This is a genomic window from Nocardiopsis suaedae (assembly GCF_027706745.1).
GTDB classification, from domain to species: domain Bacteria; phylum Actinomycetota; class Actinomycetes; order Streptosporangiales; family Streptosporangiaceae; genus Nocardiopsis_A; species Nocardiopsis_A suaedae.
In genome coordinates, this window is the sequence record NZ_JAQFWP010000035.1 from 1 (window position 1) to 56,502 (window position 56,502).

Here is a 56,502-nt window from a genome sequence, read left to right on the forward strand (position 1 = left end):
CTAGGACGCCGCCCTCTCAAGGCGGTAACGGCGGTTCGAATCCGCTCGGGGGTACCAGGAGGAGCCCGGACTCATCGCGAGTCCGGGCTTTTCGCATGTCCGGCGCGGCAGCGTCCCCCGCGTGACGGTGTGTCCCCCGCGCGACGGTGTGTGCCGCGGATCACCCTCCCCTCCCGTCACGGCCCGGCGGGCCGCCGTGTCCCCCTTGTCGACGAACCGCCTCCAGCGATCGACGACGAAAGGCAGGCGCCCCATGAAGCGCGTCACCGTCCGGGACCAGATCCCCGAGATCTACGGCAAGATCCTCGAGGTCGGCCCCGAACTGCAGAAGATCCTCGGCGACACCCTGGCCGAGCTGGTGAAGCTGCGCGTCTCCTACATCAACGGGTGCGCGTTCTGCATCGACAAGCACACCGCCGACGCGCTGGAGCGGGGCGAGTCGCGGCAGCGCCTCTTCCTGCTGGCCGCGTGGCGGGAGGCCCCCGCCCACTTCACCGACGCCGAACAGGCGGCGCTGGAGCTGGTCGACCAGGTCACCCGCCTGGGTGAGCACGGGGTGAGCGAGGAGGCCTACGCGGGGGCCGCCGAGCACTTCGACGAGCGGGAGACCGCGGCGCTGATCCTGGCCGCCGCGCACATGAACCTGCTCAACCGGGTCGCCATCACCACGCACCTGCACCCGCCGCGGCGGCGCTCCTGACCGCAGGCGGTCAGGCGCCCTCGGAGATCCGGGCCACCAGGGCCCGGGTCTCCACCTCCCCGGCGCCCGCGGCGCCGGTCATCGCCAGCAGCTGGTCGAGCAGCCAGTCGGCCAGCTCCTCGGCCGGCATCGTGCGCTCGCGCAGCCAGATCAGCACCGCCGACTCCACCGCCGAGATCCAGCACCGCAGCGCGAGCCGCATCCGCGGCCCGGGGGCGCCCGCCCCCGACCGTTCCACCAGCAGGTCCAGGACCTGCCCGCGCACCTCGTCGATGACCGACTCGGTGCTCTCCGTGGCCACCATCGACCCGCCGCGCAGCAGCGCGGTGTAGGCCGGGGCGTAGGCGTCGGCGAAGGCGATGAACTCCCGCAGCGCGGCGCGCAGCTGTTCGAGCACCGGCAGGTCGGGCGGCGGCACCAGACGGGGGGCCAGCTCGTCCACGGCGGTGCGCAGCGCCGCCTGCCGCAGCTCGGCCATGTTCGGGAAGTACCGGTACACCAGGGCGCGCGACACGTCCGCCGCCTCGGCCACGTCCTCGGGGGCCACCTCGTCGGGCGGGCGCCGGGCGAACAGCTCCAGGGCGGTGCGGATGAGGTCCTCGCGCCGCCGGTGGGGGGCCATTCGGCGGGGGCGCCGCCCCGCTCCGCGCCCCCCGCCGCCCGCGCGCTCGCTGCTGACCATGGTCCCGACCGTACCGGGCGGGGCTACAGGTCGACGACGAGTCGGCCGCCGTCCGTCCGGGACACGCACAGCGCGACGGTGTCGTCCGTGCCGCTCAGCAGCGGCACCCGGCAGGTCCCGCAGAAGCCCTGGCGGCACGAATAGGCGACGTCCGGGACGGCGTCGCGCACGGCGTCCAGAGCGGAGCGGTCGGCGGGGACCGTCAGCACCCGCCCGCTGCGCGCGAGCTCCACTTCGAAGGGGACGCCGCCGCGCACCGGCGGCGGGGAGAACCGCTCCCAGAAGAACGGCAGCGACGGGTGGTCGGGCAGCGCGCTGCGCACGGCGTCGATCATCGGCGGCGGCCCGCAACAGTAGACGGCGGTCCCGGCCTCGGGGGCGCCCAGCAGCTCCGCGCCGCCCGGCACCCCGTCGGCGTCGTCGGAGCGCACCTCCACGGTCCCGGAGGGCGAGGACGGCAGCTCGTCCAGGAACGGCAGCGCGGCGCGGCTGCGGCCGGTGTAGACGAGCCGGAACGGTGCTCCCCGCCGCGCCGCCGCCTTGGCCATCGGCAGGATCGGGGTGATGCCGATGCCCCCGGCGATGAATACGTAGCGGTCGGCGCGCGCGAAGGGGAAGGCGTTGCGGGGGCCGCGCACCGCCACCCGCGCCCCTGGTTCGAGCGCGTGAACCTCGCCCGAGCCGCTGCCGCCGGGGATGCGCCGCACGGCGATGCGGTAGCCCGCCCGGTCGGCCGGGTCGCCGCACAGGGAGTACTGGCGCACCGCGCCGGAGGACAGCACCAGGTCCAGATGCCACCCGGGCTGCCAGGGGCGCACGGGGCTGCCGTCCTCGGGCTCTAGGCGCAGGGCCGCCACGTCCTCGGCGGGACGGTCGACGGCGGCCACCCGCATGGGCAGCTCCCGTCCGGCGCCGCTCGCGCCGCCGTCGGGGTACTTGGCGCCGCCGAGGCGGGCCATGACCGGTTGCAGGCCGTTGAGGAGCCGTTCCAGGCCCCGGAAGAAGGGGTCGGGGCGGTCCCGCCCGGCGAGGTCCCTGGGGAAGGGCGGGTCCGCGTATCTTCGGCTGCTGTGCTTCACGTACCGGCCGCCCCTCAGTGCTCGGCGGCGCGCGCGGCCGGGGACACGGCGAGGTAGGCAACGGCCTTGGCGGTCGAGCCGACCTGCGAGGGGTGGAAGCGCGGCTTGAAGTACTCGGGGACCGACCGCGCAAGCCGCCACAGGTTGGGGGTGGTGCCCTGCCGCCCGGTACGGAGGATGTCGCGCCAGCGGGGTTTGAGGCGCCCCTTGGTGACCGGGTCGGCGGCCATCAGGAACCGCACGCCGCGCACCCACAGGGCGAACAGCGCGCCCGTGGACACGACCATCGCCAGCGCGCGGCGCCGGTAGTCCCCGTCCACGTGCATGAACAGGTCGAAGGCGACGGCCCGGTGCTCGACCTCCTCGGCGCCGTGCCAGCGCAGCAGGTCGAGCATCACGGGGTCGGCCCCGGCCCGGTCGAGGGCCTCGGCGTCGAGCACCCACTGCCCCAGCACGGCGGTCATGTGCTCGATGCCCGAGACCAGGGCCAGCCGCGTCATCAGCCACGATTCGGCCTTGGCGCCGGTGAGGCCGCGGTCGCCCAGCAGCCGCCGGAACATCCAGGCGATCTGGGAGACGTAGGGGGAGGGGTCGAGCCCGTGGGCGTCCATGTGGTCGAGGACCCCGGCGTGGGCCTCGGCGTGCATGGCCTCCTGCCCGATGAAGCCGAGCACGTCCTCGCGCAGCCGCTCGTCGCGGATGTAGGGCAGGGCCTCCTTGAAGACTTTGACGAACCAGCGCTCGCCTTCGGGCAGCAGCAGGTGCAGCACGTTGATCGTGTGTGTGGCGAACGGGTCGCCGGGGATCCAGTGAAGGTCCATGCGCGTCCAGTCGAATTCGACGTCGCGCGCGTGCAGCACGATGTGCTCGGGCTCGTCTTCAGGGGCGTCGGAGGTCATGGGGGCCTTCCTCAGGACAGGGGGGACAGGCGGGCGGCGGCGCGCAGGGCGGCGGGGGCCAGGCGCGACAGGGCCAGCCCGGCGCGGGCCTCGGAGGTGACGGGGAGGACTTCGGGGGCGCGGTCGACGGCGTCGGCGATCTCCCGGGCGGCGCGCTCGGGGGTGAAGCCGCGGCGGCGGTAGAGCCGGTTCAGGCGGTCGCGCGTGGAGGAGGCGGACCCTGCGCCGCTGAAGGTCGTCGTGGAGATGATGTTGGTGTTCACCAGCCCGGGGCACACGGCGGTGACCCGGATGCCGTGCTCGGCCAGCTCCCCGCGCAGGCACCGGCTCAGCATCAGTACGGCCGACTTGGTGGACGCGTAGGCGGGGTAGGCGCGCGAGGGCAGGTAGGCAGCGGCGGAGGCGGTGTTGAGGATGCGCCCGCCCACGCCCTCCTCGATCATCATCGGGGCGAAGGCGCGGCAGCCGTTGACCACGCCCCACAGGTTGACGTCGATGGCGCGCCGCCAGTCGTCGGGGGCGGTGTCCAGGAACGTGCCGCCGACCCCGATCCCCGCGTTGTTGTTGCCGGTGTCGGGCACGCCGTGCTCGGCGCGCACCCGTTTGGCGAACTCCTCGACGGCGGCGGTGTCGGCCACATCGACCTGGTAGGCGGCGGCACCGGGACCGGTGCGGGCGGCCTGTTCAGCGGTGCGCTCGGCCGCGCCGCCGTCGATGTCGGCGCAGACCACGCGGGTGCCGCGGGCGGCCAGCTCCAGGGCGGTGGCGCGGCCGATGCCGCTGCCCGCGCCGGTGACCACGGCCAGGGGGCCGCGGCCCGGTGCCCGCTCCTCCTCGGTGTCGGCGACCAGTTCGCGCACCCGTCCGGCGACCACGCCGGGCCGTGAGCGCGGGATCCAATGCCCTCCGGCCACGCGGTGGAAGCGGAAGTCCTCGCACCACTGGGCGGCGGAGGACTGGGCGCTTTCGAGCATGAACAGCTCGTGCGTGGGGGCGAGCAGCTGCACGGGAACGGAGGTGCGGCGCTCCTGCGGGCGCAGCAGCCGGTCGCGCATGTTCACCCGGTACAGCTCCAGGCCGTTCAGCTGGTTGCGCAGCAGGCGCCGCTCCCTGGGCGGGCGGCCCTTCGGCGGGCCGACGCGCTCCAGCGCGCGCATGGCGGCCCCGCCGATCCCGGTGAGCCAGGCGAACTCGGGCGCCCAGGGCAGGTGGAAGAAGCCGATATAGGCCGAGCGCAGCGCCTCGTCGGCGACCTCCGCCAGCGCGCGCGGGCTCGGGCGCAGCCGGGAGCGCAGCCAGTGCGCCGCGTGGTCCAGGCAGGGCCCCGAGACGGAGGTGTAGGAGGCGAACAGGCGCGCGTGGCGCTCCTCGGTGACGGTGTGCCAGGCGGCGAGGGAGCCCCAGTCGTGGGCGAGCAGGTGTACGGGGCGGTCGGGGCTCGCGGCGGCGGCGACCCGGGCCAGGTCGTCGGCGAGGCGGTCCAGGGCGTACCCGGACCGCTCGCGCGGCGCGGGGGAGGCGCCGGCGCCGCGGACGTCGTAGACGACGACGTGGTGGTCGGCCGCCAGGTCGGCGACGACGCCCTCCCAGACCGAGGAGTCGTCCGGGTAGCCGTGGACGCACAGCACGGTGGGCGCGGCCGGGTCGCCGTAGGAGCGCGCCGCGAGCGCGAGTCCGTCCCCGGTGGGGACGGAGAAGCGCGTGGCGGTGGTGCCGGTCACATCAGTGCGAGACATGGCGTCATGTTAAACAAAGTGTCAATAAGGGGCCAGGGGGTGGGGCGCGATTCCGTTCCGCGCACCTTGGGCAGGAATGGGGACATGCGAGCGCGACCGCGGGCGCTGCGGGCCGCATCGGCCCTCCTCGTCCTCATGGCCGCCCCGGCCTGCGCGGGCGGGGGCGGTGAGCCGCAGGAGGCGGACGGCCCCGGCGGCGCGTCGGGCACCGGCCCGTCCGCCACCGGGGAGCAGGGGCGCCTGGTCCCGCCGGGCGAGCCGGAGACCCTGGCCACCGGGCTGGAGGTGCCCTGGGAGATGGAGTTCCTGCCGGACGGGTCGGCCCTGGTCAGCGAGCGCGACTCGGGGCGCGTGCTGCGCGTCGACGCCGACCCCGGCACCGAGTCCGAGGAGGTCGGCACCGTCGAAGGGGTGGGCCCCGGCGGCGAGGGCGGGCTCCTGGGCCTGGCGGTGGAGCCGGGGGCCGACGGGGACGGCGGGGACGGCGGGGACGTGTTCGCCTACTACACGGCCGACACGGAGAACCGGATCGTGCGCATGTCCTACACGCCCGGGGAGGGCCTCGGTGAGCAGGAGGTCATCGCCGACGGCATCCCCAAGGCGCGGTTCCACAACGGCGGCCGGATCGAGTTCGGGCCGGACGGCATGCTGTACGCGGGCACGGGCGACGCCGGGCAGAGCGGACTGGCCCAGGACACGGACTCGCCCGCGGGCAAGATCCTGCGGATGACCACCGACGGCGACCCGGCGCCGGACAACCCGTTCGACAACCTCGTCTACAGCTACGGCCACCGCAACGTGCAGGGGCTGGCCTGGCACGGCAACGTGCTGCTGGCCACCGAGTTCGGCCAGGACACCTGGGACGAGGTGAACGCGGTGCGGCCCGGCGGCGACCACGGGTGGCCCGGCGTGGAGGGCGAGGGCGGCGGCGAGGGCCAGGTGGACCCGCTGGTGGTGTGGCGCCCCCCGGAGGCGTCCCCGAGCGGGGCGGTGGTGGCCGCGGGCTCGCTGTGGGTGGCGGCGCTGCGCGGCGAGCGCCTGTGGCGGCTCCCGCTGACCGGCGATCCGGAGGACCCGGTGGGCGAGCCGGAGGCGCTGTTCACCGGCGAGTTCGGCCGCATCCGCGACGTGGCGGCCGAGCCGGGCGGCGGGGCGGTGTGGATCGCCACCAGCAACCGCGACGGCCGGGGCGACCCGGCCGCCGACGACGACCGGATCATCCGGATCCCCCTGGGGGAGTGAAGTGGGCCCCGGTCAGGCGATGCCGCTGCAGTCGAGGGGCGCGGTGAAGGGGTCGGGCAGGTGGAGGATCCCCTCAGGGGAGGGGCGGGTCTGCTTGCGGTAGACCCCCGCCTGCGGCTCTTCGAAGAGGGTCCATCGGCCGTCGTCGATGTCGATGAGCAGGTAGGCGGGGGCCTCTCCGAGCGCGTACCCGCGCAGCTTCTTCACCCTGTCGGTGTCCGCGTTGCTGGGAGAGGTGACCTCCACGGCCAGAGCGGCGACGTGAGAGGGGAACTTCCAGCGCTTCTCTTCGAGCATCGGCTCCGGGAGGAGGACGAGATCGGGGATGTAGCGCTCCCCGGTCGCTCCGATGGTGAGCGTCGCGTGCTGGACCGCCAGGTATCCGGGAGCGAGGTCCTTCAAGGCGTCCTGGAGGAGACTCGTGATCCTGAGGCGGGGGCCCAGGGGGGTAGGCGACACGACCAGATTCCCTTCGATGATCTCCACCCGGAAGCCGTCGGGTGGCGTGAAGGTGTCGGCGACCTCCTGGAGGTCGAACGACGCGCCTTGGAACGGCACCTCAGGAAGTGGTGCGGCCATCGGCCTGACCTCCTATGTCGAACCGTCGGTCGTGACGCTAACAGGCGCCTTCCAGGTTAGTCCGGCGTTTCGCCGAATCCCAGGCACCCGGCCCCGGGCGGTGCCCCCTACATCCCCTCGGTGTGGTGCAGGGCCTCGGTGATCTTCTCGGAGGCGGCCGTCACGGCCGGGGCGTGCAGGCGGCCGGGGGAGCGGGTCAGGCGCTCGATGGGGCCCGACACCGAGACCGCCGCGATCACGCGGCCCCCGGGGCCGTGGATGGGGGCCGACACCGACGCCACGCCCTGCTCGCGCTCGCCCACGCTCTGGGCCCAGCGGCGGCGGCGCACCTGGGTCAGGCTCTGCGCGGTGAAGTGCGCCCCGCGCAGGCTCCGGCGGATGCGGTCGGCGTCTTCCCAGGCCAGCAGGATCTGCGCGGCGGACCCGGCGTTCATCGGCAGCTCGCTGCCGACCGGCACCGTGTCGCGCAGGCCGCTGGTCCGCTCGGCGGCGGCCACGCACACCCGCACGTCGCCCTGGCGCCGGTAGAGCTGGGCGCTCTCCCCGGTCAGGTCGCGCAGCTGGGCCAGGACCGGGGTGGAGACCGCGAGCAGCCGGTCCTCCCCGGTGGCGATGGACAGCTCGCCCAGGCGCGGGCCGAGCACGAACCGACCCTGGCTGTCGCGGGCCACCATGCGGTGCCGCTCCAGGGCCACCGCCAGCCGGTGGGCGGTGGGCCGGGCCAGGCCGGTGATCCGGACGAGCTGGGCCAGCGACGCCGGCCCCGATTCCAGGGCGTCGAGCACGGACATCGTCTTGTCCAGGACGCCGACGCCGCTCGATGGGCTAGAGTTGTCCATGGCTTGATATTGCCGTCTCGATATGTGGAATGCAAATCCGTTCGGGGCGGGTGTCGGCCGCTGTCCGCGCACCGCCGAGACGCGAGGAGGCGTCGCCATGGCCCGCACGATGGCCGAGAAGGTCTGGGAGGAGCACGTCGTCCGGCGTGCCGAGGGCGAACCCGACCTGCTCTACATCGACCTCCACCTGGTCCACGAGGTCACCAGCCCCCAGGCGTTCGAGGGCCTGCGCCTGGCCGGGCGGAGCGTGCGCCGCCCCGACCTCACCGTCGCCACCGAGGACCACAACGTCCCCACCGAGAACGTGTTCGGCCCCATCGCCGACAAGGTCTCGCGCACCCAGATCGAGACGCTGCGCAAGAACGCCTCGGAGTTCGGCGTGCGGCTCTTCCCCATGGGCGACATCGACCAGGGCATCGTCCACGTGGTGGGACCGCAGATGGGCCTGACCCAGCCGGGCATGACCATCGTCTGCGGCGACAGCCACACCAGCACCCACGGCGCCTTCGGCGCGCTCGCCTTCGGCATCGGCACCAGCCAGGTCGAGCACGTGCTGGCCACCCAGACGCTGCCGATGGCGCCCTTCAAGACCATGGCGGTCACGGTGGAGGGACAGCTGCGGCCCGGGGTGACCGCCAAGGACATCATCCTGGCGGTCATCGCCGAGATCGGCACCGGCGGCGGGCAGGGCTACGTCATCGAGTACCGGGGCGAGGCCATCAGGTCGCTGTCGATGGAGGCCCGGATGACCGTGTGCAACATGTCCATCGAGGCCGGAGCGCGCGCGGGCATGATCGCCCCCGACGCGACCACCTTCGACTACATCAAGGGCCGCCCGCACGCCCCGCAGGGCGCGGACTGGGACGCCGCCGTCGCGCACTGGGAGGACCTGCGCACCGACGAGGACGCCGGGTTCGACCACGAGGTGGTGCTGCGGGCCGAGGACATCTCGCCCTTCGTCACCTGGGGCACCAACCCCGGGCAGGGCGTGGCGCTGGACGCGGCGGTGCCCGCGCCCGCGGACTTCGACGACCCGAGCGCGCGCGCCTCCGCGGAGAAGGCCCTGGCCTACATGGACCTGGAGCCGGGCACGCCGATGCGCGACATCGCGGTGGACACGGTGTTCCTGGGGTCGTGCACCAACGGCCGGATCGAGGACCTGCGCGCCGCCGCCGAGGTCATCCGGGGCCGCAAGGTCGCCGACGGCGTGCGGATGATGGTGGTCCCCGGCTCCATGCGGGTCAAGGAGCAGGCCAACGCCGAGGGGCTGGGCGAGGTGTTCACCGCCGCCGGGGCCGAGTGGCGCGAGGCCGGGTGCTCCATGTGCCTGGGCATGAACCCCGACCAGCTCAAGCCGGGCGAGCGCAGCGCCTCCACCTCCAACCGCAACTTCGAGGGCCGCCAGGGCAAGGGCGGCCGCACCCACCTGGTCTCGCCGCTGGTGGCCGCGGCCACCGCGGTGCGCGGCACGCTGTCCTCGCCCGCGGACCTGTAGCCGGGCCCCACCGACGACGGCGACGACGGAAGCGAAAGGCTCAGAGCATGGAGAAGTTCACCGTCCACACCGGCAGGGGCGCCCCCCTGCGCGCGAGCAACGTGGACACCGACCAGATCATCCCGGCCGTGTACCTCAAGCGGGTCTCCCGCACCGGCTTCGAGGACGGCCTGTTCTCGGCGTGGCGCGCGAGCGACCCGGACTTCGTGCTGAACAAGGAGGAGTTCGCCGGCGCCGACGTGCTGATCGCCGGGCCCGACTTCGGTACCGGCTCCTCCCGCGAGCACGCGGTGTGGGCCCTGCAGGACTACGGCTTCAAAGCGGTGCTCTCGCCGCGGTTCGCCGACATCTTCCGCGGCAACTCGCTCAAGGGCGGGCTGCTGACGGTGGTGCTGCCGCAGGAGGTGATCGAGCGGCTGTGGGAGATGGTCGAGGCCGACCCCGCCACGGACATCACCGTGGACCTGGTGGAGCGCGAGGTGCGCGCCCCCGGCCTGGCGCACCCCTTCGAGCTGGACGACTACACCCGCTGGCGGCTGATGGAGGGGCTGGACGACATCGCCCTGACCCTGCGCGAGACCGACGACATCTCCGCCTTCGAGGAGCGGCGGGCGCCGTGGCTGCCGGTGACGCAGTAGGCCCCGGGGAGGGGGCCCCGGGCGGCCCGGACGGGTCGGACGTGCCGCCCGGCGCGGAATTTTACCTGGATTTGGCGCGGCGCCTGCGGGAGGCCCACCGGCGGGCCGAGGCGCTCCCCGAGGGTGTCCGGATTCCGGTTATTCGTAGGCTTTTGACGGTCACAGAAGCGGTCAAAAGGGATCCCGTGCGTGGTTCCGAGCGGCTGGACCGGATGCTGGAGGAGATCTCTGCGCAGGTGGAGGAGCCCCCGACACGCTGAGAACTTTCGGTGTTTGTGTTTGTGCCAGGGCCCTCCGGTCCCCTAATTTCGTGCGAGCAAGGGGGAACCGGAGGATCTAATGAACAAGCGTGACCTGATCGACGCGATCTCCGACCGGTTGGGGGACAAGAAAACCGCAACCGAGGCCGTGAACGCCGTGTTGGAGACCATCCAGAAGACCGTCGCCGAAGGCGACAAGGTGGCCATCACCGGGTTCGGCGTGTTCGAGAAGGCCGAGCGCGCCGCCCGGACCGCCCGCAACCCCGCCACCGGGGAGACCATCAACGTCCCCGCCAGCTTCGTCCCGAAGTTCCGGGCCGGGGCCGACTTCAAGGACCTGGTCAACGGCAAGAAGAAGTAGCCCCCCGGGCGGTGGCGGCGCCGCTCGGCCCACTCGGGCCGGGCGGCGCCGTCGTGTGTGCGGGGACGGCCTTGTACGGGGCCCTAGAGGCCCAACCGCCCCAGCGCCTTGGCGGTGTGCGGCCCGACCCCCAGAGCGCGCGCCAGAGCCAGGTCCGCGCGCGTGTCGACGTCCCGGCGCAGCCCCGGTACATCGGTCCGGAGGATCTCGACCGTGCCCAGCGAGCGGTGCCGCATGCGGGAGCGCCCCTCGAACGCGGGGAGGAACGCCGCCCCCGGCGCGGCGGCGTAGAGCGTGGTGCCCACCCCCAGGGCGTCGGCGGTGAACGAGCGCGCGTGCAGCCCCGCGTCGGCGAGCACCCGGTCCAGCTCGTCGGAGCGCAGGGCGGGCAGGTCCGCGGAGACCGCGCACACCCCCTCGTCGGGGCGCAGCGCGCGCGCCTGGTCCGCCCCGTGCGCCAGCGCCGGGTTGAGCCCGCCCCCGGGCTCTCCGTCGACGATGTGCGCGCCCAGCGCCGCCAGGGCCTCGTGCGCGCGCGGGTCGTCGGTCACCGCGAAGACGAGGCCGACGCGCGGACAGGCGGCCGCGGCCATCACGGTGTCACAGGCGAACGCCAGCGCCAGCTCCGCGCGCGCGGCGTCCGGACCCGCGAGCCGCGTCTTCGCGCTCTCCAGGGGCTTCACCGGGACCAGCACCGACCATGTCACCGGCGCACTTCCCCCTCGGTTCTGCGGGACCCCGAACGGGGCAACCCGGGCGGACACTGAAACAGACCCGGAAAAAGGGTAAACAGGACGGGGTGCGGGCGCGTACAGCGCGCCCGTGACATGGGACGACCGCCGGGGCTCCTAGACTGGGTCGACCGCGCACGGACCGTCCCACCCCCTGGGGCTGTGCGGAGTGCGCCGATGACCAGGGGCGAATCCGGAGGAAGCAGTGGCCCAGCAACGCGAGTCGCGGTGGGTGAAGGTCGTGGTGGCCTCCATCGTGCGCCCGATCCTGCGAGCGGTGACCCGGCCCCGGTGGAGCGGGCAGGAGAACGTCCCCCGCGAGGGCGGAGTGATCATCGCCGCCAACCACCTGTCGTTGTCCGACCCTCTCACCATCGCGCACTTCCTGTACGTGGGGGCGCGCCGGTGGCCCACCTTCACGATGAAGGAGGCCGTCATGCGCATCCCCGTGGTGCGGTCGGTCGCCCGCAGCACCGGGCAGATCCCCGTCAAGCGGGGCAGCACCGACGCCGTCAAGGCGCTGCAGGAGGCCGAGAAGGCCCTGGTCCGCGACGGCAGCTCGGTGATCTTCTACCCGGAGGGCACCTGCACCCGGGACCCGGAGCTGTGGCCCATGGCGGCCAAGACGGGCGTGGCGCGGCTGGCCCTGACCACCGGCGTCCCGGTGGTCCCGCTGGCGCACTGGGGCGAGCAGCACCTGCTGCCCTACGGCACGTCGAAGCTGCGCCCCTTCCCGCGCAAGAAGGTCGAGATGGCGGCCGGGCCGCCGGTGGACCTGTCGGCCTACCGCGACAAGCCGCTGACGTCGACCCTCCTGAAGGAGGCCACCGCCGACATCATGCGCGCCATCACCGACCTGCAGGCGGGCATCCGCGGCGAGGAGCCCCCCGCCGTGCCCTTCGACCCCAAGCAGGCGCGGCGCGAGGCCGTGGAGGAGCGCTCCGCCGACGAGGGCGCGCCCGGGGACGGAACCGGGGACGCGCCCGGCGACGGGGCGGAGAACGGGGCCGAGCGCCCCTGAGCGCACCGGGAACGAGCGCACCGACAGCACGAGTAGGACCGGAAAGGGGCCGCATGACGAAGGTCGCGGTCATGGGCGGCGGTTCCTGGGGGACCGCCTTCGCCAACGTGGTGGCCGACGCCGGCGCCGCCGACGTCGAGGTCTGCGGCCGCCGCGCCGAACTGGCCGAGGCGATCTCCACCCGCCACGAGAACCCCGACTACCTGCCGGGGATCGCGCTCAACCCGGCCCTGGCGGCCACCGCCGACCCGGCCAAGGCGCTCGCGGGCGCCGAGTTCGCCGTCGTCGCGGTGCCCTCCCAGTCCCTGCGCGCCAACCTGCGCGCCTGGGCCCCGCACATCGCGCCCGGCACCGTGGTCGTCAGCCTCATCAAGGGCGTGGAGCTGGGCACCTCGCTGCGCGCCAGCGAGGTGATCGCCCAGGAGCTGGACCTGCCGCCCGAGCGTGTGGCCGCGGTGACCGGCCCCAACCTGGCCCGGGAGATCGCCGAGCGGCAGCCGGCCACCGCCGTGGTCGCCTGCCCGCACGAGCCCACCGCGGTGCGCTTCCAGCACCTGTGCAAGTCCGCCTACTTCCGCCCTTACAGCGCCACCGACCTGGTCGGCGCGGAGCTGGGCGGCGCGGTCAAGAACGTCATCGCCCTGGCCGTGGGGGTGGCCGTGGGCATGGGCTTCGGCGACAACGCCAAGGCGGCGCTGATCACCCGCGGCCTGGCCGAGACCGTGCGGCTGGCCGTGGCGCTCGGGGCCGACGAGCACACCCTGGCCGGGCTGGCCGGGATGGGCGACCTGGTCGCCACGTGCTCCTCGCCGCTGTCGCGCAACCGCACCTTCGGCGAGCAGCTCGGCAAGGGGTTCACGGTCGAGCAGGCGATCGAGAACACCAAGCAGACCGCGGAGGGGGTCAAGTCCTCCGAGTCCATCCTGGCGCTGGCCCGCGCCAACGGGATCGACATGCCCATCACCGAGGCCGTGGTCGGCATGATCCACCACGACCTGTCCCCGGCCGAGGCGCTGCAGGCCTTCATGGCCCGCACGGCCAAGCCGGAACGGTACGGAGTCTGAGGAGGGGCGGCATGGCCGGCCACGGCGGAGAGTACGGCGAGGCGACGCGGGCGGTCCGGCTGCCCACCGGCGGAGGCACCCGGGGCGAGCGCCCTATGCGCCCGCCGGTGCACCGCAGCACCACCTACGCCTTCGAGGCGTCCCAGGACTACGCCGACGTGCTGGACGGCGTCCGGGGCGGCTACTCCTATGCGCGCATCGACAACCCGACCTCCGACGCCTTCGCCACCGCTTTGGCGGCGATGGAGGGCGCCGGGACCGGCCGCGAGGTGCACGGCCAGGCGTTCGCGTCCGGCATGGCGGCCATCAGCACCGTGCTGCTGGCACTGACCTCCGCCGGGTCGCACGTGGTGGCCTCGCGCGCGCTGTACGGGAACACCTTCTCGCTCCTGGACGGGATGCTGCGCCGCTTCGGTGTGGAGACCGACTTCGTCGACATCGGCGACACCGAACAGGTGCGCGCGGCGATGCGCCCGGAGACCGCACTGGTGTTCACCGAGACGCTGTCCAACCCGGCCATGCTCGTCTCCGACATCCCCGCCCTGGCGGACGCCGCCCACGACGCCGGGGCGCTGCTGGTGGTGGACTCCACCTTCGCCTCCCCGGCGATGTGCCGCCCCCTGGAACACGGCGCCGACCTGGTCCTGCACTCGGCCACCAAGTACATCGGCGGGCACAGCGACGCCACCGGCGGCGCCGTCGCCGGGTTCGGCGAGCCGATGGCCCGGGTGCGTGCCGCCCGCGTCGACCTGGGCCCCTGCCTCGCCCCGGACGAGGCCTACATGCTCCACCGGGGCCTGGAGACGCTGCCGCTGCGGGTGGCCCGCCAGTGCGCCACCGCGGCCGAGTTCGCCGCAGCCGTGGCCGCCCACCCGGCGGTCGCGAACGTGGACCACCCGTCGCTGCCGGGCCACCCCGGGCACGGGCTCGCCCGCGCCCTGTTCGACGAGGGCCGGTACGGCGCCGTGGTGACGGTCGCCCCGCACGGCGGCCGCGAGGAGGGCATGGCCTTCGCCGACGCGCTGGGCCTGGCCGACGTGGCCGCGTCGCTGGGCGGCACGCACACCCTGGCCGGGCACGTCGCCTCCACCTCGCACCGCCAGATGAGCGACGCCGAGCTGGAGGGGGCGGGCATCGCGGCGAGCGCGGTACGCTTCTCCATCGGCCTGGAGGACCCGCAGGACCTGGTCCGCGACGCCCTCGCGGCGCTCGACCGCAGCGGCGGTGCGTGAGAGCCGGGCCGGGGCGGGTATGCGGTCACCGGGGACGGGGCCGATCGGACAGCACCGGAGCGCCGCCGCGGCGCCCGGGTCGGAACGAGGCGAGATCGGGTAGGTCAGCATGGCCGAGCAGCGCAGAACGGGCGGGAACGACAGGGTCCGCGTCGCCGTGGTCTTCGGCGGTCGCAGTTCCGAGCACGAGATCAGCTGCGTCACCGCGGGCAGTGTCCTGTCGGTGATCGATGAGGGCCGGTACGAGGTGGTGCCCGTCGGCATCACCCGCACCGGCGAATGGGTGCTGGCCTCCGGCGACCCGGACCGCCTGGCCATAGAGGGCGGGGAGCTGCCCACCGTGGAGGGCGCGGGCGGCGGCAAGGCGCTGGCGCTGCCGTTCGACGCCGGGACCGGGCTGGCGGTGATGGAGCCCGGCGCGGTGCCCGAGCGGCTGGCCGAGGTGGACGTGGTCCTGCCCCTGCTGCACGGCCCCTACGGCGAGGACGGCACCATCCAGGGGCTCTTCGAGATGATGGGCGCGCGCTACGTGGGCGCGGGCGTGTTCGCCAGCGCCGCCTCCATGGACAAGGTCTTCATGAAGGCGATGCTCACCGGGCACGGGATCGCCACCGGGCCGTACGTGCCGGTGACCGACCGCGAGTGGCGCACCGAGCGGCGCCGCGTGCTCGACGACGTCGCCAAGCTGGGCGAGGTGCTGTTCGTCAAGCCCGCGCGCGCGGGCAGCAGTGTCGGCATCACCAAGGTGAAGGACGGCTCGGACACCGACGCGGTGGTGGCCGCGATCGAGGCCGCGCGCGAGCACGACCCCAAGGTCATCGTGGAGGCGGCCCTGTCCGGGCGCGAGGTGGAGTGCGGCGTCCTGGAGGGCGCGGACGGGGGCGCCCCGGAGGCCTCCCTCCCGGCCGAGATCCACGTGGCCGACGGGTTCGACTTCTACGACTTCGAGGCCAAGTACCTGTCGAGCAGCAGCCTGACCATCCCGGCCGACCTGCCCGAGGAGGTCATCGAGCGCATCCGCGCCCTGGCGGTGCGCACCTTCGAGGCCATGGGCTGCGAAGGGCTGGCCCGGGTGGACTTCTTCTACGGCGACGACGGCGAGGTCTACGTCAACGAGCTGAACACGATGCCGGGGTTCACCCCCAGCTCGGCGTTCCCGCAGATGTGGGCGGCCACCGGCGTCGACTACGCGCAGCTGGTGGACCGTCTGATCACCTCGGCGCTGAACCGCTCCGCGGGCCTGCGCTAGCGGGGCTGCCCCGGACCGTAGGGCGGCTGCCACTGCTGCGGCGGGTGGCCGCCTTGCGGGTACCCGCCCTGCGGGTACCTCTGCGGCGGTGCCGCCGGAGGGGCGGCCGGGGGAGCCGCGGGCAGGATCCGCCGCGCCAGCAGGGTGCCCCCCGCCGTGGCGGCGGGGAAGACGAACACCGCCACGAACGGGATCGCCAGCAGGAAGTAGGCGGGCACGGCGAAGCCCAGCGACAGGGCCTTGCGGGACCACAGGGCGCGCCGCCGGTCGCCCAGGCGCCGCAGCCCCCGCCGGTCGAAGGCGGCGCCCACCAGCTCCATGCCGAGCATGAACCCGCCGAACAGCGCGGAGACCACCGGGACCACCGTCTGCCCGACGACCGGGACGAACCCGGCGATCAGCAGCGGCAGCGATACCAGCGCCGAGATCAGGACCAGCACCAGCGACTGGCGCACCGACCGCGCGATGGACCCGGCCAGGGACTCGTCCACCTCGGGGGCGCCTCCCATGCGCTTCTCGACGTCCTCGGCGATCAGGTCGTACAGCGGGGCCCCCAGGGCCAGCGTCAGGCCGGTGAAGCCGACCACCATCACCAGCACGGCGGCGCCCACGATCAGCACCCCGGCGGTGATGCGCACCGTGTTCCGCCAGCCCTCGGCCCACGCGTCGGCGAAGGGGGTGACCCAGGCGGCCAGGTCGTCGATGCTGAACAGCAGCGCGATGAGCGCGCCGAGGAAGAGCAGGGAAGTGAACAGCGGGGGGATGGCGCCCAGGAAGAACAGCTTGGGGCGGCTCAGTACGATGCCGGCGCCGCGCAGCAGCAGCCCGGCGCCGGAGAAGGCGTCGCGTACGGGGGTGATCATGGTCGGTGAGCCTACCGACCGCGGGGGCGCGCTCGGTCCCCGGCCGCTGTCCACAGGCGGACGGAACCGTCTGGCGGCGCCGGGCGGCCGGGTGTCCGATGGGGCGCATGGACGAGTTCGGCGCTGTCACCTCCCTGGCCGCCTCCCAGCACGGGGTGGTCTCCCGCGACCAGGCCCGCTCCTGCGGGCTGTCCGACCGCGCGATCGACCGCCTGGTGCGGTCCCGCCGGTGGGCCAAGGTCCGCCCCAACGTCTACCGGGTGGAGCCGGGGCCGCTGCCGCTGGCCGCCCGGGTCAAGGCGGTGCAGCTGGTGCTGGGCCCCCGCGCGGTGGCGGTGGGGCCCACGGCCGCCCGGCTGTGGGGGATGCAGGGCCCCATGCCCGGCCCCGGGTACGAGCACGTGCACGTCAGCGCGCCGGGGCGGGGATCGGGCGCCTCCGCGGGGGTGCGCCGGCACGGCTGGGACGTCCCGGCGGGGGAGACCACGGTCCGCGGCGGACTGCGGCTGACCACCCCGGGGCGCACCGTGCGCGACACGGTGCTGCTGACCGACCGCTACACGGCGGTCAGCGTCGCCGACTCGGCGCTCAACCTGGGCCTGGTCGACCCGGGCGACCTGCCCGAGCTGGCCGACGCCAACGCCGGGAGGGCCGGCGCCCGGCGCAGCCGCGCCTGGTGGCGCGAGGCCGACGGGCGGGCGGAGAGCACCTTCGAGACCCGGCTGCGGCTGGTGCTCACCGACCGCGGGCTGGCCCCGCAGGAGCTGCAGTACCCGGTGTTCACGGCCACCGGTGAGCTGGCCGGGCGCGCCGATCTGGCCTGGCCGGACCACGGCGTGGCCGCCGAGGCCGACGGGGCGGGTCCGCACACGCTGCCGCAGGCCCTCTTCACCGACCGCGAGCGGCACAACCGGATGGCCGCCGCACCGGGGAAGCTGGTCCTGCTCCGGTTCACCTGGAGCGATCTGCGCCACCCCGACCAGATCGCCGCCATGGTCCGCGAGGCCTTGGCCACCCCCGAAGGTGCGAGGGAAGTGGGGGAGCCGCCCGGAGAGCGGACGTGAGCCTGGTCCCTGACGGCGGGGGAGCGGCCCGGTCTCCACCCACGCGTACAGCCCGGCACCGCTACAGGCAGGGCCGCCTCAACCCGGCCTCATATCGGCAGGAACGGGCTCGGGGGGCCGTGCCAGGAGACGAACAACCGCTCCCTCGCCCTCGTGCAGGCCACATAGAGCAGTGACCGCTGCGCCTCCAGGTCCGCCCGGTGCTGGTTCTCGTCCTGTTCGGCCGGGGTCACGTGGTCCATCAGCGGCAGTGCCGCCGCCGTCGCGCCGGTGACCGCGACGGCGCGGAACTCCAGGCCCTTCGCCCCGTGCATGGTGGTCACCCGGACCGATCCGGCCGCGTCCGTCACCGCCTGCTCCCGCGGGTTGAACGCGGCCGCGGGCAGCGACCGCGCCCGCAGGTGGGCGGCGACGGCGTCGCGCTGCCGGTTGGTGCGGGCCGTGACGCACACGTCGGCCGGGGCGATGCCCTCCGCCAGCCAGGTCCGCACCTGCTCGGCGAGGGCGTCCAGCTCGGCGGGCTCGTCGGCGGCGCCGTGCAGCCGGGGCGCGGGGCCGCTGAGCACGCACCGGTCGGCGCCCTCCGGCTCCGGGGCCGACCCGCCCAGCTCCTCGGTGGTGCGGCCGCCGACGATGCCCCCCGCCCAGTCGAGGATCTGCCGGGTGGTGCGGTAGTTGACCCGCAGCGGGTAGGAGCGGCCCACCACGTTGATGCCCAGCCGCTTGAAGGAGACCGTGTTGTCGTAGATGCGCTGGCGGTTGTCCCCGGCGATGAACAGGTCGTCCGGGCCTTCCGGCGCGGCGGCCCGCAGCGTGCGCCACTGCATCGGGTGCAGGTCCTGCGCCTCGTCCACGACGACGCTGGTGTAGGGCGGTTCGTGCCGCTCGGCCAGCAGCCGTGCCGCCTCGGCGTGCATCTCCTCGGCGGGCAGGGCGCGCCCCGTGCGCATGAGGGCGCGGGCGTCGCTGACGGCGTGCCACACGGCGCGCCGCTGGTCGGCGGCGAGCGCGGTGCTGCGCCCCCGCCGCGCGTCGGGGTCGAGGTAGCCCTCGAGGGTGGTGATCTGCTGGGCCATCACCACGTGCCGGTACTCCGAGTACAGGAAGTCCGGCGGGTAGGGCAGGCCGTGCTGGCGGGCGATGTTGGCGAACACGCCCCGGGTGTCGGTGCGCAGCCGGATGTCGGGGTGGGCCTTGCGCACCACGTCCAGGGCCACCTTGTCGATGGTGAGCACGTCCACGTCGTCCAGCAGCGCCGGGTCCAGCAGCAGGGCGAGGTTGCCCTTGAGCGACTCCACGAGCGCGTTCGTGAAGCTGGTGAGCAGGATGCGCCCGTCCAGCGGCAGGTTCTCGGCCAGGTGCTTGACCCGGTGCAGGGCGACGACGGTCTTGCCGGTGCCGGGGCCGCCGGTGACCTTGGCCGGGCCGCCGAAGCGCGTGCGGTAGGCCAGGTCGCGCTGCTTGGGGTGGAGGAAGACGCGCCAGGCGTTGAACTCCCCGGCGAGCACGTCCTCGATCTCCTGGTCGTCGCCGACCACGATGACCCGCTCGCGGGTGTTGCGGATGGCGGCGTCGTAGTCGTCGGTGGAGACCGCGCCCACGCGCGGGCGGCGCGGGGCGACCACCTCCTCCTGCACCCGGCGCACCGGGTGGCCCTCGGCCAGCGCGGTCAGCACCTCGAACTGGTCCTGGGGCAGGGCGGGCCGCCAGGCGTGCAGCTCGGCGGGGGAGGAGAGGGTGCGGGCGAAGCGGCGGATCTCGGGGTCGACGCCGAGCCGCTCCAGGTCCCCGTCGGTGACGGCGTCGAAGGGGCCGTCCGGCCCCGCCCCGGACAGGGCCGCGGCGGGCTCGTCGGGGGCGGTCTTCTCCAGGGCGGCGGCGTCCCGGCGCTCCAGGGTGCCCATCACCCCGTTGACGTCGTGCCGGTGGTCCTGCGCCCAGCCCTCGGCGGTGTCCCGGGGCAGCAGGTGGACGAGCAGGAACGTCTCGCCGGACTCGGGGGCGAGCATCACCCCGGTCCAGGAGTCGCTGATGCGGAAGGTGCGCACCCGCGGGTCCTGCCCCTCGGGCAGGGCACTGATGCGCAGGTCGGGGTGGGCGAGCAGGGCCTCGAGGGGGAGCTCCCTGAACTTCCGGGTGGCCTCGCGCAGGCGCTCCCGTGTGGGCCGGTCGAGCTTGTCGTACTGGGGCAGACACGTCGCGTCGATGGCCAACTGGGGCATGGGCCTCCTCAGGTCCGGCGCGGGCCGCTTGCGTCTCGCCTTACATGCCCGTTTCTATCGGAAAGGGGGGACAAACCTCCCGTGTGGCCCGATCCGGCCATCAAGTCCCCGGAAGGCCGACCTCTTTGGCGTAGAAGTGCGCGAGCGGGTCGTCCTTGTACGGCCCCCACGGCTCTGCGGGGGCGTACCCGCTCGACCGGTACAGCTCGACGGCCTCGGGCTGCAGGTCGCCCGTCATCAGCAGGACCCGACGCCACCCGGCGCGCGCGGCGTCGGCCTCCAGGTGGGCGAGCATGGCGCGGGCCAGGCCGCGCCCGCGGTCCTGTGCGCGCACGTACATGCGCTTGACCTCCGCAGCCCCTCGGTGGACCCGCCATCCCCCGCAGGCGACCGGGCGCCCGCCGTCGTACCCGACGGCGAACGCCCCGTTGGGCGGGGCGAACTCCTCCGGGGCGACGGGGGTCTCGTCCTCGTCTCCGTAGCGGTCGATGTACTCCTTCTGCAGTTCGGCGATGAGCGCACGGGCGTCGGGGTGCGCATAGGCGACGGTGCGGATGTCCATGGGCGGAGATGCTAGAACACGAGGTGCACGATGAGGGCGATGAGCGGGATCGAGATGGCCGTCCGCAGAACGAACAGCGCCAGGCAGTCCCGCAGCCGGATCGGCACGTCCAGTTCCAGCAGCAGCGGAATGGTCGCCGAGAAGAACAGCAGCTGGGTCAACGACAGCACCGCCACGAAGAACTTGGCCTCGACGGCGGCACCGGTGGCGAACAATGCCGGCAGGAACATCTCGCTGACCCCCACCAGGGAGGCCGGGGCGACGATGTCGGCGTCGGGGATGCCCAGCAGCGCGATCACCGGCTCCAGCGGCCGCCCGAGCCAGTCGAAGACGGGGGTGTGCTGGGCGGCCAGCACCGCGGCCGTGCCCACCGCCAGGATCGTCGGCAGGATCACCAGCGCCAGGCGCAGCCCTTCGGCGAACCCGGTGGCGCACTCGCGGCCCACGCCCTGTGCGGTGCCCGCGCGCTCGACCGCCCGCCGCACGGCGGTGCGCAGCAGCGCCCCCTCCGGCTCGGGCTCGGGGCGGGGGTCGGCCGCGTAGGTGTCGGGCTTGCGCGACAGCGGCGGGATGCGCACCAGGACCACGGCCAGGACCACCGACAGCAGCAGCACCGACCCCACGATCAGCGGGAAGTAGGGCATCAGGTCCAGCGTGGCGGCGACCACGGCGAAGAAGCCCAGGCTGACGCTGCTGAAGCAGGTGGCGATGGTGGCCGACTCCCGGGCGGTGTAGCGGCCCTCCAGGTACATGCGGTTGGTGACGTAGAGCCCGATGGAGTAGGAGCCCACGAACGACGCCAGTGCGTCCAGCGCGCCGCGCCCGGGCACCTTGAACAGCGGGCGCATCACCGGCCGGGCGAGCGTGCCGATGAACTCCAGGCCGCCGTAGGAGACCAGCAGCGTCACGAACACCGCGCCGATCGGCACGATCACCGCCACCGCGGTGACGACGCTGCCGAAGATCATCGGTCCGACGCCCTCGTCCAGCACGGTGGCCGGGCCGAGCCCGGACACCACCATCACCGCCAGCACCGCCCCGGCGATGCGGATGAGCGTGAACGCCCAGCCGGTGGCGAACGGCGACAGGTCGATGGGCCCGGTGCGGCCCCGTGTCCGCTGCGCCTTGGCGGCGGCGGTGAGCACCGCCGACAGGGCGACCATGGCCAGCACCGTGTACTCCACGACCGTGGGCGCGCCGTCCCGGATCGCGCTGACCAGCAGGTCGAAGGGGATGGTCCAGGCGCCGTCGACGCGCAGCGGCAGGAGGAAGAAGAACAGCCCGGTGAGGGTGGCGGCGGCGAACCGGAGGGCCGCGGTGCGGGGAGGCGCCGCGGCCTCGGCCGCGGCCCGGGGGGTGTCTGTCATGGGGAGACCTCCGCGACGGGGTGGGACGCGGCCCATTGTTCGCCAGGTCACACCGCCCGCCCCGGCCTTCTGGGTCCCCTGCGGCGGGCGCGGTCCGCTATATCCCCTGTGACCTGCGAAGACGACATCCGCCGTGTCCCGGATTTCAGACAGGAGTTGGGTTCCGGTGCGGATCCGGCCGGTTTCGGGCGCGGGTCGAACCAGGCCGCCGCAGGGGGCGTCCGAATCGGTGGCCCCACGGGTGCGGGCGGCCCCCGGGACGGATGCGGGATCCGGGGAACGGCGGGCGGTCTGAGACCATCGGGGCGGTACCCCCGGGCCGGGAAGAAGGAGCGGATGACCGAGCGCACCCCCCAGCGGCGGCGCCCCGCCGAGGCGCTCTCCCGCCGCCGCCTGGGCGCCTACGCCGCCGCCTGGACGGCCTGGGGCGGGCTCTCCATCACCGCCACCGTCCTGCAGAACGCGCCCGACCTCCTCGACTGGCTGCCCAACGAGGCGATCTGGGGCCTGGTCGTCATCGGCGCCCTGGCCCAGCTCCCGTTCATCGTGCGCGACGTGCGGCGCCGTGCCGTGGGCCGTGTCCCGACCCCCTTCTGGCGCGAGGGCCGCGGCAAGAACCTGCTCCACCCCGAACCCCACTTCACCGGGTACGGCGCGCAGCAGCGGCAGATGCTCCGGCTCTTCCGGGGCTTCCCCAGGCCCGGGCAGCGCGGCCTGGCCGACCGGCTGCGCTCCTGGCGGCGCCGGGGGCGGCAGCGCCCGCCGCTGGTGGTCGTGGTCACCGGCGCCCCGGGCACCGGCAAGAGCCAGCTCGCCAACCGCGTCGCCCGCTATGTGACCGAGCGCTTCCCCGACGACCCCCGCTGGGTGGACCTGACCACCGGCACCAGCCCCGACGAGGAGGACGGGAACGGCGCCGACGACCCGAGCGGGCCCGGCGGGCCCGGCTGGACCCTGATCCGTGTGCTGCCCCGGCGGCTGCGGCGGCTCCCCGGACTGGGCGCCGGCCCCGACGGCGACGACGATCCGGACGCCGAACGGAAGGCCGCGCTGGCCGCCGAGTTCGCGGCGGCGGCCTCCGCGCGCCCCCGCCCCGTCGCCGACCTGCTGGAGGAGCTGCTCGGCGCTTCCGGGGACAGCCCCCGCGGCCCGCGCCGCCACCTGGAGGAGGCCTGGCGCAGCCGCACCGCCGGGCGCCGCCTGCTGCTGGTGCTGGAGAACGCCGAGGACCCCCGCCAGGTCGAGCCGCTCCTGCCGAACAGTCCCGACAGCGCGGTCATCGTGACCGCTCGCGCCCCCTTCCACGACGCCGGGTTCGACTTCGAGAGCGTCTACCTGGAAGGGCTGACCGACGACGAGGGCGCCGAACTGCTCGACCTCCAGGTCGACCTCCCCGCCGACCCCGCCGAGCGGGAGGAGGAGCGCCTCCTGCGCCGCTCGATCGCCGCGCACTGCCACGGCCTGCCGCTCGCGCTGAAGATGTGCGGCACCCGCCTGGCCTCGCACAGCGGGGAGGACACGCGGGAGCTGCTGGAGAAGCTGCGCAGCTCCTCGGTCACCCCGCTGCTGGGGCCCACCGGGTTCCCCACCTCCTTCCTGGGGGTCTTCCGGCTCTGCGGCACCCAGGCCGCACGCCTGCTGCACCGCATGGCCGCCACCGGCATGCAGGAGGCCGCCGACTACAGCGCCGCCGCGCTGCTGGACCTCGACCGCCGCCGCGCCGACGCGGTCCTGAAGGAGCTGGCGGGCCTGTCGCTGATCGAGCCCATCGGCAGCGCCGAGGACGGGGTCCAGCGCTACCGGCAGCACCAGCTCGTGCACGACACCATGCGCAAACTGGGCCCGGCCGAACTGGGCGTGGACCCCGACGAGGCCCTCGCGGCCTGGTCCGACGGACAGGTCGCGGCGGCCGGGCGGCGCCTGGTGGCCGCCTACACCTGGATGGTCGAGCGGGCCGCCGCGGACCTGCACCGGGTCGACGCGGGCTTCCCGCAGCCGCCGATCGCCGGTCCCGCCCCCGGGCCCGGCGACGACGGCGGCCTCGGCCTGGCCGGTCCGGAGAGTCCTCCGGCCTGGCTGGACCGGGAGCGCGAGGTGCTCCTGGGGTGCCTGTGGCTGGCCGCCGACGCGGGCCACGTCGGTCTGGGCTGGCGCCTGGCCCGTTCCGTCGCCGTCATGTGCCAGGTGCTGCGCGCCCACTGGAGCGAGTGGGACCAGGCGGTCGAGGCCCAGCTCGCGTTCGCCTACGGCCACGGGGACCTGCACGCGCTCGGAATGGCCCTGCTGGACGCCTCGGAACTGTCCGGCGCGCGCGGGCAGTACCGGCCCGGCATCATCTACGCCGAGCGCGCCCTCTACGCCTTCGAACAGCAGGGCGTCGACGAGCGCTGGTTGGCGCGGGCGCACCGCGCACGCGGAGTGTGCCTGCAGCGCTGGGGCGAGCTCGACCGGGCCAAGGACGAGCTGGAGCGCGCCGAGGCCGTGATGTCCCGGCACGGCGAGCGGTGGTGGCGCGCGCGTGCGCTGTACAACCTCGCCGAGCTCAACGCCGACATCGGCCACACCGGCCCCGCTTCGGACCTCCTGCGCTGGGCATGCGACATCTTCGCCGAGGAGGGCGACACCGGTCAGAGCGACCTGGCCCGCGTGCTCCTCGCCGAGGTCCACGCGGTCGAGGGGCGGCAGCTCCGGGCCTGGTACGAGCTGACCGACATGAGCGAGCGCTTCCGCGCCGAGGGGCGGCTCTGGTACGCCGCCCAGTGCCTGCGCGCGCTCGGCGGGCTGGAGGAGTCCGTGCTGCGCGCGCAGTGGCGCATGGTCGAGTCGCGGCTCAGGGAGCTGAACCGCATCGCCAAGCGGGCCAGCTTCGATGCCGAGGCCCTGCGGAAGGTACGGGGCCCCGGCGCCACCGCGGCTCTGGGAGGGGCGGTGCAGGACGCCCGCGGCCGCCGCGACCGCCTCGGCGCCGAACTCGCCGACCTGGTCGGCGACGCGGAGGCCGCCCACGCGGTGCGCGAGCGGCCCGAGCCGCAGGTGCTGCGGCGCACGGGCCGGCGGTTGCGCCGGGCCTGGTCCGCGCGCCGCCGCCGCGAGATGGTGCAGGAGTCGATCGTGCTCATGGAGCGGATGGGCGACGAGTGGGGGGTGCACCGCGCCCGCGTGACCCTGGGGCGGGTGCTCGTCGCCGCCGAGAGGTTCCGCGAGGCCGACGCGGCGTTCCGGAGCGCGGCCGAGGGGTTCGCCTCGCTCAGCCAGGCCGGACAGCGCTCCGGCGAGCCCGGCGACAAGCGCTGGGAGGCGCGCACCCACCACATCGCCGCCGAGGACGTCTACCGCAAGGCGTCCCCTCCCGGCCAGGCGGTGGAGCGCACGGTCCCGTCGCGGTACTCCGAGCCGCTGAAGACCGCCCAGGGGCATGCCCTGGAGGCGATGCGGCTGTACCGGGAGCGGGGTAACTCCTCAGGGGAGGTCGCCGCGCGCATCCTGCTCGCCCGCATCATGTGGGTGGACGGTGCCTTCAAACGGGCGGTCGCCCACCACCTCAAGGAAGCGCGCGACCAGGCCTCCGAGCAGTTGGAGCGCACGGCGGACCAGGCCTCCGAGGAGCTGGGGCGGGCGGCGGTGCAAGCGGCCGAGCACGGCTGGGAGGACCTGTACGCCGAGGCCGCCGGGCTCCACAGCACGATCGCCGAGCACTACCCCGAGGTCGCGCGCCGATGGCCGATCCACTGAGTGCGGGCCCGGTAGGGTCGCCTTGTGGGAGCAGCGAAACGGGCGGCACTGGCCGCAGGGAGCGCGGCGGCCGCGGCCCTCGGGCCGACGGCCTGGGTGCAGGCGGCCGCCCTGAGGCGCCGGTTCGGCCCCGAGGAGGTGCCCGACCGGCCGGTGGCCGTCGTACTGGGGGCGGGGATGAAGCCGCACGGCCCGTCCCTGCTGCTGGCGCGCCGCCTCGACCTGGCCGCGTTCCTGCACGGCGCGGGGCGCGTGCGGGCGGTGCTGGTCTCGGGCGACAACCGGGCGGTCTCGGGGCGCGAGACCGACGGCATGGCCGACTACCTGGCCGAGGCCGGCGTGCCCCCGGCGTGCATCGCCGCCGACCCCTACGGCTTCCGTACCTGGGACAGTTTCGTGCGCGCCCGTGACGTCTACGGGATCAACGCCGCCACCGTCGTCACCCAGGAGTTCCACCTGCCGCGCGCGCTGCTGCTGGCCCTGGCGGCCGGGATCGACGCCGTCGGCGTGGGCGACCGCAGCTGGCGCGTGCGGGCCCGCGCCACCGCCCTGGGGTACGCGCGCGAGGTCGGCGCCAACGCCCGCGCCCTGGGCGACGCCTTGGCACGCCCCGAGCCGTACCGCACCTGCCAGCCCCGGGACGACGTGCGCGACGCGCTGCTGGCGGCGGACGCCCTCCGGGTCGCGTCGGAGGCGTCCGAAAGGGGATAATCGGTTCCCATGGACGCGAACACCGGCCGGGGGCCGCTCACAGGAGTGCACGACGTCGAATGGGCGCGGCTGGCGCCCGAGCGCGGGGACGAGATCCCGGGGCTGCTCCAGACCGTCGCCCAAGGCGGCGGAGGGTCCATGGAGGCGGTCACGGCGCTCTATGACATCCTGCGCCACCCCGGGCCGGGGTACGCGGCCGCCGCCGAGGCGGCGCGCTTCCTCGCCGACATCGCCTGCCACCCGGACACGGCCGCGCCGGGCGAGGCGCTGAGCCTGCTGTTCGAGCTGGTGGTCCCGGTGCCGCTGGCGGTCGTCCCGCAGTCCTGGGACCTGGACCTGTGGCGTGACGAGGTGGCCTGGGCGGTCGCGGCCGACCCCGAACAGGCCCGCGAGCAGTACCGGCAGTGGTGCGCCGAGGCCCCGGACGAGCAGTCCTACCGCCGCATGTCCGCCCGTTACGGCGTGCTCGGCCGCGACGGCGGCGCCGCCCTGCTCCAGGCCGAGCTGGACGTGCGCACCGCGGTCACCGAGCGCGCCGAGGCCCTCGCGGGGCTGCTGGAGGGGCGGGAGAACCGCCGCGGGATGAACTCCACCGCCGAGTGGGCCGCGTCCGTCCTGGCGTTCCTGCCCGAGGCGGCCGGCCATGCCGTGCCGCGGATCCGCGCCCGCATGGTGGAGGAGGCCCGGCGGCCGCAGGACGCCGCGGCCGGGCTCCGGATGCAGGACGAGTGGCGCCAGGCGCTGCCGGCCGAGATGGTCGCGCTGGGGATGCTCGCCGACGCGTCGGACGCCACCGCCACCGTGGCACTGGTGAAGGAGCTGGAGTCGGGCAACCTGTACCGGTCGTTCGCGGCCGGGTGCGCGCTGGCGCTCATCCACGGGGAGAACGCCCCCGAGCAGGCCCTGGCCAAGCTCGCCGAGCTGGGCGACACGCGGGTCGGCTTCACCGCGCTGTTCAACGACGCCTGGCCGCACCCGGGCGTGGTCGAGCCGGTCGTGCTGGGGTACGTGGCGCTGGGCCGCTGCCGGGGCGCCGCCGCCGAGCTGCGCGCCGCTATCCTCCCCGGGGCGCTGGCCCACGCCGGGCCGACCGCCGCCGCGGTGGTGGGCGAGGCCCTGGAATCGGTGCTGGGCCCGCGCACCGCGCCGGAGGACCCCGCCGAGGCCATGGAGAAGGCGCTCACCGAGGGCGGCGACGGGGAGCCGGACCGGCTGCTGCGCGTGCTGTGGGCCGTCGCCGAGCTGCCGGCGGCCGACTGGGACGAGCACGGCGTCGGCGACGTGGCGGAGGCCTGGTCCCTGCCCGCCGACCGTGCCGGGTTCCGCGACTTCGTCGGCGTGGACGAGGAGGAGGACGTGGAACCGGCCGCGGAGGCGGTGGACGCCGCGGGCTCCGCGGAAGGGCTCGCGACGCAGCCGAAGACCTCCGGGGAGGGCCCCACAGGCCTGCTCGGCCGCCTCTTCGGCGGGAACTGATCTCCGGGGCCGCCCCGCCCTCAGCGCGGGGCGGCCAGCGCCTCCTCCACGCTCGTCTCCGCCGGGCCGGGGAAGACCGGGTCCGGTCGCAGGGCGGCCTGCGCGGCCGCCTTGTAGCCCGCAGGGAGCTCGCGCGCGTAGCCGTAGACGGTGGCGCTGATCCTCCGGTCCCCGCTCGGGTCGCCCACGCCGACGGCGTCGATCCCGGCCGCGCGGCACAGGCCCACCGCGCGCGGCAGGTGGAAATCCTGTGTCACCACGGTGGCCGCCTCGACGCCGAACACCCCGCGCGCCCGCGCGCACGAGTCCCATGTGCTGAACCCGGCGTAGTCGGCGGCGACCTTCTCCGGCGGCACCCCCACCGCCGCCAGGTAGTCGGCCATCGCGTCGGTCTCGTTGTAGGCCTCGCGGCTGTTGTCGCCGCTGACCAGTACCGCCTCCACCTTCGCCGAGTGGTACAGCTCGGCCGCCAGGTCGAGCCGCCGCGACAGCAGCGCGCGCGGCCGCCCGTCGTCGTCCAGGCCCGCCCCGAGCACCAGCGCCACCGGCCGCTCGGGCGCCTCGTCCACCGTGCCGCGTATGCCGGCGGTGGACCACGCCAGCCAGGAGAAGGGCAGCGGCAGCAGCAGGAGCGCGCTTGCGGCCGCGACGGCGGCGGCCGCGCGCCTGCGTCCGGAGAGCGGGAGGAGCCCGCGGAGTCGACCCATACCGGGTGCGACGGCTGGACCCGGGCGCGAGTTCCCCTGCGGGAGTAGGCTCACGCCCCATGGACGCACTTCCCGCACGGCTGCGTGCGATCGCCGACCTCCAAGCCCCCGAGATGCGCGAGGGTGCGGGGCGGCACGAGTACGACGGCACCACCGGCGACATGTCGAAGGAGGGCGTGCGTGCGGGCCTGGCCCGCCTCGGCGGCGAGGAGCTGGCCGACCCGCACGACGAGGCGCACACCCGGGTGGCCGAGGAGGCGCTGCGCTGCTGGTTCGGGGACCTGCAGGCGCATCGCACCAACCCCCTGGTCCACCTCGACGAGCTCGACCTGTCCTGCTACAGCCGCGAATACGCGCCCGAGGAGGAGCGGCGCGAGGCCCGGTTGAACCACCTCAGGGCGTGGCCGCAGGCGGCCGCGACCGCCGTGGACAGCCTCGACCGCGTCAGCGCCCCCACCGCCCGCGCGCTGCTCGCGGCGGCCCGCGGCCTGGCTGCGGGCATCCCCGACGACACCCCTGAGGACGTGCGGCGCCCCGCGCTCGTCGCCCATGCCGCCCTCGTCTCCCACCTGGAGAAGGCCGCACGCGACGGCGACCCCAGCGCCACCCTGGGCGGGGACGCGCTGGCCCGCCTCATGGGCGTGCGCGACGGGCTCGAGGTGGACCTGGGCCGTCTGGCCGAGCGCGCCGACGCTGAACGCGACCGCCTCATGGAGCGCCTGGCCGAGGCCACCGGCCGCCTCGCCCCCGGCCGCCCCGCGCTGGAGGTCTCCCGCGAGCTGGTGCGCGACCACCCGGGGCCCGAGGGCGTGATGGAGGAGGCGCGCATGTGGACGCGGCTGGCGGTGGACTTCACCCGCGAGCGCGGCCTGGCGCCCTACAGCGACGGCGCCGTGCGCGTCTCGGAGTCGCCGGAGTCGCGCCGCTGGGCCACGGCCATGCTGGCCTGGGCGGGCCCGGGGGAGGCCGACGGCGACACCAACTACTTCATCACCCCGCCCGACCCGGACTGGCCCGAGCAGGACCGCCAGGAGTGGCTGGAGATGTTCAGCGCCACCACCCTCCCGGCGATCTGCGTGCACGAGGTCGCCCCCGGCCACTACTCGCACGGCCGCGCGCTCCGCCGCACGCCCGGGCAGGTGCGCCCGCTGTTCTACTCGGTGGCGTTCATCGAAGGATGGGCGCACTACGCCGAGGAGCTGAGCGTGGAGGAGGGCTTCGGCGCCTACGCCGAGGAGCGCACCGCGGACCGGCCCGGGGCGCGGTTCACCGCCGCCCACTTCGAGGCCGGGGTGTGGCTGGAGGCGCTCATCCGGGTCACCCGCCTGGCCGCCGCGATCGGCGTGCACACCGGGGCGATGACGGTCGAGGACGCGGCGCGCCGGTTCGCCGCGGACACCGCCCTGGCCGGGCCCGCCGCGCTCGCCGAGGCCCAGCGCGCGGTGTTCGACCCCACCTACGGCCGCTACACCTGGGGCAAGCTGGAGATCCAGGCGCTGCGTGAGCGGGCGCGCCGCGAATGGGGAGCGGGCTTCACGCTCCCGCGCTTCCACGCGGCGCTGCTGGAGCTGGGCGCGCCGCCGCTGGGCCTGATGGGGACGGCCCTCGAACGGGGCTGAGCGCGTGCCTGCGCGCCGTCACGCCGGGGAGGGGCCGCCGGGGGGCCGGCGGCCCTTCTCGCCCACCCGCAGCCCCCGCACCGCGTCGGCGGTGGTCTCCAGGGCCGAGCGGCTGTCGGCGTAGCGCAGCTGCGCCAGCCCCACGAAGAGGCAGTCCACCACCGTGAGCTGGGCCAGCCTGCTGGCGGTCGCCCCCGAGCGGAACGTCGTCTCCCGGGCGGCGGTCGTCAGCACGTGGTCGGCGTAGGCGCAGATGGGGCTGCGCGGGAAGTTGGTGACCACCACGGTGGTCGCCCCGCGTCCACGCGCCTCGGCCAGCGCGTTCACCGTCTCGATGGTGGCGCCGCTGTGCGAGACGCCCACCGCGACGTCGCCCGGGCGCAGTACCGCCGCGCTGGTCAGCATCACGTGGCTGTCCGACCAGGCGAACGAGGCCAGGCCGATGCGGTGCAGCTTCTGCTGCAGGTCGGCGCCGACGAACGCGCTGGCGCCCACACCGTAGATGTCGATCCTGCGGGCCGCCCCCATCGCCTCCACGGCCGCCTGCAGCACCTCCGGGTCGAGCTGCGCCCCGGTCTCCTCCACGGCCCGCGCGTCGGTGTAGGCGATCTTCTGCACCACGGTGACCAGCGTGTCGTCCGGGTCGATGTCGCCCACCGGCTCGCGCCCGCTCAGCCCGGCGCCGCGCGCCTGCCCGGCCTCGGTCGCCAGGGCCAGCCGCAGCTCCCGGTACCCGGACAGCTCGATCGTCCGGCAGAACCGGATGACGGTCGCCTCGGAGGTGGAGCAGTCCCGGGCCAGCTGGGTGATGGAGGAGGCGGCCACGCGTTCGGGGTCGTCGATGATGCGCTGCGCCACCCGCTGCTCGGCCGGGGGCAGGGAGGGCAGCAGGGCCCGCACCCGCAGCACGGTGCCGGGGGCCGACGGAGGGTTCGCCGAGTTCGCCATCGCAGAGAGTCTCATGCTCGCTTGGGTCGGAGTCAATCAGAGCGGTGCGCGCGTCGGACGGTTGCGGAGCCGCCACAAGGTGGGCCCCGGCACGGGCAGATTGCGCGGCGCGTGCGCCGCCCGGCACTGTAGAGGGCGAGCACGGATCCCACGACGCCGGGGTGCCCGGAGCAGCGGACCCGCAGGGGAGCAGGTGGCGTACTACGAGTTCGGCGTTCTCGGGCCGCTGAGCCTCACCTACGGGGACGACCCCGTGGAGCTCCGCGGCACCAAGCGCCGCGCCCTTTTGGCCCTGCTCCTGCTGCGGTGCGGCCGGGCCGTGCCGGTCGCCGACATCGTGGCCGCCCTGTGGGGCCCAGACGCCGCCCCCGAGGCGCGCAAGGGGTCGCTGCAGGTGCACGTCGCCCGGCTGCGGGCGGCCCTGGGCGGCGAGTACGGCGGGCGGATCCTGGTCACCGGCGGCGACGGCGGCTACCGGATGGAGCTGCCGCCCGACCGGCTGGACCTGCTGCGCCTGCGGGCGCTGCGCTCCGGGGCCGACCGCGCCGAGCAGGCCGGGGACGCGCTGCGCGCCTACGAGCTGCTGCGCGAGGCGCTCGGGCTTTGGCGGGGCCCGATCCTGGAAGACGTGGTCTCCGCCGTCATCCACGAAGGCGACGCGCGCCATGTAGAGGACGAACTGCTGCACGCCGCCGAGCGCTGGGGCGCCCTGGGGCTGCGCCTGGGCAGGCACGGCGCGCTCCTCCAGGCCTTCAACCGGCTGGCGTCGCGCTTCCCCGAACGCGAGGAGCTGGTGCGCCAGCACATGGTGGCACTGTTCCGCTCGGGGCGGCAGGGGGACGCGCTGGCGGCATTCGGCCGCACCCGCCGCGCGCTGGTCGAGCGTCTGGGCCTGGACCCCGGGCACAAACTCCAGAAGACCTTCGAGGGGATCCTCCACGGCAATCTTGCGGAGGAGGCGGCCGAACCGTCGTCAGTGCCGCGACAGCGCGCGGCGCCGACGGAACCGCCCCGCCCCCACGGGGCCCCACCGCCCCGGCGCGGCTACCCGGTGCCGTTCCAGCTTCCCGCACCGCACCCTCTCTTCGTCGGGCGCACGGCGGAGCTCAGCCGGCTTGACCGGCTGTTGCGCGACCGGCGCGGAACGGCCCGAGTGCTGGTCAGCGGCCCGCACGGGGCGGGGTGTACGGCCCTGGTGCTGAAGTGGGCGGCCCGGGCGGGCGGGTTCCCCGACGGGCGGCTCTACGCCGACCTGCGCGGTGGAGAGGAGTTCAGGCCCGCGCCAGGGGAGATCGCGGCGCGCTTCCTACGCGCGCTCGGCGTGCCCGAGCCCTACCCCGACGCGCTGGAGGAGCGGGCGCCGCTGCTGCGGTCCGCGCTGGCCGCCCGGCGGGTGCTCATGGTGCTGGACAACGCGCGCAGCGTCGATCAGGTGCGCCCGCTGCTGCCCGGGAGTTCGCCGAGCGCGGTCGTGGTCACCAGCCGCTTCTGGCTGGCCGACCTGATGGTGCGCGACGGCGTGCGGGCCGTGGAGGTGGGCGAGCTGTCCGAGGAGGAGGCCGAGCTGATGCTGCGCACCTGTATCGGCGCCGAGCGGGCCGCGGCCGACCCGGGAGGGCTGCGGCGGCTGGTCGCCGCCGCCGGGCGGCTGCCGCTGCCCCTCAGCATGGCCGGGGCGTGGCTGTCCACCCACCCGGGCGCCGCCCCTGCGGAGCTGGCGGCCCGGGTGGAGGACCGCGATGAGGACGCCCCCGCGGTGCGGATGGCCGCCGCGCTGGGCGGCGATCCGCGTTTCCTCATCGGCGGCCGTGAGTAGGAGGGGCGCGGGACAGAGGAGGGGGAAGGCGCCTGGCGAGGGCGACCGTCCCCCGTTCGCCCTGCCAGGCTCGGTGCCCTTCCCCAGGGGGCACCGCATCCCCCCGCGAGCCGTCCGTCCTCCGGCTCGCGGGGAGCCGGACCCCTCCCCGTGCCCGGCCCGCTTTCCTCTTCGGAGGGCGCGCGGCCGCGGGGAAGCGCCGGCCGTGGTGTCCTCCGAGGTCTCCCAATGTGCACGAGGCGGCTTTCACCGCACTGGCGGTCCGCTTTCAGGCAGGCCCGCAGGGCCATCAGCACATCGGAAGCGCCCCCGGCGGGCTGGGGCACGGCCGGGTCCGGACGTCCGGAATGGCCGGAAACGGCCTGAGCCCGGGCGGGGAGTTGCGCCCTAGGCTTCCCCTATGGAACGCGATGTGGTGATCGGTGTGGACGCCGGCGGCACGTCGACCCGGTGCGTGGTCGCCCGCCTCGACGGCCGGGTGCTGTCCCGGGGGAGCGCCGGGGGCGCCAACCCGTTCTCCAGCGCCGACCCGGCGGGCGCCCTGGAGGCGGCTCTCGGGGAGGCGCTCGGCGGTGTCGGGACCGACCGGGTGGCCGCCGCGGTGTTCGGCATCGCGGGGGCGTCGGCGGCCGGGCACGCGCGCGCGTCCGCGGCGGCGGCCCGGGCGTGGCAGGCCGCGGGGCTGCAGAGGGCGCCGCGCGTCACCGACGACATCGCGGTCGCGTTCGCGGCCGGGACGCCCGAGCCCGAGGGGGCGGTCGTGATCGCCGGTACCGGGGCCGTGGCGGCCTATGTCGCCGACGGGAGCGTGCGGCGGCGGTGCGACGGATACGGATGGCTGCTGGGGGACGAGGGCTCGGCCGTGTGGATCGCACTGGCGGGGCTGCGGGCCGCGCTCGCCGGGATCGACGGCAGGGGAGGGGCGACGGTGCTCTCCGAGCGCATGGCGGCGGCGTTGGAGATCGCCCCCGGAGACCCACAGGAGTTCATCCGGACGGTCTACGCGCGGCCGCCTGCGGAACTGGGCGGACTGGCCCCTGAGGTGGCGGGCGCCGCGCAGGAGGGGGACGCCGAGGCGGCGCGCATCTGCCGCGAGGGGGCGGGGCGCCTCCTCGGTGCCTTGGAGGCGGTGCTCCCGTCCGGGGCGGGGGCGCCGATCGTGCTCTCGGGGTCGCTGATGGGCCGCGGACCGGTCGCCGAACGCGTCAGGGCGGGGGTCGGCGAGCGGTTCGGGAGGGCGCCGCTGGCGGCCGCCGACGGGGTGCTCGGCGCCGCGGGGCTGGCCCTCCGGGCCGCCGGGGCCCCGCCGGATGCGCACGCCCGGCTGCTCTCGGGCCGCCGATGAGGAACTCGTCGGCGGATTTCACGTCCGTGGGGGACCCGTGAGGGCCCGTGAGTCGCTAGGGTCGTGCGCATGTCTCAGAAGAATGAAGAGAACGTCGATCCCGCGGGCTCGACCGTGATGTTCCAGAAGTTCGTCTCCGAGAACGACGAACCGCAGGCCCCGCCGCGCCGCCCCATCACCCCCTACGTCCTGGCCGGGGCGGGGGCGGTCGTGGCGATCGCCATCATCGTCGCCGTGGTGGTGACGTGGAGCTGACCCTCCCGGCGGACCATGCACGCTGAGGCCCCCACCTTCCACACCACCGGGGAAGGTGGGGACACGGGCGGCCCCGGGCACGGCGTCCTCAGGGCACGGAGTCCCCAGGGAAACCTGTTCGCGACCGCTCCGGGAGGCTGCTAACCTTGACGGCGTCGGACGGAGCCGAGCAGGCGGAATCCGGCACGCGCCATTAGCTCAATTGGCAGAGCAACTGACTCTTAATCAGTGGGTTTGGGGTTCGAGTCCCTGATGGCGCACAGCAGAAACCCCAGGTCAGAACCGCTTTAACGCGGGTTCGGGCCTGGGGTTTCGCCGTTCCCGGCCCTTCTGCCGCGCCCCGGCGCCGCTGCCGGGGGCACCTGCCCTGACATCTGTCATGGGATCTTGTGGCAGATGCAACCGCGATGTATTGCAAGCGGCACTGTTCTCCGATCGCGGTGCCCGCGAGGATGAGCGGCGGTGGACTGCCACCGGAATCGTTCTCGCCGATGGGAGCCGCGCGTCTGATGCAGGAGGAGGACCACTACGGGTTCCAGCGCAACATTCGCGCCACCCGCTGGACCCTTCCCGTCCCCTTCGGCGTGCTGGTGGTCGTTTTCGGTCTGGGGGCGGCCGAAGAGCTGCTGCGCCATGCGGGAGCGGGGCTGACGGGGGCCATCACGGCCGTCTACGCCGCGCAGGCCGTCGCGGCTCTCGTGATCGCCGCGCGCTCGCTGGAACGGGCCGATGCGCCTCCGGCACTCCTGCTGCAGGTGGTCATCACAGGACTGACCGCCGTGGAACTCGGTGTCCTCCACCCGGCCGTCGCGCACGGCTGGCTGACCGGAATCCACACCTACTCGGCCTACCTTCTCGCCGTACTCCCGGCCGCAGCCGTCTGGGCGATGCGGAGCCGGCGGGTGATGAGCACCCTGGCCATCGTGAGCGGCATCGCCGCGGCGGGGCACCCGCACCCGGGAGCGGCGCTGGCCGTCATCGCGGGCACCTGGGGGGCCGCGATCGCGATCGTCCACCTGTACGCCTGGAGCATCGCCATCATGCGCCGACTGGAGAGCGCGCACCGGACCGAAGCCCTCCTCGCCGTCGCCGAGGAGCGGTTGCGCTTCGCCCGCGACCTCCACGACACCCTCGGCAGGACCCTCGCCGTCGTGGCGCTCAAGTCCGAACTGGCGGGACGGCTGAGCGGCGACCCGCGGGCGCAGGCGGAGATGGCAGAGGTGCAGGCACTGGCGGCGTCCTCCCAGGAGGAGATCCGGGAGGTCGTGCGCGGCTACCGCCGCGTCGACCTGGAGACGGAGCTGGAGGGCGCCCGGTCCGTGCTCGCCGCGGCCGGTGTCGACGTCCGGGTGTCCGGGGCCGATGCCGTCGGCGGGCTGGGGCGCGAGGACCGGTCCCTGCTGGGCTGGGTGGTCAGAGAAGGGGCGACCAACGTCATCCGCCACTCCCGCGCGACCCGCTGCAGCGTGGCGTTCGAAACGGGTCCGGAGGACGCGGCGGTCACGATCGTGAACGACGGGGTGCGGCGCGGGCCGGACAAGGGCGTCCGCCCCGCGGATCCCGGACGCGGCCCGGGAACGGGGCTGGCCGGGCTGCGGCAGCGGCTGGCCGATCACGGCGGCACGGTCGAGCACGGCGGCGACGGCCGCACCTACCATCTGCGCGCACGCATCCCCCGGGGACAGGAGTAGCGATGATCCGAGTTCTTCTGGCCGAAGACGAGCACCTGATCCGCGAGGCGATGGGGGCGCTCCTCACGCTCGAACTCGACCTCGACCTGGTCGCGCAGGCGTCCTCGGGCCCCGAGGCGGTCGCGGCCGCGCGCACGCACCGGCCCGACGTCGCCGTCCTCGACCTGCAGATGCCCGGGTACAACGGGATCACCGCGGCCAAGGAGATCCTGCGGGGCGACGCCGACTGCACCGTTCTGATCGTGACCGGCCACGGCATCCCCGGGAACCTCAAGCGCGCGCTCGAGGCCGGCGTCGCCGGGTTCGTGCCCAAGACCACCTCCGCGGCCAAGCTCGCCGATGCGATCCGCACCGTCCACGGCGGGGAACGGTACATCGACGCCTCGCTCGCCGCCGACGCCATCGCGGCGGGCGACTCGCCGCTCACGGCGAGGGAGACCGAGGTCCTCTCCCATGCCGGGGACGGCGCGCCGGTCACCGAGATCGCCGAACGCGCCTTCCTCGCTCCGGGCACGGTGCGCAACTACCTTTCGTCCGCCCTCACCAAGCTCGGCGCGGGAAACCGGCACGAGGCCGTGTACCTGGCCCGCGACCGCGGCTGGATCTGACCCGTTCACCCGTCAGGATCCGAACCCGCTCCAGGCCCGCCGCTCCAGGCGCTCCATAGGGCGGCGTAAGGCCCGCCCCGCGACACCAGGTCACCGTGGGGGCCCAGCTCGACGATCCGTCCTTGCTCCATGACGGCGATGCGGTCGGCGTCGCGCGCCGTCTGGAGCCGGTGTGCGATCGCGACCACAGTGCGGCCTTCCAGCAGCTCCGCCAAGGACCGCTCGGTGGCGCGGGCCGTGGCCGGGTCGAGCAGGGCCGTGGCCTCGTCCAGCACGATCGTGTGCGGGTCGGCGAGCACCACCCGCGCCAAAGCGAGCTGCTGTGCCTCCGCCCCGCTCAACGGGTTCCGGTCGCCGCCGAGCACCGTGTCCAGCCCGTCCGGGAGCGCTGACGCCCAGGACGCGCCGACCGCCTCCAGCGCGTCGGCCAAGCGCGCGTCGTCGGCGTCCGGGGCGGCGATCAGCAGGTTGTCGCGCAGCGTGTCCCTGAAGACGTGCTGCTCCTGCACGATGAGCACGACCTGGCGCCGTAGGCGCTCCGGGGGAAGCTCGGCGATGGGGACACCGCCGACGGTGACCGTGCCCGTGCGGGGACCGTCCAGGCCCGCCAGGAGCCGACCGAGGGTCGACTTGCCCGCGCCGGAGGCGCCGACCACCGCGATGCGCTCTCCCGGTTCGATGTCCAGGGAGACCCCGGTGAGGACGTCGTCCCGGCCCCCGTAGGCGTAGCGCACCCCGTCCATACGGATCCGGTCGTCCGCGGGCTCCCGCGCGGCCGGGGGCGGTCCGGGCGGCACCGCCCCCAGCCCTTCGGCGCGCGCGAACGACGCACCGCTCGCTTGGAGCTGTTCGACCCAGAGCATCGCCGCCTCGATGGGCCCAGACAGCTGTCGGAGCAGCATCGCCGCGGTGACCACGGTGCCCAGGGTGGCCTGGCCGCTGAGGTGGAACGCCCCGCCGACCAGGAGGACGCCGACGAGGGGCAGCAGCGAGGAGATGTCGATGGCGGGGAGCAGGACGGTCCGCAGCCGCAGCGTGCCCAGCCGGGTGCGGTGGGCCTCCGCGATCGCCGCGTCCGCCGCTCGGAGGCGCTCCTCCTGCAGGCTCAGCGCCTCGACGGTGCGGGCCCCGGCCGCCGTGCCGGTCAGGACCTCGGCCAACCCGGAATTGGCGGCGCCCTCGGCGAGGTAGGCGCCGCGGGCGCGCTTGAGGTACCAGCGCAGGGCCGCGGCGAGGACGACGAGGGCGCCCAGGGCGCACGCGCCCAGGAACGGGTCCAGGACGAGCACGGCGACGACGAGGAGGAGCCCTTGGGAGGCCGCGACGAACAGCTCCGGCAGGGCGGTCCGCAGGACGGTGGAGACCCGGGCGATGTCGGCCGTGCCGCGGGCGGTCAGGTCGCCCACCGGCGCCTGGTCGGCCACCGGGGGAGGCAGGTCGAGCAGGCGGCGCATGAACCTCTCCCGGAAGCGCAGGGCGATGCGCTCCCCGAAGCGGTGGCCCAGGGACAGCGCACGGCGGGTCAGCAGGATCTGCGCCAGGACGGCGAGCACGATCATCATGGCGAGCCGGTCCACCTCGGCCAGGGCGCCCGGCCCCGGGGCGGCCGCCACGGTGTCCACGATGGAGCCGAGCAGCCACGAGGGCAGCAGCCCGGCGACCGCGGCCAGGGCGTTCAGCGTGAGCAGCGCCGCGAACATGCCGCGGTCGGCCCGGACCTCCCGGAGGACGGCGCGGCGGACCTCGGCGCGGCTCGCGACGGGCAGGGGCGCGGTCATGGTCCCTCCTCCCCCGGGGCGGCTCCCCGCGACACGAGCTCCCGGTACCCCGGGTCGGCGCGGAGGAGGCCGCGGTGGGTGCCGGTGGAGGCGACCCTGCCGTCGGCGATGTGGACGACGGTGTCGGCGTGTTCGAGCACCAGCCGGGACGTGGTCGACACCAGCGTGGTCAGCCCGGTGCGCGCCGCCTTCAGGCGGGCGGCCGTGACCGCCTCGGTGTGGGCGTCGAGCGCGGAGGTGGGCTCGTCCGCGAGGAGCACCTCGGGCCGGGCATGGACGGCGCGGGCGAGCCGCAGGCGCTGCGCCTGGCCCCCGGAGAGCGTGCGGCCCCCGGACGCGACGGCGGAGTCGAGGCCGTCGCCCAGCGTTTCGGCGACGTCGGTGGCCGCGGCGGTGTGCAGGGCTTCGCGTACCGCGTCGTCGTCGGGGTCCGTCCGGCCCGCGACGACGTCCCGGACGGACCCGGGGAACAGGTGGGCGGCGGTGTCGGCGACCAGGATGCGCTCCCGCACCCGGTCAAGGGGGAACCGTGCCATGGGGACGCCGCCCCATTCAACGTCCGAGTCGGTGAAGCGCCCCAAGCGGTCGATGACACCGGTGGCGTCCGCGGGGCGGGCTCCCACGAGCGCGGTGAAGCGGCCGCCTTCGACGCGCACGCCCGAGTGCGGGTCGTACAGGCCGCTCCCCGGCTCCGGCGTCCGTGCGGTCGGCCCGGGCCCGATGGCGCGGGAGGAGGAGGTGTCGGGCTCCATGCCGAGGAACGCGGTCACCCGCCGGGCCGCGACCAGGCCGCGGGTGATGTCCCCGGCCCCTTCTATCAAGAACGAGACGGGGACGACGAGCACCGCCGCGTACCCGTACACGGCGACGAGGTCCCCGACGGTGATGGCCCCCGCCGCGGCCATTCTGGCGCCGCTCCAGGTCACGGCGGCGAGGAAGAGGGCGGGCAGCCCCGCTCCCAGCGCCCCGATCCGGCTCGCGGCGGCCCCGACGCGGTGGCCCTCGCCGCGCAGCGCCCGGGAGGCGGCGGCGTACCGCCCGGCGACGGCCCCTTTCCCGCCGAACCCGTTGAGGACGCGCAGCCCGGAGACGGTGTCCACGAGGCGGGCGGTGAGCGCCCCGTCGTGCTCGCGGTAGCGGTCGCCGGTGCGGGACAGGCGGCGCAGCAGCGGCCCGACGGCGATCCCCAGCACGGGGACGCCCGCGAGCACGATCGCGGCGAGGACGGGGGAGATCGAGAAGAGGACCGCCGCGACGGCGGCGTAGGCGGCGACCGCCCCGACGCCCGGACCGGCAACGGTCAGGGTCTGGGCGATGACCTGCACGTCGGACATGCCGATCGCGGACACCTCCCCGGCGGTCATGCGGCGGGGGAGCGCGGCGCCCAGGAGCGTGGACCGGTGCACCGCCGTGCGGACGGTGCGCAGGGAGGCGTCCATCCGGATCCTCGACATCGTCCGGTGGCGCAGGGTGGCGAGGGCGGCGGTGAGCAGGCCGGTGCCGAGCAGGGCGGACACCCACAGGAGGAAGCGGCCGCCGTCACCGGCGGCGAGCCCGTCGTCGATCGCGCGGGAGAGCAGGTGGGGCGGGAGTGCCAGGCCCAGCATCCAGGCGGTGCCCAGGGCGGCCCCGAGCGCGACGCGGCCCTTCTGGCGGGCCGCCAACCAGACCAGGTACCGGGCGGGTGTCGGGGGAGGCGCTGAAGGGGGCACGCGGTCACCGTAAGCGGAGACGCCGCGCCCGGGCCTGGGCCCCCGGAGGGCCGTCGACTGTCGCACGCGGCCGTCACGCCGGTCGCCGAGCCTCGGCGCCCGCACCATCCGTGCCCACCGAAGGGCGACCCGGCGCAAGAGCGAGACCCTCGCCGGGGCGGGCACCGGAGATCGTGGTTCCAGGCGCCTGGGTGAGCCGTCGGTGAACACGGAGTGGGCGCTGCGGTCCGACCGCGCCGCGGGTGGCGCCGGTGAACGCCGCCTACCAGGCGGGCAGGTCCCGGGCTTCGGTCGTCTCCGAAACCGAGCCGAACCGGCGGATCCGGCCACCCGCTCCGAAGCGCGGCCATCCCGGGTCCCCGGTGCGGGCGAACGCGATCCACGCCGAATGCATCTCCTCGGCCAATGCCTCTGGGCCCCCATCCGGCCCCGTCAACGCCTTCGGGCCGTGTAGCCCTGACGCGGTCAGCCGGTCGAAGACGAACGGCAGCTCCAGCGCGTGAGCTGCGCCGAGTCGCCCGTCGAGCGCGGTCGACCGCCAGGCGAACTCGTAGACGTGGGCGCCGCCGTGCGCTTCGGCGAGTCTGCGGGTGCCGACGCCGAACAGCGCGTCGCCCAGGATGGCCGACCGCAGCTCGCCGGGGCCGGCGCCCGGCCGCTGCGCTTGATAGGCCGCGACGAGCCGGTCGGGGTCGCGGTGGGCACGGGCCGCGGTGGCATGCACGTCCTCGGCGGTCGAGGCGGCCAGTTCGCCCTGCGGAGCGAGGTAGAGGTTGCCCTCTTCCGCGGTGGTGCCGATGAGCAGGCCGACATCGGCCAGGCGGCTTTCGGCCGGTTGGCGGTCCAGTACCAGGCTGAACGGGCTGAGTCCCATGAGCGGGTCGGTGCGGTCCGCCGTGTGCAGGTCGATCCCGGCGATTCTGGGGACGGCTGCGACCAGATCCTCGTCGGGTACCGCGGCGAAGCCGTCCGCGTCCGGTGCCACGCCCAGCACCCCTGCGGCGGCTCGGGCCACCCGAGCGGCCTGCTCAGGGGAGAACGCGCCCAGCCCGCTGCCGCTCTGCAGGATCGCCCGATGGAACAGGCCGGTGGCCCGCGGATCGGCGAGCAGGCCCCCGACCATCGTCGCGCCGGCCGATTGGCCCGCCAACGTCACGTTTCCGGGGTCGCCCCCGAAACCCGCGATGTTGCGCTGCACCCATCGCAGGGCCGCGAGCACGTCGAGCAGTCCCCGGTTGCGCGGCGCGCCGGGAAGGTCCAGGAACCCGGCCACACCCAGCCGGTAGTTCAGCGTTACGACGACGACGCCGTCGCGGGCGAAGGCCGCCCCGTCGTGCAGCGGTGCGCGGCTGGAGCCGGCGACGAACCCGCCGCCGTGCACGAACACCAGGACCGGGCTGCGGCGAGCCTCCCTCGGGGCCCAGATGTCCACGGTCAGGTATTCCTCGCCCTTCACCCAGCCGGGGCCGAAGTACGGCGACATGTCCAGTTCACCGAAGGCGTCCCGGCGGGGTTGCGGCGCGGTTGGGCCCGGCGACGTCGCGTCGCGCACGTTCGTCCAAGGACGCGGCTGCGCGGGCGGGGCGAATCGGTCGGCACGGGCGGGCGCCGCCGCGTAGGGCAGGGATAGGAAGCGGGCCGCGGTGCCTTCGAGGGTGCCGCGGACTGCACCTTCGGTGGTCTGCACGATCGGATCGGACACGTTGCGCTCCTGCTCTGTAGCTGTTCGCTGGTTCCGGGCTCGGCGTCAGATCCGGGCGAAGGGCGCCCATTCCCCGACGGCGAACCCGTCGCCCTCCCGCGTGACCTCCGCGCCGCCGTGGCCGCCCAGATGGGCGGGAAACAGCAAGGCGCGGGTGTCGGCGGCCTCGCCCAGCAGCCGGCGCCGGGTGGCCCGGGACTCGGCCGGGTCTTCGCAGAAGCAACTGTTGGCGTCGGGTTCCACGATCTGCAGCGCACTGTGCACCAGGTCCCCCACGAAGAGCGCCCGGTCGCCGCGCGAAGCCAACCGCACCACGGAGGAGCCCGGAGTGTGCCCCGGTGCGGCCTCCAGGCGCAGGTCGGCGTCGATGGTGTGGCCGTCCTCCCACAGCTGCGCCTGTCCGGCGTCGAATACCGGGGCCACGCTGTCCTCGAACACGTTCTGGTTTCCGCGGCCCAGCCGCGGCGTGTGGCCGTTCGCCGGATTCCAGAAGTCGAAGTCCGCTCTGGGCATCAGGTAGGTGGCGTTGGGGAACGTCGGAACCCACTCGCGGCCGGCGAGGCGGGTGTTCCAGCCGACGTGGTCGACGTGGAGATGGGTGTTGACCACCAGGTCGACGTCCTCGGGCGCCAGACCGGCCCGGGCCAGCTCGCCCAGGAAATCGCTCTCCCTCCGGCTCCAGACCGGCGAGTAGGGGCGTTCCTTGTGGTTGCCCACGCCGGTGTCGATCAGGATGTTCCGGCCCTCGCTGCGCAGCAGCCAGGTCTGGATGGCACTCACGACGACGTCGGCGTCGGCGTCGACGAAGTCCGGCGTGAGCCAGGGGCCGTGCTTCCGCCAGGCCGCCTCCGGCGCCTCGGGGAAGAAGGTTCGCGGAGCGATGTCGACCGGTCCGAAGTACTCCACGAGGCGGGTGAGCGTGACGTCACCCAGCACGATCTCCTGATGGTGTTCCTGCACTGCCTGCTCCGCTTCGTGCTCGGCGTCGTTTCCCGGTCAGGATCCGTCGCCCGCGTCGGGGCAGCCAGCCCTCTGCTCTGCGTATCCGCGCCAGGGATAGGCTCACAGCGGCGGGAGCAGGGTCCCGGCGCCTAGGCTGCCCGTATGACGACTTCACGGGAGGCCGGGCCGGCGGCCGCGGACCGGCTGGGCGATTTCCTGAGGGCGCGTCGGGAGCGGCTGCGGCCCGAGGACGCGGGCTCGGCGGCACTGCCCGGGCGCAGGCGTGTGGCCGGTCTGCGGCGTGAGGAACTGGCGCTGCTGGCGGGGGTCAGCGTGTCCTACTACACGCGGCTGGAGCAGGGGCATGCGGCCAACGCCTCCGACGCCGTGCTGGACGCCATCGCGCGGGCCCTGCGGTTGGACGAGCACGAGGCCGAGCACCTGCGGGAACTCGCTGCGCGGCGCCCCCGGCGACTGGAGCGGCCGGCGCCGGAGCGGGTCGACTCCCCCACCCATGACCTGTTGCGCTCGCTGGGCGATGTGCCCGCGATGGTCCTGGGCCGCCGCACGGACGTGCTGGCCTGGAACCCTATGGCCCGTGCCCTGCTGGCCGGGCACCTGGACCCGGCTGCGCCGGACCGCTGCGAGGAGCCGCCGAACCTGGCGCGAATGCTGTTCCTGGACCCCCACACTCGGGACCTGTACGTCGACTGGGAGCGCAAGGCGCGGGCGGTCGTGGGGAGTCTGCGGCTGGTCGCGGGCCGCCACCCGGAGGACGGGGTGCTGGCGTCACTGGTCGGTGAGCTGTCCGTGCAGTCGGAGGAGTTCGCCGAGCTGTGGAGCGACCGCCGGGTCAAGCCGTGTGAGGCGGACCGCTACCGGTTGCGCCACCCGCTGGTGGGCGAACTCACCGTTGCGCAGCAGGTGTTCGCGGTAGCCCGCTCACCTGAGCAGTCGCTGGTGGTGGTCACTACCGAGGAGGGATCCTCCGCCGCCGACTCGCTCAAGCTGCTGTCCCGGTTCGCGGAACCGGACAGCGCAGAGAGGTGAGCCGGAACCGGCCGTCCGCCGGGGCCCAGCGCAGGGCGGCCGGGGCCGCCTCGGCGGGTCACGGCGTCCCGGCCCTCGCTGTTGCGGAGACCGTGAGCCCCCAGGTCACAACCGCTTTAGTGCGGTTTCCGGCCTGGGTCTTCGGCGTATGGCGCCTCCGCGTCCGGTGACGGGGTGACGGGAACACGCCCCGCCGGACTCGGCCCCGGCCGCTCAGCGGACGACCACGACCGGACAGGGCGCGTGTTGGACGCAATGGTGGCCGACCGAGCCGAGCAGGGCCCTGGCGAATGTGCCGTGTCCGTGGCTTCCCACGACGAGCAGGTCCGCGCCCTCGGCGAGTTCGGTCAGCACGTGGGCGGGGTGCCCGCGCACCACCCGCTGGGACAGCCGCGGCCTCGGGAAGTCGGCGGCCGCCTCGTCGATTTGGGCGGCCAGCGTCGCCCGAGCGCTCTTGGCCAGGTCCTCATAGGGCAGGACCATCGTCGGCGTGCCGTAGGTGATGGGGATGTCCCAGGCCATGACGGCTTCGACACCGGCCCCCGTGGACCTGGCCTGGTCCAGGGCCCAGACGAGCGCCTTGTGCGCCGAGGGCGATCCGTCGACCCCGACCACGATGCGCGGAAGCTCAGGGGCGCTACCGGTACTCATCGCGTCCTCCTCCCGGTCCTTCGGGGATCTCCGTGCGGGGTCCCCGGCCGCCTGGGGCGGCCGGTGCAGGGCAGGCCACCGTCCGCGCGGTTCGGGCGCCGTCCCCTCGGGCGGCGCTCCAACGCCCAGGTCTGAATGATGCTCCGGGAGGCGCCGCGGAACACAGGGCGTTCGTCCCGCATTCATGGGACAAGACGACGTGAAGAGGCAGGGCGGTCCCGGGTGCGGCGCGGCCTCTGAAGGGGGAGGCGCGGCGGCCGGGGCTGGGCCCTCGCGGCTCCGCCGTCGGCGGCGGGGACCGCGCCCCCGCGGCGGCCTCGCCGCCGGCGGCGTCCGTTCGGCGGGTGAAGCGGCGGCGGCCGCTCCCCGCGAGCGGGGAGCGGCCGCCGGACGTCTCCTGGTCCTCCCCAGCCGGGGCTCGCGCCGCCGGCTGCCGTCCTGGGCGGACCAAGATCGCACCCTCGCCTGCATCGCGCGCGGGTGGTGCCGCTACATCCACGGCCCATCCTCCCCTCCCGCGATTGTGGTCCGGTTGGACTACGGTTGGATCCCCCGCGCCACCCTGGACGCGGGAGCGATCGGCGGGCGCCGGGCCCGCCTGGGAAGGGAGCGCATGCGGTTCTCCGTCCTGGGGCCGCTCCGGGTCCGCGGCGACGACGGGCGCGAGGTGCGGCTGTCGCCCAAGCTGGCCGGGATCGTCGCGGCGCTGCTGTGCGCGCGGGGGGCGCCGGTGGCCGACGAGCGGCTCATCGACGTCCTGTGGGAGGGCGATCCCCCGCGCTCGGCCCAGAAGAGCCTCCAAGTGTACGTCCACCACCTCCGGCAGGCCCTGGGCGGACCGTCGACCGTCGCGCGGGGACCAGGCGGCTACAGCATCGAGCGGTCGGACGGCGACCTCGACGCCGACCGCTTCGGCGACCTGGTCGACCAGGGCCGCCGCGCGCTGGCCGAAGGCGGCGCCGAACCCGCCGCCGCCCTGTTCCGCGAAGCGCTCGGCCTGTGGCAGGGCCCCGCCCTCTCCGGCGTCGACGGCCTGCCCGTGGTGCGCGACGAGGCCGCCCGCCTCAACGAGCTGCGCTGGAGCTGCACCGAGGAGCTGATGGGCGCCGAGCTGGACCGGGGCCGCCACGCCGAGGTGGTCGCCGAGCTCACCGCCCTCGTCCACGAGCACCCCTTCCGCGAGCGCCTGCGGGCTCGCCTCATGCTGGCGCTGCACCGCTCCGGGCGGTCCGCCGAGGCGCTGGAGGTGTACCGGACCGGGCGCGAGCTGCTGGTCGACCAGCTCGGCACCGAACCCGGCCGGGAGCTGCGCGAGCTGGAGCAGGGCGTGCTGCGGGACGACCCGTCCCTGGCGGCGCCCGGCAGCGCCGCCCCGCCCGCGGTGCCCCTGCCCCTGCCCGCCCAGCTCCCGGCGGACCTGCCCGACTTCACCGGCCGGGAGCGCGCTCTGGAACGCATCCACGCCCACCTGGCCGGCGGTGAACCGGTGCCGGTGGTGGCGGTGTCCGGCATGGGCGGGGTCGGCAAGACGGCGCTCGCCCTGCGCGCCGCCCACGCCCTCGCCGACGAGCACCCGGACGGGCGGCTCTACGTCGACCTGCGCGGGGCCGAGGCCGAGCCCCTCGACCCGGCGCAGGCGCTGTCCAACCTCCTGCACGCCCTGGGGGCGGACGGGGCGGGCGTGCCCGACTCCCTCGACGCGCGCTCGGCCCTGTTCCGCAGCATGGTGGCGGGGCGCAGGGTGCTGCTGGTGCTCGACGGCGCCGCGAGCGAGGCCCAGGTGCGGCCGCTGCTGCCGGGCGCCCCCGGGGCCACCGTCCTGGTCACCGGCCGCCCCCGGCTGACCGGCCTGGACGGGGCGCTCCTGGTGGACCTGGAGGTGTTCACCCCCGGGCAGGCGGTGGAGCTGCTGGGCCGGATCGCCGGGCGGGAGCGGGTCGGCCGCGAGCCCGCCGCCGCCGAGCGGATCGCCGAACTGTGCGGGCACGCCCCGCTGGCGGTGCGCATCGCCGGGGCGCGCCTGGCGGGCCGCCCCGAGTGGCGGCTGGGGCGCATGGTGCGCCTGCTGGAGGACGAGCGCCGCCGCCTGGACGAGCTGGCCGCCGGGGACAGGGCCGTGCGGGCGAGCTTCGCGCTGAGCCACCGCGCGCTGGGGGAGGGCGCAAGGCGCGCCTTCCGGCTGCTGGGCGCACTGGAGGTGCCCGACTTCCCGGAGTGGGCGGTCGCCGCCCTCATGGACGTGCCGACCGGGAAGGCGCAGGAGTACATCGAACAGCTCGTCGACGCCCGGCTGCTGAGCATCACCGAGGGGCCGTGCGGCGCACTGCGGTACAGGATGCACGACCTCATCCGGCTGTACGCGCGCGAGCTGGGCGAGTCCGACGAGCCCGAGGAGGAGCGGCGCGAGGCGCTCAGGAGGGCGTTCGGCGGGTGGCTGTGGCTCGCCGAGCAGGCGACCGAGTACATCCCCGGTCCCTGCTACGCCACCCTGCACGGCCAGGCCGTGCGGTGGCCGCTCCCGGCGCAGGAGGCCTCCGAGGCGCTGGCCGAGCCGATGCTGTGGTTCGACGCCGAGTGGCAGGCGATGGCGGCGGCGGTGCAGCAGGCGGGCGCGCTCGGGATGCACGAGGCCGCCTGGGACCTGGCGGGGTGCCTGGAGAAGTACTTCGACGTGCGGGGCCGGTTCGACGACTGGCGGCGCACCCACGAGAGCGCGATCGGCGCGTGCCGGGCGGCCGGGGACCGGCTCGGGGAGGCCGTGCTGCGGCGCGGGCTGGCCGACCTGACGACCTGGGCGTCGCCGCAGGGGCCCGGGGAGGCCATGTCGGGCATGCGGTCCGAGGCCCAGAGCGTGCTGGAGATGTTCCGCGACCTGGGCGAGACGCGCGGGGTGGCCGACGCCCTGGTGATGCGGACGTGGGGCCTGGTGTCCCGCGGGGAGGCGCGCGCCGCGCACGTGTCGGCGGAGGAGGCGCTGCGCATCGCCGAGGAGGCCGACTACCTCGGCGGCCGGGCGCGCGCGTACCACGTGATGGCGGTCGCGGCCCACGAGGACGGGCGCCTGGAGGACGCGGTCGCCTGCCTGGAGAAGGCGCTGGAGCTGGCGCGCCTGCTGGGCAACTCGCGGTTCGAGGCGACGGCGATGCAGTTCCTCGGGGCGGCGCAGGCCCTGTCGGGCCGGGTGGAGACGGGCCGGTACCACCTGGTGCGCTCGCTGGAGATGGCGCGGGCGATGGGGGACCGGTACGCCGAGGTGTTCTCGCTGATGTACCTGACGCGGCTGTACATCGCCCTGGGCGACCCGGAGGCGCTGCCGACGGTGGAGACGGCGGTCGCGCTGAGCCGTCGGCACGGGATCAACCACCACCTGGCGGATTCGCTGGGCCTGGCGGGGGAGATCCACCTGGCGGCGGACCGGACGGGCGAGGCGATCTCGGCCCTGGAGGAGTCGGTGCGCCTGTGGCGGACCCGCGGGTGGTCGTCCTTCCTGGCGGGGGCGCTGGAGACGCTGGCGGGCGCCTACGAGGCCGACGGCCGCCACGCGGCGGCCGAACAGGCCCGCCGGGAGGCGGGGGAACTCCAGGCCTCCGCCCGCGACGCGCACGGGTCCCAGGGGGCGCCCGAGGCCTTCTGAGGGGGCCGGGGACCCCGGACTGTGACCTGTACGGCAGCGGGGTTGGTCAGGACACCCCGGAAAGTCCGGTAAAGTTGAACCCGTCGCGAGCGAAGGCCCCAGGGCCGCCGGAAGCGGCACGCGCCATTAGCTCAATTGGCAGAGCAACTGACTCTTAATCAGTGGGTTCCAGGTTCGAGTCCTGGATGGCGCACAGAAGGAACCCCAGGCCGGAACCGCTTCAACGCGGGTTCCGGCCTGGGGTTTCGTCGTGTCGGGTCCCGCCGGAGCCGCTCCAGGTGAGGGTGATGGTGATGTGGGACTCGGCCTTCGAGCGGGCGATGACGACCCCCAGGTCGGTCGAGAACTTCATGCCGAGCTCGGCTTGGACCTGTTCGGGGCGGCTCGGGAGGGCCGCGACCTTCTCGGCGATCGCTTCGGCCACCGGGCGGATCCTGTCCAGCGCCTCGTTCAGCGACTCCTTGAACCGGCCCGGGCCGGGGCCCGCACCGGCCGGCACCATGCCGACCTCGGAATCCTCCACCTCGACACGGATCGGGGCATGGCCGTCGATGGGCAGTTCGAAGTACTGGCTCACCAGGCTCCTTTCGGTTCAGCGCGCGTTTGGGCGGTCGGGTCAGCAGAGGTCATCGGTCCGCACGCCGGGGGGCAGGTTCCGCGTCTCGGGCTCGCTCATCCCGCGTCCGCCGACGAGACCGCACAAGTGGGAGAGCCACCGCTCCGGGTCCAAGGAGTACACGGCCACCCCGCCCATGGGGCCGTCGGCCATCAGGGACCGGGAATCCAGGTCCGCGGCCACCGGCGCCATCCCCTCGGGCACCGGGAGGTCGAGGACCTGCTCGCCTCCCTCGCCGTCGACCTGCCAGATCCCCATCCTCTTCCCGTCCTGGATACCGAAGTCGCCTTCACCGGACATCCGGACGGGAAAGAAGCTCTCCCAGACACCGGTGGTCAGCACCTCTACTCTTGTGGCATCGCCGTCGGTGATCCTCCAGATCTCCAGGTTGCGTTCCACGGTCTTCTCCCGCCGAAAGAAGGCGAAGTCCCGTCCGCCTGTTCCCGGCACCGGGGCGAAGGAGACCAACGAGGCGTCACCGGGGAGCTCGATCGTGTCGGTCCGCTCCCCGGTACGCCAGTCCCAGCGCTCCAAGGACCGGGTGTCCTCACTGATGGCCATCAGTTCCCCCTCAGAGACCGGCTGGAGGAGGGGGGTGGAAGGGGAGACCGGCCCGAGGCCGTAGTCGGGCGTCGGACGCGGAAGGCTGAACGGTTCTCCGGTGGTCTCCCCCGTACGAATCCTATGGACGCTCGTCATACCGTCCTCAGCGGCGACGATCAGGTACCGCTCATCGAAGCTCGGTACCGCCCGGGGCCACTCCGATTCGGGAAGCTCGTGCTCCCAGAGGATTTCGAGGTCGGGGGTGGTGCGTACCTGGACCCGCCCCTTCGCTTCGATCACGAGCAGGTCCTTGAAGAGGGAGACGCGCATGGTCCCGCGCACGGAGGCATGGCTGATGTGCGTGAGGTCGTCCGCGTTCCAGAGATCGACGCCGGCGCCCTTCAGTGTTCCGTTCTCGGTCCGCACCGTCGCCGCGTAGCGGGCCGAGAGGTCCCCGACCCTGATGCCGGGAGTCGTGTCCATCCGTCCGAGTCGGTACTCGGCCGATCGAATGCTGTCCACCTCCTCGTTCCAGCCGATGACGCGCACTCCTTCCTCGTCGGCCGGCGCGATTCGGTGCCGCTCCGCCTTCGCCGGTAGCGCGCTGCCGCCGATGAGGCCGCCACCGCGCAGGTCGACGAAGCGCAGGGGCGGCGTGTCCTGGTCGCCTTTCTCATCCCCTTCCCCGCTCACCGGGTGTCGCCCTACGGCGAGGTGTCCGTCGGGGGCGGGGGCGAACGATTCGTCGCAGGCGATCGGCGCCTTCACGACCGCGGCCGTTCCGTCCAGGGCCGGGCGGCGTGTATGGATCCTGGACCGCCATCGGTCGGCCCCTTGTCGGCATGCCGCATGGACGGAGCCCTCCGGGCCTGCGCTCACGCTGCTGGCGACCTGGTTCCCCTCGCGGTCGAGCCCGAATCCGGGAAGGTCGATGGTCTCGGTCGATCCCTCTGTGAGCCCATGGATCTCGACCCGGTCTCCTGAGGAGATGAAGAGGGCTTCATCGCTCAGGACGAACGCCCCGACATCGTCTTCGACCTGCTTCCCCGTCACCCGTTCGCCCGTATCCGTGTCATAGACGGCGATCTCCAGAGAGAGGTTGAGCTCATGAACGGCCAGGTAGTCCCCGGAGGGCGACAGGGTGATCGGTTGCGGGGAGTCCACGACCCCGCCGTCGGGAACGTCGACGACCCCGACCCGGCGCCCCTGCCGGTCGTGCAGGGTGACCCGGTGGTCTTCCAGGAGCGCCGCCGTCGTTCCGTCCGCGGATATCGCGATCCTGCTCGCGGTCTCACCGGTGAGCGGCCCCTCGGTGAACCCGTCGTCGGTGCGGTTCCACGTGTGGACGCGCAGATTGGCGACGGTACCGATCCAGCTCAGATCGGTCGATGCCGCGGGCTCGTGCGCCCCTGACGCCAGGACGCCTCCCGCTGAGACCAGCGCGTCCAGGTCACGGGTACGGGCGTAGGTGTCGAACAGCGCATCGGTCGCCCTCTGGGTCGGTGCGGTCCGGTAGGCGGCGACCGCGTGCAGGACCAGGGTCTCGTCCAGACCGGTTCGGCCGAGGAGGTCTTCGGCCAGCGTCTGGGAGGCCGCGTTGGCCTCCTCCTGTTCGGCGCGCCGCCGCTGGGCCTCCGCCACGACACCGACGACGAGGGCGAGGGCGAGGAGCGCGGACACCGTCGCGACGATGCGCCGGGACCTCCGCCGCTGGCGGAGGCGCAGCGCGCCGGAGGCGGTCAGATAGTCGAGCTCCTCGCCGGTGAGCTCCGCCCGGCGCTCTCGGGCCCAGCCCTCGGCCTGGGCCAGGGCGGCCCCGCGCAGGAGCAGGGACTCGTCCTGACCGGAGCGCCGCCAGCGGTCGGTGTCCGCGCGGAACTCCTCCCGCCAGAACAGGAAGCGCGCGTCGTCGCGCACCCAGTTCCGCAGCCTCGCCCAATGGGTGATCAGGGCCTCGTGCGCCGGCCGTACGACGGCACGCCCCGCGGCATTCTCGGTGACGATCAGCCTGGCCGCCGAGGGAAGCAGCGTGAACCGCCGTTCGGCGGGCCCGAGTTCCGCCAGCGGCGCACTCCGGGCGGTCGGCGCGTGGCCGCGCCGGACGCGGACGAGCCTGCCGAAGAGGCGGGGGGCGACGCTCCGCTCCTCCGGCCCCAACAGGGCCCACACCTCTTCGGCGTAGCCGTCGAGCGCCCCGGGGACTCCGCCGATGTCGTCGTACGCGCGGTGCCCGATCACACCGCTCCGCTGTTCCTCCCAGAGACGGGACAGGGTGAACTGGAGCAGCGGCAGGGGAGCACGGGCGTCCCGGACGGCTTCCAGGATCCGTTCCACGAGGCCGTTCTCGAAGACGACCCCGGGCGGGAGGGGCCCCACGACGGCCCGCCGGAGACCGGCTTCCGGCAGGGCCGGGACGGACCGCGTGCGCCACGAGGCCAGGTCCGCCGTCTCGCGCAGGGAGAGCAGGGCGTCGAGGAAGTCGGAGCGCACGGAGAACAGCGCCTGCACCGGCGACGACGGGCGGGACGCCGCGGCGGTGATCCTGGCGGCGAGGCCGACGGCGCCGGTGGTGACGGCCTCTTCGGCCTGGTCGACCACGATGAGCGTCCGGTCGTCCCGCGCCAGTGCCGCGTCGGTCCGGGCGGCCGCGTCCGCCTCCCCGGGGCGGATCACGAAGACGCCCTCAGGGTCGGGCAGCGGCTCCCGGAAGAGGAGGCCCGCGTGGATGAGGGAGGTCTTCCCGCACCCCGACGGGCCGACGAGGAGGACGTTCTCGCGCCGTGCGACCAGGTCGACGAGCTCCTCGACCATCTCTTCGCGGCCGAAGAACAGGCGGCCGTCCTTGCTGCGGAACGGGTCGAGCCCGCGATAGGGGTTCGGGGGCATGGCGCGTTCCGCGAGTTCGGGCAGCGCGTCGAACAGGGCCCTGCCGGTGAGGGCGTAGCTCGTCCGGGCCTCGCGTCGGGGCGCGACGGCGAGGGTCATGCCGACGACGCCGTGGAGCCCGTCGGACCAGAGCGGCCCTCCGCTGAACCCGGGCTGGATGGCGATGCCGGACGTGCGCACGTCCTCGGTCTGCACCACCTCCGTGGCGGAGCGCCCGAGGATGGTGCACCTGGCCCAGGCGGGGGCCCCGTTGAGACCACGGGGGAAGCCTCCGGCCCGCACGTCGAGTCCGGACAGGTCCGGGCCGGTGACGAGGCGGACGGGCTGGGCCCCTGAGGGCAGGGGGCCGGTGATCCGGAGCAGGGCGTGGTCGTCCGCGAGGCGGCCCCCGCCGCCGCCTGTCCGTGCGACCACGGCCTGGAGCCGTGTCCCCGGTGCCAGCAGCGGGAAGACCACCGGGATCTGGGCCCCGGCGGCGGGGAGCGCGTGCGGCCCGGTTCCGAGCGCGGAGGACACCACGTGCGCGCATGTCACCAGGTGGTCTTCGGATACCAGGAACCCGGCCCCGACGGGAGCCCCCGATCCGTCCGTGACGCACACCAGAGCCGCCTCGACCGGAGCAGTCGGCATGGGCCCTCTCCTTCCCGCCGAAACCGATCATCGGAACGGGGGTCGCAATTCGTCACCGTTCCATGGCGCTGGGGAAGGGGCAAGCGAGTATCGCGCTTCAAGGGGATTGTGGCCGCCTCCGGCCTTTGGTTCCGGATCGCCGTCCGGGGGAGGGGGCGCGGGTCAGGGCGCCTTCTCATAGCGGGCGGCGATGGCGGCGGCGCGGGCGTGCAGGGCGTCGCGCAACCACTGCGGGGTCAGGGCCTCGGCGTCCTCGCCGAGTCGCCATAGGGCCCATTCGGCGTGTCTGCGGTCCTGGAAGGTCGCCACGACGCGCAGGCGGCCGTCCTTCCCGGGGTCTTCGGGGTGGACGGCCAGGGCGGTCTCCGCGAGGTCCGTGCGCCGTTCGGGGGCCAGTGCCATTCGGACGGCGACCCGGTCGCCGCCGTGGCGGAAACGGGCGGCGCGTTCCCGCCAGAGACGTTCCATGTCCACGCGGTCCGGCCGCCGTGCGGGCTCGCCGGTCTCCTCGGTGGCGGTGATCCTCGACAGCCGGTAGGTGCGCTCCTCGCCGGACCTCGTGGCCAGCAGGTAGCCCTGGCCGCGCACGTCGACCAGGCCGATGGGTTCCACCGTCCGCCATCGCGGAGGCCGTTCGGCCGGCCGGGCCGGGGCCGCGTCGGCGGCCGCGTAGCGGATGCGCAGCCGGTGCCCGGACAGCACCGCGCGCCGGACCGCGTCCGCCACCGCGGCGGGCACCTCGTCGGCGGCGGTCCGGCGCGACAGCAGGTCGGTGTCGGGGTCGACGAGCAGCCTGCCGGCCGAACCGGACGCGGCGGCGCGGTCCCCCTCGGGGAGCGCGTCGGCGACCTTCCGCATGGCCGAGGCCAGCGCCGGGCCGAGGCCGAACACCGAGGCGCCGCGGCGCGACCCGGCGACGAGCAGGGCCAGCGCCTCGTCCCGGGTCAGCCCCGCCAGTTCGGTCCGGAACCCGGGCAGCAGCGCGAACCCTCCGTGCCGCCCGCGTTCGGCGTAGACCGGAACGCCCGCCGCGGACAGCGCCTCGATGTCGCGCAGCACCGTTCGGGTGGACACCTCCAGCTCCCCGGCCAGCGCGGACGCGGACATCCGCCCCTTGTGGCGGAGCAGCAGCACGAGGGAGACCAGCCGATCGGCGCGCATGCGCCGACCCTACTGGAATACATGACAAAAGGTGTCGTGGTTTCTTGGCAGGCTCGTATCCGCGAAGTCGTGGGCGTCCGGGCGATGGCCGCCCGACGTGTGGAATCCCGGAAGAGAATGGAGCTGGAATGGCTGTTGAGAGAAGCGCCGTCAACCCGGTGGAATGGTCGATGCGGTTCGGGTTCAACCAGGGTGAGGTCGTTTCCGGGGGCACCCGGACCCTCTACTGCGCCGGGCAGGCGGCGACGGACGCCGAAGGGGCTCCGCAGCACGAGGGCGATATGGCCGCGCAGCTGGAATTGAGCCTGGACAATCTGGAGGCCGTTCTCCGCGGGGCGGGCATGGCGCTCGCGAACCTCGTCCGGCTCAATGTCTTCACGACCGACGCCGACCTGCTGACGCGCAACTACGGTGTGCTCGCGTCGCGGCTGGCCGCCGCGGGAGTGCGGCCGCCGAGCACGCTTCTGGGAGTGGAGCGGCTGGCGTTTCCCATCATGATGGTGGAACTGGAGGGGACCGCTGTGGCGTGATGCCGTCCCCCGCCCCGGCCGCCGCGGCTCCGACCGGCCGACAAGGCCCGGGTGGGGGAAGGGTTCCGATCCCCGGGGTGCGTTTTCAATGCCGTACGGAGCGGTTGTCGTCCGCGGTCGGAGGGATTTACGTTCGCCTTCCACGTGCCGAAAGGGGTTGTTCATGAGCGGAATGGTCGTCGAACTGAGCGATGCGAGTTTCTCTGAGGACGTGCTTCAGGCGCAGGGGCCGGTGCTGGTGTGCTTCCGCGCCGAGTGGAGCGGCGTATGCCGGGCGCTGGACCCGGTCCTCGTCGACGTGGCGAAGGAGTTCGCCGGCCGCCTGACCGCGGCCCGGCTCGATATCGACAGGAGCCCCGAGACCCCGCCGAAGTACGACGTCACCGCGATCCCGACCCTGCACGTCTTCCTGAAGGGCGAGATCGTCGCCACCAGGATCGGCCCGGCCTCAAAGGGGAACGTGGTGGAGCTCGTGAAGCCGTACGTGTGACCGCCCGGTGCGGGCCGCGCCCGGAGCGGGGCGGCCCGCGTCCCCGGCCGGGGCCCTCCTTCACGGTGCAGGGAGACTTAGGTTAGCTTTGCCTTATCGGCATTCCGCGCGGCCGACCCCCTCCCTGCACTCCGTCATGAGACGAGGACCCCACATGTCCGTCCGGGAAGTCGAGGAACGCGAAGAGTTCGACGTGGCCGTCGTCGGGGGCGGCCCCGCCGGATCCACCGCCGCCGCGCTCATCGCCAAGCGCGGCCACCGCGTCGTCCTCCTGGAGCGCGAGCGCTTCCCCCGCTACCAGATCGGTGAATCCCTGCTCCCGGCCACCGTGCACGGGGTGTGCCGCCTGCTGGACGTGTCCGACGAGATCGAGGCCGCGGGCTTCCAGGTCAAACGCGGCGGCAGCTTCCGCTGGGGCACCAGCCCCGACCCCTGGAACTTCCTGTTCGCGCTCTCCCCACAGCTCTCCGGGCCGACCTCCTACGCCTACCAGGTCGACCGGATGACCTTCGACGACATCCTGCTCAAGAACGCCGCCCGGCACGGGGTCGACGTCCGCGAGGAGGCCACCGCCCTGGAGGCCCTGCGCGGCCCCGACCGGGTGACCGGCGTGCGCTACACCGGCCCCGACGGCGCCGCGCGGGAGATCTCCGCGCGCCACGTCCTGGACGCCTCCGGCGGGGCCGGCCGACTGAGCCGCGCCGTGGGCGGTGAGCGGACGTACTCCGAGTTCTTCCGCAACCTCGCCGTCTTCGGCTACTTCGAGGGCGGCGGGCGCCTCCCCGGGCCCGACCGCGGCAACATCCTGTGCGCCGCCTTCGATCAGGGCTGGCTCTGGTACATCCCGCTCAGCGACACCCTCACCAGCGTCGGCGCCGTCCTCCACCGCGATCAGGCGGCCCGTATCCAGGCCGACCGGGAGGGCGCCCTGCGCGACGCCATCGACCGGTGCGAAATCGTCCGCGACTTCCTGTCCGGCGCCACCCGCGTCACCGAGGGCACCTACGGCGAGATCCGGGTCCGCAAGGACTACTCCTACGCCAACTCCCGCTTCTGGACCCCCGGGATGGCGCTGATCGGCGACGCCGCCTGCTTCATCGACCCGGTCTTCTCCACCGGCGTGCACCTGGCGACCTACGCCGGCCTGCTGGCCGCCCGCTCCGTCAACGGCGTCCTGTCCGGGGACCTGGACGAGGCCCGCGCCTTCGGCGAGTTCGAGGCGCGCTACCGCCGCGAGTACGCGGTCTTCTACGAGTTCCTCTCCGCCTTCTACGACATGGACCAGCAGGAGGACTCCTACTTCTGGCAGGCCCGCAAGGTCACCGGCTCTGAGAACCTCACCTCCATGGAGGCGTTCACGACCCTGGTCGGCGGCGCGTTCTCC

46 protein-coding genes and 2 tRNA genes (1 of these 48 only partly in view) are annotated in these 56,502 nt (G+C 74.3%); 27 read left to right on the plus strand and 21 right to left on the minus strand.

The genetic code is table 11. The features are described 5' to 3' along the window. The first annotated feature begins 253 nt into the window (after positions 1-253). Positions 254-700: a carboxymuconolactone decarboxylase family protein gene (locus tag O4U47_RS18120; RefSeq protein ID WP_270679077.1), complete on the plus strand. Its 447-nt coding sequence runs from the start codon at positions 254-256 to the stop codon at positions 698-700. A gap of 10 nt (positions 701-710) precedes the next feature. On the opposite strand, the gene O4U47_RS18125 is transcribed toward O4U47_RS18120, so the two are convergent. From O4U47_RS18125 to O4U47_RS18140, 4 genes are all read right to left on the minus strand, one after another. After that, a complete protein-coding gene (locus O4U47_RS18125; protein WP_270679129.1) occupies positions 711-1,322 on the minus strand; it encodes a TetR/AcrR family transcriptional regulator in 612 nt (203 codons plus the stop codon). An 83-nt stretch (positions 1,323-1,405) separates the two neighbouring features. Beyond that, a complete protein-coding gene (locus O4U47_RS18130; RefSeq protein WP_270679078.1) occupies positions 1,406-2,461 on the minus strand; it encodes a PDR/VanB family oxidoreductase in 1,056 nt (351 codons plus the stop codon). Positions 2,462-2,475: 14 nt separating this feature from the next. Next, entirely contained in the window at positions 2,476-3,360 is an 885-nt protein-coding gene (locus tag O4U47_RS18135; protein WP_270679079.1) for a metal-dependent hydrolase, read from the minus strand. A gap of 11 nt (positions 3,361-3,371) precedes the next feature. Next, entirely contained in the window at positions 3,372-5,096 is a 1,725-nt protein-coding gene (locus O4U47_RS18140) for an SDR family oxidoreductase (RefSeq protein WP_270679080.1), read from the minus strand. 84 nt (positions 5,097-5,180) lie between these two features. On the opposite strand from O4U47_RS18140, the gene O4U47_RS18145 reads away from it, so the two are divergent. After that, positions 5,181-6,338, plus strand: coding sequence for a PQQ-dependent sugar dehydrogenase (locus O4U47_RS18145; protein ID WP_270679081.1), 1,158 nt, complete (start codon positions 5,181-5,183; stop codon positions 6,336-6,338). A gap of 12 nt (positions 6,339-6,350) precedes the next feature. Here the strand turns inward: O4U47_RS18145 and O4U47_RS18150 are convergent, their stop codons facing one another. Both O4U47_RS18150 and O4U47_RS18155 read right to left on the minus strand, forming a co-directional pair. Continuing rightward, positions 6,351-6,917 (minus strand): Uma2 family endonuclease, encoded by a 567-nt coding sequence (locus O4U47_RS18150; protein ID WP_270679082.1) that lies wholly within the window; start codon positions 6,915-6,917, stop codon positions 6,351-6,353. Positions 6,918-7,024: 107 nt separating this feature from the next. Further along, positions 7,025-7,708, minus strand: a complete 684-nt coding sequence (locus O4U47_RS18155; protein WP_270679130.1) for an IclR family transcriptional regulator — start codon at positions 7,706-7,708, stop codon at positions 7,025-7,027. Positions 7,709-7,853: 145 nt separating this feature from the next. Between O4U47_RS18155 and leuC the strand changes: the two genes are divergently transcribed. The 4 genes from leuC (at position 7,854) to O4U47_RS18170 (ending at position 10,510) form a co-directional block, all read left to right on the plus strand. Continuing rightward, positions 7,854-9,251, plus strand: a complete 1,398-nt coding sequence (gene leuC / locus O4U47_RS18160) for a 3-isopropylmalate dehydratase large subunit (protein ID WP_270679083.1) — start codon at positions 7,854-7,856, stop codon at positions 9,249-9,251. A 47-nt stretch (positions 9,252-9,298) separates the two neighbouring features. Next, on the plus strand, positions 9,299-9,889 hold the full coding sequence (gene leuD, locus O4U47_RS18165; RefSeq protein ID WP_270679084.1) for a 3-isopropylmalate dehydratase small subunit: 591 nt from the start codon (positions 9,299-9,301) through the stop codon (positions 9,887-9,889). Between the two features lie 41 nt (positions 9,890-9,930). Next, positions 9,931-10,149, plus strand: a complete 219-nt coding sequence (locus O4U47_RS31375) for an SCO5555 family protein (RefSeq protein WP_456299837.1) — start codon at positions 9,931-9,933, stop codon at positions 10,147-10,149. 79 nt (positions 10,150-10,228) lie between these two features. After that, positions 10,229-10,510, plus strand: coding sequence for an HU family DNA-binding protein (locus O4U47_RS18170; RefSeq protein ID WP_017537129.1), 282 nt, complete (start codon positions 10,229-10,231; stop codon positions 10,508-10,510). Positions 10,511-10,593: 83 nt separating this feature from the next. Here O4U47_RS18170 and cofC read toward each other — a convergent pair whose 3' ends face one another. Next, positions 10,594-11,217, minus strand: a complete 624-nt coding sequence (gene cofC, locus O4U47_RS18175; protein ID WP_270679085.1) for a 2-phospho-L-lactate guanylyltransferase — start codon at positions 11,215-11,217, stop codon at positions 10,594-10,596. Between the two features lie 229 nt (positions 11,218-11,446). Between cofC and O4U47_RS18180 the strand changes: the two genes are divergently transcribed. The 4 genes from O4U47_RS18180 (at position 11,447) to O4U47_RS18195 (ending at position 15,807) form a co-directional block, all read left to right on the plus strand. After that, a complete protein-coding gene (locus tag O4U47_RS18180) occupies positions 11,447-12,262 on the plus strand; it encodes a lysophospholipid acyltransferase family protein (protein ID WP_270679086.1) in 816 nt (271 codons plus the stop codon). Positions 12,263-12,315: 53 nt separating this feature from the next. Then, complete coding sequence (locus O4U47_RS18185; RefSeq protein WP_270679087.1) at positions 12,316-13,326, plus strand: NAD(P)H-dependent glycerol-3-phosphate dehydrogenase; 1,011 nt, start codon at positions 12,316-12,318, stop codon at positions 13,324-13,326. An 11-nt stretch (positions 13,327-13,337) separates the two neighbouring features. Further along, positions 13,338-14,558, plus strand: a complete 1,221-nt coding sequence (locus O4U47_RS18190) for a trans-sulfuration enzyme family protein (RefSeq protein WP_270679088.1) — start codon at positions 13,338-13,340, stop codon at positions 14,556-14,558. A gap of 109 nt (positions 14,559-14,667) precedes the next feature. After that, on the plus strand, positions 14,668-15,807 hold the full coding sequence (locus O4U47_RS18195; RefSeq protein ID WP_270679089.1) for a D-alanine--D-alanine ligase family protein: 1,140 nt from the start codon (positions 14,668-14,670) through the stop codon (positions 15,805-15,807). On the opposite strand, the gene O4U47_RS18200 is transcribed toward O4U47_RS18195, so the two are convergent. Further along, positions 15,804-16,670 carry an EI24 domain-containing protein gene (locus O4U47_RS18200; protein ID WP_270679090.1) on the minus strand — a complete coding sequence of 289 codons (867 nt, stop codon included), beginning with the start codon at positions 16,668-16,670 and terminating at the stop codon, positions 15,804-15,806. The two genes, O4U47_RS18195 and O4U47_RS18200, sit on opposite strands and share 4 nt — an antisense overlap. Positions 16,671-16,777: 107 nt before the next feature. Here O4U47_RS18200 and O4U47_RS18205 point away from each other — a divergent pair, with 107 nt between their 5' ends. Next, the gene (locus tag O4U47_RS18205; RefSeq protein ID WP_270679091.1) at positions 16,778-17,734 is read left to right on the plus strand and encodes a type IV toxin-antitoxin system AbiEi family antitoxin domain-containing protein; all 957 of its coding nucleotides are present in this window, start codon (positions 16,778-16,780) and stop codon (positions 17,732-17,734) included. 89 nt (positions 17,735-17,823) lie between these two features. Here O4U47_RS18205 and O4U47_RS18210 read toward each other — a convergent pair whose 3' ends face one another. The 3 genes from O4U47_RS18210 to O4U47_RS18220 all read right to left on the minus strand — a co-directional run bounded on the left by O4U47_RS18210 (position 17,824) and on the right by O4U47_RS18220 (position 21,885). Next, entirely contained in the window at positions 17,824-19,956 is a 2,133-nt protein-coding gene (locus tag O4U47_RS18210; RefSeq protein ID WP_270679092.1) for a 3'-5' exonuclease, read from the minus strand. Between the two features lie 100 nt (positions 19,957-20,056). Continuing rightward, a complete protein-coding gene (locus tag O4U47_RS18215; RefSeq protein WP_270679093.1) occupies positions 20,057-20,518 on the minus strand; it encodes a GNAT family N-acetyltransferase in 462 nt (153 codons plus the stop codon). Positions 20,519-20,529: 11 nt separating this feature from the next. Further along, complete coding sequence (locus O4U47_RS18220) at positions 20,530-21,885, minus strand: YjiH family protein (protein WP_270679094.1); 1,356 nt, start codon at positions 21,883-21,885, stop codon at positions 20,530-20,532. Positions 21,886-22,221: 336 nt separating this feature from the next. Between O4U47_RS18220 and O4U47_RS18225 the strand changes: the two genes are divergently transcribed. The 3 genes from O4U47_RS18225 to O4U47_RS18235 are packed head-to-tail and all read left to right on the plus strand — an operon-like array spanning position 22,222 to position 27,804. Further along, entirely contained in the window at positions 22,222-25,617 is a 3,396-nt protein-coding gene (locus O4U47_RS18225; RefSeq protein WP_270679095.1) for an NB-ARC domain-containing protein, read from the plus strand. Between the two features lie 24 nt (positions 25,618-25,641). Continuing rightward, entirely contained in the window at positions 25,642-26,328 is a 687-nt protein-coding gene (locus O4U47_RS18230; protein WP_270679096.1) for a SanA/YdcF family protein, read from the plus strand. A 9-nt stretch (positions 26,329-26,337) separates the two neighbouring features. After that, positions 26,338-27,804, plus strand: coding sequence for a hypothetical protein (locus O4U47_RS18235; protein WP_270679097.1), 1,467 nt, complete (start codon positions 26,338-26,340; stop codon positions 27,802-27,804). Between the two features lie 20 nt (positions 27,805-27,824). Here the strand turns inward: O4U47_RS18235 and O4U47_RS18240 are convergent, their stop codons facing one another. Then, entirely contained in the window at positions 27,825-28,511 is a 687-nt protein-coding gene (locus O4U47_RS18240; RefSeq protein ID WP_270679098.1) for a SanA/YdcF family protein, read from the minus strand. Between the two features lie 59 nt (positions 28,512-28,570). Here O4U47_RS18240 and O4U47_RS18245 point away from each other — a divergent pair, with 59 nt between their 5' ends. Beyond that, entirely contained in the window at positions 28,571-30,130 is a 1,560-nt protein-coding gene (locus O4U47_RS18245) for a DUF885 family protein (RefSeq protein WP_270679099.1), read from the plus strand. Between the two features lie 18 nt (positions 30,131-30,148). On the opposite strand, the gene O4U47_RS18250 is transcribed toward O4U47_RS18245, so the two are convergent. Continuing rightward, positions 30,149-31,078, minus strand: coding sequence for a MurR/RpiR family transcriptional regulator (locus O4U47_RS18250; protein ID WP_270679100.1), 930 nt, complete (start codon positions 31,076-31,078; stop codon positions 30,149-30,151). 193 nt (positions 31,079-31,271) lie between these two features. Between O4U47_RS18250 and O4U47_RS18255 the strand changes: the two genes are divergently transcribed. The 6 genes from O4U47_RS18255 to O4U47_RS18280 all read left to right on the plus strand — a co-directional run bounded on the left by O4U47_RS18255 (position 31,272) and on the right by O4U47_RS18280 (position 36,793). Further along, positions 31,272-32,894, plus strand: coding sequence for an AfsR/SARP family transcriptional regulator (locus O4U47_RS18255; protein WP_270679101.1), 1,623 nt, complete (start codon positions 31,272-31,274; stop codon positions 32,892-32,894). Between the two features lie 400 nt (positions 32,895-33,294). Further along, positions 33,295-34,239 carry an N-acetylglucosamine kinase gene (locus tag O4U47_RS18260; RefSeq protein WP_270679102.1) on the plus strand — a complete coding sequence of 315 codons (945 nt, stop codon included), beginning with the start codon at positions 33,295-33,297 and terminating at the stop codon, positions 34,237-34,239. A 69-nt stretch (positions 34,240-34,308) separates the two neighbouring features. Beyond that, a complete protein-coding gene (locus tag O4U47_RS18265; RefSeq protein ID WP_270679103.1) occupies positions 34,309-34,494 on the plus strand; it encodes a hypothetical protein in 186 nt (61 codons plus the stop codon). A 187-nt stretch (positions 34,495-34,681) separates the two neighbouring features. Then, a tRNA-Lys gene (locus O4U47_RS18270) sits at positions 34,682-34,754 on the plus strand. A gap of 231 nt (positions 34,755-34,985) precedes the next feature. Further along, positions 34,986-36,185 (plus strand): sensor histidine kinase, encoded by a 1,200-nt coding sequence (locus tag O4U47_RS18275; RefSeq protein WP_270679104.1) that lies wholly within the window; start codon positions 34,986-34,988, stop codon positions 36,183-36,185. 2 nt (positions 36,186-36,187) lie between these two features. Further along, entirely contained in the window at positions 36,188-36,793 is a 606-nt protein-coding gene (locus tag O4U47_RS18280; protein ID WP_270679105.1) for a response regulator transcription factor, read from the plus strand. A gap of 5 nt (positions 36,794-36,798) precedes the next feature. On the opposite strand, the gene O4U47_RS18285 is transcribed toward O4U47_RS18280, so the two are convergent. From O4U47_RS18285 to O4U47_RS18300, 4 genes are all read right to left on the minus strand, one after another. Beyond that, entirely contained in the window at positions 36,799-38,571 is a 1,773-nt protein-coding gene (locus tag O4U47_RS18285; protein WP_270679106.1) for an ABC transporter ATP-binding protein, read from the minus strand. Next, positions 38,568-40,283 (minus strand): ABC transporter ATP-binding protein, encoded by a 1,716-nt coding sequence (locus tag O4U47_RS18290; protein ID WP_270679107.1) that lies wholly within the window; start codon positions 40,281-40,283, stop codon positions 38,568-38,570. The genes O4U47_RS18285 and O4U47_RS18290 overlap by 4 nt, the downstream gene beginning before the upstream one ends. A 262-nt stretch (positions 40,284-40,545) precedes the next feature. Further along, positions 40,546-41,985, minus strand: a complete 1,440-nt coding sequence (locus O4U47_RS18295) for a carboxylesterase/lipase family protein (protein WP_270679108.1) — start codon at positions 41,983-41,985, stop codon at positions 40,546-40,548. Between the two features lie 45 nt (positions 41,986-42,030). Next, positions 42,031-42,945 (minus strand): MBL fold metallo-hydrolase, encoded by a 915-nt coding sequence (locus tag O4U47_RS18300; RefSeq protein WP_270679109.1) that lies wholly within the window; start codon positions 42,943-42,945, stop codon positions 42,031-42,033. A gap of 144 nt (positions 42,946-43,089) precedes the next feature. Between O4U47_RS18300 and O4U47_RS18305 the strand changes: the two genes are divergently transcribed. Further along, on the plus strand, positions 43,090-43,977 hold the full coding sequence (locus O4U47_RS18305; RefSeq protein ID WP_270679110.1) for a helix-turn-helix domain-containing protein: 888 nt from the start codon (positions 43,090-43,092) through the stop codon (positions 43,975-43,977). 213 nt (positions 43,978-44,190) lie between these two features. On the opposite strand, the gene O4U47_RS18310 is transcribed toward O4U47_RS18305, so the two are convergent. Continuing rightward, the gene (locus O4U47_RS18310) at positions 44,191-44,628 is read right to left on the minus strand and encodes a universal stress protein (protein WP_270679111.1); all 438 of its coding nucleotides are present in this window, start codon (positions 44,626-44,628) and stop codon (positions 44,191-44,193) included. Between the two features lie 532 nt (positions 44,629-45,160). Here O4U47_RS18310 and O4U47_RS18315 point away from each other — a divergent pair. Together O4U47_RS18315 and O4U47_RS18320 are read left to right on the plus strand one after the other, a co-directional pair. Further along, positions 45,161-48,262, plus strand: a complete 3,102-nt coding sequence (locus tag O4U47_RS18315; RefSeq protein ID WP_270679112.1) for an AfsR/SARP family transcriptional regulator — start codon at positions 45,161-45,163, stop codon at positions 48,260-48,262. A 120-nt stretch (positions 48,263-48,382) separates the two neighbouring features. Next, positions 48,383-48,455 (plus strand) — tRNA-Lys (locus tag O4U47_RS18320). Between the two features lie 27 nt (positions 48,456-48,482). Here O4U47_RS18320 and O4U47_RS18325 read toward each other — a convergent pair. From O4U47_RS18325 to O4U47_RS18335, 3 genes are all read right to left on the minus strand, one after another. Beyond that, complete coding sequence (locus tag O4U47_RS18325) at positions 48,483-48,839, minus strand: CU044_2847 family protein (protein WP_270679113.1); 357 nt, start codon at positions 48,837-48,839, stop codon at positions 48,483-48,485. A gap of 39 nt (positions 48,840-48,878) precedes the next feature. Next, positions 48,879-52,937, minus strand: coding sequence for a serine protease (locus O4U47_RS18330; protein ID WP_270679114.1), 4,059 nt, complete (start codon positions 52,935-52,937; stop codon positions 48,879-48,881). 162 nt (positions 52,938-53,099) lie between these two features. Continuing rightward, positions 53,100-54,098, minus strand: a complete 999-nt coding sequence (locus tag O4U47_RS18335; protein WP_270679115.1) for a helix-turn-helix transcriptional regulator — start codon at positions 54,096-54,098, stop codon at positions 53,100-53,102. Between the two features lie 128 nt (positions 54,099-54,226). Here O4U47_RS18335 and O4U47_RS18340 point away from each other — a divergent pair, with 128 nt between their 5' ends. The 3 genes from O4U47_RS18340 to O4U47_RS18350 form a co-directional block, all read left to right on the plus strand. Next, positions 54,227-54,628, plus strand: a complete 402-nt coding sequence (locus tag O4U47_RS18340) for a RidA family protein (RefSeq protein WP_270679116.1) — start codon at positions 54,227-54,229, stop codon at positions 54,626-54,628. A 163-nt stretch (positions 54,629-54,791) separates the two neighbouring features. After that, the gene (locus O4U47_RS18345; protein ID WP_270679117.1) at positions 54,792-55,118 is read left to right on the plus strand and encodes a thioredoxin family protein; all 327 of its coding nucleotides are present in this window, start codon (positions 54,792-54,794) and stop codon (positions 55,116-55,118) included. A 154-nt stretch (positions 55,119-55,272) separates the two neighbouring features. Further along, on the plus strand, positions 55,273-56,502 hold the 5' portion of the coding sequence (locus O4U47_RS18350; RefSeq protein WP_270679118.1) for an FAD-dependent oxidoreductase. Its footprint extends 282 nt past the window's final position; only the first 1,230 of its 1,512 coding nucleotides appear in the window; it begins with the start codon at positions 55,273-55,275; its stop codon lies off the right edge, out of view.

Bases quoted from the DNA above. Each gene is read 5' to 3' on its own strand.
- O4U47_RS18145 (WP_270679081.1), top strand. From the start codon at position 5,181: ATGCGAGCGCGACCGCGGGCGCTGCGGGCCGCATCGGCCCTCCTCGTC.
- O4U47_RS18340 (WP_270679116.1), top strand. From the start codon at position 54,227: ATGGCTGTTGAGAGAAGCGCCGTCAACCCGGTGGAATGGTCGATGCGG.
- O4U47_RS18345 (WP_270679117.1), top strand. From the start codon at position 54,792: ATGAGCGGAATGGTCGTCGAACTGAGCGATGCGAGTTTCTCTGAGGAC.
- O4U47_RS18235 (WP_270679097.1), top strand. From the start codon at position 26,338: ATGGACGCGAACACCGGCCGGGGGCCGCTCACAGGAGTGCACGACGTC.
- O4U47_RS18330 (WP_270679114.1), bottom strand. From the start codon at position 52,937: ATGCCGACTGCTCCGGTCGAGGCGGCTCTGGTGTGCGTCACGGACGGA.
- O4U47_RS18250 (WP_270679100.1), bottom strand. From the start codon at position 31,078: ATGGCGAACTCGGCGAACCCTCCGTCGGCCCCCGGCACCGTGCTGCGG.
- O4U47_RS18200 (WP_270679090.1), bottom strand. From the start codon at position 16,670: ATGATCACCCCCGTACGCGACGCCTTCTCCGGCGCCGGGCTGCTGCTG.
- O4U47_RS18120 (WP_270679077.1), top strand. From the start codon at position 254: ATGAAGCGCGTCACCGTCCGGGACCAGATCCCCGAGATCTACGGCAAG.
- O4U47_RS18260 (WP_270679102.1), top strand. From the start codon at position 33,295: ATGGAACGCGATGTGGTGATCGGTGTGGACGCCGGCGGCACGTCGACC.
- O4U47_RS18135 (WP_270679079.1), bottom strand. From the start codon at position 3,360: ATGACCTCCGACGCCCCTGAAGACGAGCCCGAGCACATCGTGCTGCAC.
- O4U47_RS18240 (WP_270679098.1), bottom strand. From the start codon at position 28,511: ATGGGTCGACTCCGCGGGCTCCTCCCGCTCTCCGGACGCAGGCGCGCG.
- O4U47_RS18245 (WP_270679099.1), top strand. From the start codon at position 28,571: ATGGACGCACTTCCCGCACGGCTGCGTGCGATCGCCGACCTCCAAGCC.
- O4U47_RS18220 (WP_270679094.1), bottom strand. From the start codon at position 21,885: ATGACAGACACCCCCCGGGCCGCGGCCGAGGCCGCGGCGCCTCCCCGC.
- O4U47_RS18205 (WP_270679091.1), top strand. From the start codon at position 16,778: ATGGACGAGTTCGGCGCTGTCACCTCCCTGGCCGCCTCCCAGCACGGG.
- leuD (WP_270679084.1), top strand. From the start codon at position 9,299: ATGGAGAAGTTCACCGTCCACACCGGCAGGGGCGCCCCCCTGCGCGCG.
- O4U47_RS18210 (WP_270679092.1), bottom strand. From the start codon at position 19,956: ATGCCCCAGTTGGCCATCGACGCGACGTGTCTGCCCCAGTACGACAAG.
- O4U47_RS18170 (WP_017537129.1), top strand. From the start codon at position 10,229: ATGAACAAGCGTGACCTGATCGACGCGATCTCCGACCGGTTGGGGGAC.
- O4U47_RS18195 (WP_270679089.1), top strand. From the start codon at position 14,668: ATGGCCGAGCAGCGCAGAACGGGCGGGAACGACAGGGTCCGCGTCGCC.
- O4U47_RS18155 (WP_270679130.1), bottom strand. From the start codon at position 7,708: ATGTCCGTGCTCGACGCCCTGGAATCGGGGCCGGCGTCGCTGGCCCAG.
- O4U47_RS18305 (WP_270679110.1), top strand. From the start codon at position 43,090: ATGACGACTTCACGGGAGGCCGGGCCGGCGGCCGCGGACCGGCTGGGC.
- O4U47_RS18285 (WP_270679106.1), bottom strand. From the start codon at position 38,571: ATGACCGCGCCCCTGCCCGTCGCGAGCCGCGCCGAGGTCCGCCGCGCC.
- O4U47_RS18190 (WP_270679088.1), top strand. From the start codon at position 13,338: ATGGCCGGCCACGGCGGAGAGTACGGCGAGGCGACGCGGGCGGTCCGG.
- O4U47_RS18310 (WP_270679111.1), bottom strand. From the start codon at position 44,628: ATGAGTACCGGTAGCGCCCCTGAGCTTCCGCGCATCGTGGTCGGGGTC.
- O4U47_RS18265 (WP_270679103.1), top strand. From the start codon at position 34,309: ATGTCTCAGAAGAATGAAGAGAACGTCGATCCCGCGGGCTCGACCGTG.
- O4U47_RS18185 (WP_270679087.1), top strand. From the start codon at position 12,316: ATGACGAAGGTCGCGGTCATGGGCGGCGGTTCCTGGGGGACCGCCTTC.
- O4U47_RS18150 (WP_270679082.1), bottom strand. From the start codon at position 6,917: ATGGCCGCACCACTTCCTGAGGTGCCGTTCCAAGGCGCGTCGTTCGAC.
- O4U47_RS18125 (WP_270679129.1), bottom strand. From the start codon at position 1,322: ATGGCCCCCCACCGGCGGCGCGAGGACCTCATCCGCACCGCCCTGGAG.
- O4U47_RS18140 (WP_270679080.1), bottom strand. From the start codon at position 5,096: ATGTCTCGCACTGATGTGACCGGCACCACCGCCACGCGCTTCTCCGTC.
- O4U47_RS18225 (WP_270679095.1), top strand. From the start codon at position 22,222: ATGACCGAGCGCACCCCCCAGCGGCGGCGCCCCGCCGAGGCGCTCTCC.
- leuC (WP_270679083.1), top strand. From the start codon at position 7,854: ATGGCCCGCACGATGGCCGAGAAGGTCTGGGAGGAGCACGTCGTCCGG.
- O4U47_RS18215 (WP_270679093.1), bottom strand. From the start codon at position 20,518: ATGGACATCCGCACCGTCGCCTATGCGCACCCCGACGCCCGTGCGCTC.
- O4U47_RS18335 (WP_270679115.1), bottom strand. From the start codon at position 54,098: ATGCGCGCCGATCGGCTGGTCTCCCTCGTGCTGCTGCTCCGCCACAAG.
- O4U47_RS18280 (WP_270679105.1), top strand. From the start codon at position 36,188: ATGATCCGAGTTCTTCTGGCCGAAGACGAGCACCTGATCCGCGAGGCG.
- O4U47_RS18275 (WP_270679104.1), top strand. From the start codon at position 34,986: ATGGGAGCCGCGCGTCTGATGCAGGAGGAGGACCACTACGGGTTCCAG.